Here is a 56,429-nt window from a genome sequence, read left to right on the forward strand (position 1 = left end):
GACCCAGATCGAGCCGCATGGCCATGGCTGGCCGATCACCACCACCATCGCCGATTGGCGCTGGACCTGCCCGTAAGTGGCGGGTGTCCTGCGCCATCTTGCGCGGCAGGCGCTGCTTTTGGCGCTGGTGGCGCTGGCGGTGTTTCTGCTGATGAAGGCGTCTCCGGTCGATCCGGTGGATGCCTATCTCGGCCCCGCCATCGCGCATGTCGGGCCCGAGCAGAAGGCGCAGATCGCGGCTGCGTGGGGGCTGGACCGGCCGACGCATGAACAGTTTCTGGCTTGGGCCGGTCATGTGCTGCGCGGGGATCTGGGCCAATCGACCAGCTACAACGCCCCTGTCGCGCAGGTCATGGCCGACCGCATCAAAGCCTCGCTGGCGCTGACCGGATTGGCGTGGCTGCTGTCGGGTATCTTCGGATTTGCGCTGGGCTGCTGGGCCGCAGCGCAGGCGGGAACATGGGTGGACCGGACGATCCGCGTCTATTGCTACCTGCTGGCCGCGACACCGACATTCTGGCTGGCGCTGCTGCTGATGATGGCATTCTCGGTCGGGCTTGGCTGGACACCGATCTGCTGCGCGGGCCCCATCGGGGTGCCGCCGGGGCAGGTGAGCCTTTGGCAAAAGCTCCACCACCTGATTTTGCCGCTTGTCGCGCTGACGCTCTTTGGTGTGGCGCAGATCGCGCTTCATACACGGGTGAAGCTGATCGAGGTGCTGCAATCCGACTACGTCCTTCTGGCGCGCGCGCAGGGTGCGACGGCCTGGGACATCGTGATCCATCACGGCATCCGCAACGCGGCGCTTCCGGCGCTGACGGTGACGATGGCTTCGGTGGGCGAGATTTTCGGCGGCTCGATCCTTGCCGAACAGGTCTTTGCCTGGCCCGGTCTTGGCCGCGCGACGGTAGAGGCGGGGATGAAGGGCGACCTGCCGCTCCTGCTGGCGATTGCGCTGCTGACGACCCTGATCGTCTCGACCGGCAACCGGATCGCGGATCTGCTTCAGGCCCGCGTCGATCCGCGAATGGGGGGCGCATGAACGGACGACAATCGGCACTTCTGACAGCCGGGCTTGCGGCCACGCTGATCGCCGGCGTCGCCCTGTCGGCACGGTTGCTGGTCGAGGCCGGCACCAGTGCCGATTTCACCGCCCGCAACCTTGCCCCCGCCCTGTCGCATCCGTTCGGCACCGACCAGATGGGCCGCGATATGCTCGCCCGCTCTGTGACCGGGCTGGCGCTCAGCCTTCGGGTCGGGCTGATGGCCGCAGGGCTTTCGGTCCTGCTGGCGACATTCATGGCCATGGTTTCCGGTCTGGGGCGGCAGGCAGACCGGGTGGCGGGCTTCGTCACCGATGCGATGCTTGCGATGCCGCATCTGATGCTGCTGATCCTGCTGTCCTTCTCGCTTGGCGGTGGCACCACGGCGGTGATCATTGCCGTGGCGATCAGCCACTGGCCGCGCCTTTCCCGCCTGTTGCGCGCCGAACTGCTGCAGGTCTCGGTCGCTCCCTATGTCGAAACCTCGCGCGCGCTTGGGCGCTCTCGCCTTTTTATCCTGCGCCGCCACATCCTGCCGCATCTTGCGCCGCAGATGCTGGTGGGCTTCCTGTTGATGTTCCCCCATGCCATCCTGCACGAGGCGGGTCTGACGTTTCTCGGCTTTGGTCTGGAACCCTCGCGGCCCGCCATCGGCGTCATGCTGTCCGACGCGATGCGCCATATCAGCGCCGGGCGCTGGTGGTTGGCGTTCTTTCCCGGCGCGATGCTTCTGTGCATGGTCCTTGCCTTCGAGGCGATGGGCAGTGCCGCCCGCCGCCTGATCTCTCCGCGCGAGGCACAATGCTGAACGTCGAAAACCTTGGCATCGGCTTTTCCCGCTACACCGGCCTGCTGCGGCAAGAGGAGATGACGCGCCTGTCGGGCGTCAGCTTTGATCTTTGCGAAGGGGAGGTGCTGGCGGTCATCGGCGGCTCGGGGGCTGGCAAGAGCCTGCTTGCCCATGCGCTGCTGGGACTGCTGCCGCCGAATGCGACGTTGCGCGGCACCATGTCGTTCCGCGGACGGTCGATGACGCCTTATCCCGCGTCGTTGCGCGGTCGCCGCATCGCGCTGATGGCGCAGCAGGTGAGCCATCTCGACCCACTCGCTCGCCTTGGCGCGCAAACACGCTGGGCCGCGCGACGGACCGGCGCGGCGAAGGTGCCGGACCTGCAGACCCTCGGCCTCGGCCCCGAGACATGCCGCCTTTATCCCGGCCAGCTTTCCGGCGGCATGGCGCGCCGTGCGCTTTTTGCGCTGGCCGGGGTTGGGCAGCCCGATCTGCTGATCGCAGACGAACCCACCGCCGGTCTTGACCCGGAGAACCGCGATCGGCTGCTGGCCTTGTTGCAGGCCCATGCCCATCGTGGCGGGGCGGTCATCCTGATCACGCATGACCTGATGCCCGCGCTGCCTGTCGCGGATCGGGTCATGATCCTTGATGAAGGGCATATGTGCGGGTTCGAATCCTCGCGCGATTTCAAGGGCGACGGCATGGCATTGACCTCTCCATATGCGCACGCGCTTTGGCGGGCGTTGCCGGAAAACGCATTCTTGACAGATGCTTGAAGCCCGCAGCGTCACCATAGGCGTCGCCCGGCGCGACCTGTTCCGCGACCTGTCGCTGCGGCTCGCGCCGGGCAAGATCATGGGGCTTTGCGGTCCCTCGGGCAGCGGCAAGACGACGCTTGGACGGGTGCTCGCGGGCCTGCATCCGCACAGGGCGGGGCAAATTTTGCTGGATGGCCTGCCGATCCCGCGCAAAGGCGCGCATCCGGTCCAGTATCTTGCACAGGCTCCACTCGCCACGATGAATCCGCGCTGGCGGGTTGCGCGGGTGCTGGCCGAGGCGGGCTGCCCGGAGCCGGACCTCGTCGCCGCGATGTCCATAGACCCGGACTGGCTTGAGCGTTTCCCGCATGAGCTGTCGGGCGGCCAGCTTCAGCGTGTGTCGATCCTGCGCGCCCTGACCGTCCGGCCGCGCTACTTGATCGCGGACGAGATCACAGCACCGCTCGACCCCATCTCGCAGGCGCGGATCTGGAAGGCGCTGACCGACCTCGCGGCCTCGCACGGCATCGGCATTCTTGCGATCAGTCACGATGCCGCTTTGTTGGGGCGGATCGTGACCTCCGGGATCGAGGCGATCGGGGCCCGGCCAGCCTGAATCGTTGCGTCATGCCGCGGTCTTGGGTCTTGCCCGCATATACCCTGCCCGTCTTTGAGGTTTCTCGCGAAGGGCGACGTCGCGCCGCTTGGTTCAGGGCAGGGTGAGGTATCCTTCCACCAGCTTCTGCCTGAAGACTTCGGCTGATGTTCGATGGGACGTGCTGTTGGGCCGGTGACAGATGGCATTGATCTGCCATGTGGTCGGGCTCTTTGGATGCACCGCGCGCGGGAGCCAGCGTCGGACGCGGCCGTCAAGGCGCAAAACCAGATGGTGTCGCCGAGCCCGGCTTGAAGATGGGGCCGGGCGGAAACCCGGGCCTCGATCAAAGGTGAACGATCTGCGTCGCAGACCGAAGCCGATCAAACCTCTGCGCCGCTCTCCGCGACTTCCACGATCCCAATTCCTGACGCACCATCGCCCCATTCAAATCGTCACATTTCTGTTACATTTCGAATCGCCCGAGGCTAGACTGGAATCATCTGCGCAAAAAACACGATGGAGGAGGACCAAGTTGGTTGCGTATTTTACGAGTTCTCAGGTTCAATCTTCTGCCCAAACCCGCCTTTCCCCAAGTATCAAAATCATCCGCATCGACCTGATCCTTGGCGTCGCTCTGCTTCTGCTCGTGTTTCTCAGCCTTTGCGGAACCGCAATGACCTATCGCAGCGGAAACGCGACGCTGCATCGGATTGCGGATCTGCTCTTGTTCGAGGAGGAGCGGAACCTTCCCACCCTGTTCAATTTCGTTCTTCTGCTCGCGAATATGGGCGCGCTGGCGGTGGCGGCGGCCTGCGCGTTTGGTGGCAAAGACAGGTGGCGCTGGCACTGGTTCTCGCTCTCGGCGTTTTTCTTGCTTTTAGCTTATGACGAGGCGGCGCAGATCCATGAGGGTCTCAACGAACTTGTGGGTGCCATCGTGAATACCGGTGGCTTTCTGGCATTCGCTTGGGTCATTCCGGGGGCTGCAGTCGTGCTTTTAATGGGCATCGGCTTCAGTCGGTTCCTGCTTGCCCTTCCCAGACGCAGCGCGACGCTATTCGTCCTGTCCGCGGCGATTTATGTCAGTGGCGCCTTGGGGGTCGAGATGATTGGTGCCCGGCTTTGGGCCGCGAACGGATGGGACAACATCGCCTATAGCTTCCTTGCCACGGTCGAAGAGTCGCTTGAGATGGCCGGTTTGATCGTCTTTCTGCACGCGATACTCATGTTCCTTGCCGGGCCGGGCGGCACGCTGCAGCTGGAGGTGCAGCGCAGCGCAGCGCGGGTCGGGGCCTACCGCTGCGAGGGTGAGGCCGCGAGCACGGTGGCTCGTCGCTCCGGTGACGCCAGCGCGAGGTAGGCGGCTCCGGTCACGACGAACGCCACGATCCAGCCGATGTCGATCTCGCCCATCGCCTGTGCAATGGGGCCGGTAAAGAACGGGGTATTCAGCATCGGGATCTGGCAGGCAATCCCGAGGAAGTAGGCGACGGCAGCGCGCATCTCGAACCGCCCGTAGATTCCGCCATCGTGGCGAAAGAAGGACGTGATATCGTAGCGGCCACGTTTGACGAAATAGAAGTCCAGGATGTTGATGGTCGCCCAAGGCGCAAGCACGATCATCAGCCCGATGACAAAGGAGATGAAGCGCGGCACGAAATCCGCGGTCAGCGTCGCCATCGCAAGGCAGCCCAACAGAACCGCAACCGACATGACGATGCGCGCGCGCTTCGCCGGTTGCCAATCGGCCGCGAAGGTCTGGATCACCGTGATCAGCGACAGCACCGCGCCATAGATGTTCAGCGCGTTATGCGTGACGATGTTCAGGATGAAGAGCAGCAGCAGGATCGGTGCCAGAACCCCGACCGAGGCGCTGACCAGTTCCATCGCGTCGGCACCGGCGGGTGCGCCGGCAACAGTGATCGCGCCCAGCATGAACGAGGCCGAGGTGCCCGTCGCCGCGCCCCCGAAACTGGCGAGCATGGGCGCGCGGATGCCGACTTCGGGCGGCAGGTATCGCGAATAATCCGAGGTGTAGCAGGCATAGGACAGGTGCCACACTGCTGCGAGCGAGAACATCGAGAACCAGCCGAAGACCGTGACCTCGCCTTGGGTCCAGATGCCTTCGGGCAGGGCGGTCACGAGGTTGTATCCCGCCGCCACAAGGCCGATGCCCATGAACCACATGCCGACACGGTTCAGATAATGGATCGTGCGATACCCCAGAATGGCGATGATCGCCGCCGCCAGCGCCGAGATCACGGCCCCCGACGGTGTGTTCACCGCAGGCACCAACGCATGCACCGATTTCGCGGCCAGCACGATGTTGGAGGTGAAGAAGCCCAGATAGAGGATCGTCGCGAAGCCGACGACCAACAGCGCGCCGTAGCGTCCGAACTGGCCCCGGCTCTGGATCATCTGGGCCAGGCCCATCTGCGGACCCTGTGCCGAACAGGCACCAAGGATGAGCGCGCCGACGATATTGCCGAAGATGATGGCCGTCGCAGCCCAAAGAAGCGGCAGGTCGAACACCTGCACCGCCATCGCGCCGGTCACGATCGGAAGCGGCGCGATGTTGGTCGTGAACCACAGGGTGAACAGGTCATGCGCGCGGCCATGGCGTTCGCCAAGCGGCACGAAGCCGACGCTGTTTTCTTCGATCGTGGACATGCGGCGGCTCCCCCCTTGGCATCTCGTGGTATACCATAATAGGGTATATCGCAAAGATGCAAGGGGGAGGCCGCGCGCCGGGCCAAGATCAGCCGATGGCCGAGCAGATGTATTTGATCTCCAGATATTCCTCGATGCCGTATTTCGACCCTTCGCGGCCAAGGCCGGATTGCTTGACGCCGCCGAAGGGCGCGACCTCGTTCGAGATCAGGCCGGTATTGTGGCCGACCATGCCGTATTCCAGCGCCTCGGAGACGCGGATCATGCGGGCATGATCGCGGGTGTAGAAATAGGCCGCCAGCCCGAAGATCGTATCATTGGCCATCGCGACCGCTTCTTCCTCGGTGTCGAAGGCGAAAAGCGGGGCGAGGGGGCCGAAGGTCTCCTCCTGCGTCACGGTCATGTCGGTGGTCACCCCGGTCAGGACGCCGGGCTGAAAAAGCAGCCCGCCCAAGCGTTTGCCGCCGGTGACCAGCTTCGCCCCCTTGGACAGCGCGTCGGCGATATGCGCCTCGACCTTGGCGATGCCCTTTTCCTCGATCATCGGGCCGATCTGCACGCCTTCCTCGGTGCCGGGGCCGACCTTCAGCGCGGCGACCTTGGCGGCCAGCTTATCGGCGAAAGCATCATAGATACCGCGCTGCACCAGGATGCGGTTGGCGCAAACGCAGGTCTGGCCCGCGTTGCGGTATTTGGCGATCATCGCGCCTTCGACGGCTGCATCCAGATCGGCATCGTCAAAGACGATGAACGGCGCGTTGCCGCCCAGTTCCAGCGACATGCGTTTGATCGTGGGCGCGCATTGCGACATCAGCACGCGGCCCACCTCGGTCGATCCGGTGAAGGAGAGCTTCCGCACCACGTCCGAATCGGTCAGCACCTTGCCGATGGGGCGGCTTTCGCCCGTGACGATCTGCAAAACGCCCGCGGGAACGCCCGCGCGTTCGGCCAAAACGCCCAGCGCCAGCGCGGTCAGCGGCGTCAGATCGGCGGGCCGAACGATCATCACGCAGCCCGAGGCGAGCGCCGGCGCGGCCTTGCGGGTGATCATCGCGGCGGGGAAATTCCACGGCGTGATCGCTGCGGTGACGCCGATGGGCTGGCGGATCACGGTCAGGCGGCTGTTTGCCTGCGGCGAGGGGATCGTGTCGCCATAGATGCGTTTGGCTTCTTCGGCGAACCATTCGATGAAGCTGGCGGCATAGGTGATCTCTCCCTTCGCCTCGGCCAGAGGTTTGCCTTGTTCGGCGGTCATGATCGCGGCCAGATCGTCGGCATTGGCGATCATCAGGTCGAACCACTTCCGCAGAATGGCGCTGCGTTCCTTGGCCGGGCGCTTGGCCCATGCGGGGAAGGCCGCTTCGGCAGCCGCAATGGCGGCTTCGACTTCGGCGGGCGACAGGCTCGGGACGGTGCCGACGACCGATCCATCGGCGGGGTTCGTGACCTCGATCACCTCGGTCGAGGCGGCGCGCACCCAGTTTCCATTCACAAGGCAGGTATCGACCAGAAGGCCGGGGTCTTTCAAGGACAGCATGAAGGGCTCCTCATTATCGTTCGACATATCGAACACTGTTCGGTATGAAGAACAGGTAGCAGCCTGAAAGTCCCGACGTCAACGATGAACACCGCCAAGCCCGTCCCCGCCGTATTGCGCGCCGCCGCCATTCTGGACCTTGTCGCCGCCCAGCCGGGCCTTGGCCTGTCCGAAATCGCCCGCAGGGCCGGGATACCCAAAAGCAGCGCCCACGCCCTATGCCACACACTGTGCCAGCTCGATCTGCTGCGCGAGGAGGCGGGCGGCTTTCACCTTGGCGGTCATGCGGCGCGTTGGGCGGTCCCGCGCGATCTGCGGGCCGATTTCCGCCGGGGCCTTGCCGCGGACCCGCTGCTGTCGCGCCATACGGTCACCCTGTCGGTGCTGGAGGGGGCCGAGGTCATCTATCAGGCCTGCCACGATTCGGCGGCGCCGCTGGGTATCACCTTTCGCGTTGGCATGCGCCTGCCCGCCGTGTTCACCGCAACGGGCAAGGCGCTTCTGGCCGCGATGGAGCCGAGCGCGCTGGATGTCTTCCTGACCCGGCCCCTGCCGCCGCCGATCACCCCGGCCAGCGTCCGCACCATCCCCGCCCTGCGGCGGGATCTGATGGAAACCATGACGCGCGGCTGGTCGCTGGATGCCGGCGAGGTGCGCGAGGGCATGTGCTGCATCGGTGCCGTGATACCGGGCACGAATGCCGCCGTCGCCCTGTCCCTGACCGTGGCCGAGGCGCGAGGCGAAGTGACCGCCCGCATCGGCGAGGCCATGGCCAAATTCGCACGAACGCTGGCCTAGGCCAGCAGACGGTGAGCGATGGCGGCAGCTTCGGACAGGTGGGTTTCGACGGCGCGGCCCGCGGCATCGGCATCGTTCGCGCAGATGGCCTCGGCGATCTGGGTCATGCGGGCAAAGCCCGACACGTGCCGGTCGGTCGTGGCCAGCGTCATCGCGCGCAATCGGCTGATCCGGCTGTTCAGGCGCTGCACGATATCCCATGCCATGTCGTGACCGGCGGCAAGGAAGATCGTCTGATAGAAGTCGGTCGATGCGTCGAACAAAGGCCGCGTCTCGCCCGCATCATATGCCGCGCCCAGAGCTTTGAGCGCCCGGCGAAGGTCCGTCTTCACGCGGGCATCCGCCTTTTCGGCGCAGGCACGGGCAGCGTTCGTTTCCAGCAGGCGGCGAATCTCGTAGATCTGGGCGGCCCGGTCCCAATCCATGGACGCGACCACCGGACCGCGATTGGACTGGATCTCCACCAGCCCCTCCGCCTCCAGATAGCGCATCGCCTCGCGGATGACGGTGCGGCTGACGCCAAGCGAATCGCACAGGGGGCGTTCGATCAACCGTTCCCCCGATTTGAAATGGCCGGAGATGATCGCGGCACGAAGCCGCTCCAGCACCATTTCGCGCAGCGTCTTGGGGGGCGTATCTATACGCAGAAGGGGGGTGGCAGCATCGGACATCATGCAAGGTTACCCGATGGATGGGGGAGGCGCCAGCGCCTCGACGATGACGACATGGGTTTGCGCGGCGCCGGCTCTGGCAGCCCGCGCAGCCGTGTATTCGGCGCTGTCGTAACAGGCACGGGCGGCGGCAAGCGAGGGGAATCCGATCACGACGTGGCGGGCAAGCGCCGGCCCCTCCAGCGTCTCGGCACCGCCGCCGCGCGCCAGGAACACGGCCCCGTGGGCGGCGAAGGCGGCGGGTGCAAGCCTTTGATATTCCGCATAAGCCTCGCTGTCCGTGACGGTGACATGGGCGATCCAATAAGCGCCGTGGGGCATGGATTTCCTCGCTGCTGAAAGATTTGTATTTGACATCCTGTCATACGGTATACCAACATGAGCGGCAGCAAGTCCATTGAAAGGTCCGCGGAAATGAGCGCTCTGATCCGAAAAACCCTCCTCCACGTGGAAACCACCCTGATCGAGGGCGGACGCGAGGCGCAGACCCCGCTGGTCATGGTGGCGGCCACCGCCATCGTGAAGAACCCGTTGTTCGGTCAGGGCTTCGTCGAAGACCTGAAGCCCGAGATCCACCGCGTCGCCCCGATCCTGGGCGAAGTGCTGACCAAGATGATCATCGACCACGCCGGTTCGGGCGAGCGTGTCGAAGGCTACGGCAAATCCGCCGTCGTCGGCCTGGGCGGCGAGGTCGAGCACGCGTCGGCCCTGATCCACACGCTGCGTTTCGGCAACCACTACCGCACCGCGGTCGGCGCGAAATCCTATCTGGCGTTCTGCAACACCCGTGGCGGCGCGAACGCCCCCGTTATGATCCCGCTGATGGACAAGAACGACGAAGGCCGCCGTTCGCATTACCTGACCATCAACTTCTCGGTTCCCGATGCTCCGGCGGAAGACGAGATCCTCGTGGCACTCGGCGCGTCCTATGGCGGGCGTCCGCATCACCGCATCGGCGACCGTTATCAGGACCTGAAGGATCTTGGCCATGACGTCCAAAACCCTGCCGCTGTCTGAGGGCGTCCTCAGCTATCGCGAAGCCGGGCAGGGCGAACCGCTGGTCCTGATCCACGGGGTCGGGATGCAGTCCGCCGCATGGGGCCCGCAGATCGAGGCGCTGGCCGGAACGCACCGCGTCATCGCGCTGGACATGCCCGGGCATGGGGGGTCGTCCCCCCTGCCGCAGGGCGCGGGGTTGGTTGATTTCGTGGCCTGGGCTGCGCAGGCGATCCGTGCGCTGGATGTCGGCCCGGTGAACCTTGCCGGGCATTCGATGGGATCCCTGATCGCGGGCGGGCTGGCGGTCGATCATCCGGACCTGATCCTGCGCGTGGCGCTGGTCTGCGGCGTGCATCGCCGGACCGAGGAAGCGCGCGAGGCCGTCATCGCCCGCGCCACCGCGATTCAGGCCGCCGCCGCCAACGGCACCCCTGCCGATCCGCAAGCCCCGCTGGCGCGCTGGTTCTCGGAAAGCTGGGCCGATCAGGCCGCCAAGGCGCTGACCTCGCAGCTTCTGGCCGATGTCAGCCCCGAGGGATATGCCACCGCCTATGCCGCCTTCGCGTCGGGCGATGATGTCTATGCCGACCGGCTGGCCGAGATCGCCTGCCCGATGCTGGTGCTGACCGGAGAGTTCGACCCGAACTCGACCCCCGCCATGGCCGAAACCATGGCCCGCGCCGCGCCGCGCGGACGCGCCTTCATCGTCCCGAACCATCGGCACATGGTCAACCTGACCGCGCCCGAAACGGTGACCGAGGCGATGCGCGACTGGCTTGCACGTCCTGTCTCCGGTGCCGATGCGCTGCGCCCGCTGCGCGATGCGTTCGGCGCGTTCATGACCGGCGTGACGGTGGTGACAGTCGACAATAACGGGCAGCCACTGGGCTTCACCGCCAACAGCTTCGCCTCGGTGTCGCTGGACCCGCCGCTGCTTCAGGTGTCGATCGCGCGGACCTCGCGCAACTATGACGCCGTGACGCGGGCCAAGGGGTTCGCGATCAACATCCTGTCCGAAGCGCAGAAGGATGTGTCCAACACCTTCGCCCGCCCGGTCGAGGATCGTTTCGCCACCGTCGACTGGAAACACGGCCCCGCTGGCAGCCCCGTGATCGACGGCACCGCCGCGTGGTTCGACTGCACCATGCACCGCGTGATCGAGGCGGGCGACCATGCCATCCTGATCGGCCGCGTGGTGGAATTCGAAAACACGCCCGCGCCGGGCCTCGGCTATTTCCGCGGCGCCTATGTGCAGGCGGCGAACGGAGCCAAGGCCGCCGATGTCGGCCCGGATGTGGTGGTCAGCGCGATCATCGAACAGGCGGGCGCTGTGCTGCTGGTGGACGACACCGGCGGCGGTTCGACCCTGCCCTCGCGGATCGCGGGCAAGGATGGCGCGCGTGCGGCGCTGGCGGATCTTCTGGCCAAGACGGGCCTGTCGGTGCAGCCGGGGTTCATCTATGCGGTGTTCGACGACGACAAGCGCGGGCAAAGCCACATCGCGTTCCTGTGCCAGGCCGCGACCGGAACTCCCGTCAAAGGATCGTTCGTGGCGCTGGACGACTGCACGCTGGGCGACGTCGCGGATTCCGCACTTCGCATCATGCTGACCCGGTTTACCGAAGAATCCCAGATTGGCAACTTTGGAACTTACTTCGGAACAGAGACGGCGGGCGACGTGCGCCAGCTCGTCAAGGGAGGCAGCCAATGAAGTTTTCGCTTTTCATCCACATGGAACGCACCGACCCCGCCGAGGATCAGGTCGCGCTTCATGAGCAGATGATCGAGCTGTGCAAGATTGCCGACGAAGGCGGGATGCACGCGATCTGGACGGGCGAACATCATGGGATGAACTTCACCATCGCGCCGAATCCGTTCATCAACCTTGTCGACATTGCGCGGCGCACCAGGAACGTGCGCCTTGGCACCGGCACCGTGATCGCGCCGTTCTGGCACCCGATCAAACTGGCGGGCGAGGCGGCGATGACCGACCTCGTGACGCAAGGGCGGCTGGATCTGGGCATCGCGCGCGGGGCCTACAGCTTCGAATACGACCGCGTTCAGCCGGGCCATGAACCCATGGGACGCAGGCCAGAAGATGCGGGAGTTGATCCCGGCCATCAAAGGGCTGTGGGAAGGCGATTACGCCCATGACGGCGAATTCTGGCAGTTCCCGACAACCACATCCGCGCCGATGCCGGTCCAGAAACCGCATCCGCCGATCTGGGTTGCCGCCCGCGATCCGAACAGCCACGAATTTGCGGTTGCCAACGGCTGCAACGTGCAGGTCACGCCCCTTCACCTGCCGGACGAGGAAGTCGTCAGCCTGATGGAGCGCTTCAACGCCGCGTGCGAGAAGCATTCGGACATCCCGCGCCCCAAGATCATGCTGCTGCGCCACACCTATGTCGCGGACAGCGAGGCCGACGCCCAGCGCGGGGCCGAGGAGATGAACCGCTTCTACAACTATTTCGGTGCATGGTTCAAAAACGAACGTCCCGTCAGCCAGGGTCTGATCCAGCCGCTGACGGATGACGAGATCGCGGCGAACACCTACTACGGCGCGGACAAGATGGGTCAGGGCTGCGTCATCGGCGAAGCGCCCGAAGTGATCTCGCGCCTGAAGGCCTATGAGGATCTGGGATATGACGAATTCGCGTTCTGGATCGACACCGGCATGACATTCGAGCGCAAGAAAGCCTCGCTGCAGCGATTCATCGCCGAGGTGATGCCCGCGTTCGAGGACAAGTGATGCAGCGGTTCCAGCACTATATCGACGGCGCGTTCAGCGATGCCGAGGCGACGTTCCAAAGCCTCGACCCCGCGACCGGGCAGCCTTGGGCAGAAATGCCCGAGGCGCGCGAGGGGGATGTGGACCGCGCCGTCACGGCCGCGCACCGGGCGTTCGATGCGCCCGAATGGGCGGGGCTGACGGCATCGGCACGCGGCAAGCTGCTGTATCGGCTGGCCGACCTGATCGCCGAGGCCGCGCCGCGTCTGGCGGAACTGGAGACGCGCGACACCGGCAAGATCATCCGCGAGACATCGGCCCAGATCGCCTATGTCGCCGAATACTACCGCTACTATGCCGGGCTGGCCGACAAGATCGAAGGCGCGCACCTGCCGATCGACAAGCCCGACATGGAGGTCTGGCTGCGCCGCGAGCCGAAGGGCGTCGTCGCCGCCATCGTGCCGTGGAACAGCCAGCTTTTCCTGTCGGCGGTGAAGATCGGCCCGGCTTTGGCGGCAGGCTGCACCATCGTGGTGAAGGCTTCCGAGGACGGGCCCGCGCCGCTTCTGGAATTCGCACGGCTGGTGCACGAGGCTGGCTTCCCGCCGGGCGTCGTGAACATTCTGACGGGCTTCGGGCCGCGCTGCGGCGCGATCCTGACCGCGCATCCGCTGGTCGATCACATCGCCTTCACCGGCGGGCCGGATGCGGCACGACACGTCATCCGCAACTCGGCCGAGAACCTTGCCTCGGCATCGCTGGAACTGGGGGGCAAGTCGCCCTTTATCGTCTTTGCAGATGCCGATCTGGAAAGCGCGGCCAACGCGCAGATTGCGGGCATCTTCGCTGCGACCGGGCAAAGCTGCGTCGCAGGCTCGCGTCTGATCGTGGCGGCAGAGGTGAAGGACCGCTTCCTTGCACTGCTGGCCAAGAAGGCCGAAGCCGTGGCGATCGGCACGCCGCAGGACATGGCGACAGAGGTCGGCCCGCTCTGCACCGCCCGCCAGCGCGCCAAGATCGAGGAGGTTGTCGCGGCCTCGGTCGATGCGGGCGCGACGTTGGTGACGGGGGGCAAGACGCCGGAGGGGCAGGGGTTCTATTACCCGCCGACGATCCTCGATTGTTCCGCCGTGCCGGATGCGCCCGCCGTCGGGACCGAACTGTTCGGTCCGGTCCTGTCCGTCATCGCCTTCGACACCGAGGAAGACGCCGTCGCGCTGGCCAATTCCACGCAATACGGGCTGGCCTCGGGGGTGTTCACCCGCGATCTGGCCCGCGCGCACCGGATGGTGCGGCGCATCAAGGCGGGGATCGTCTGGATCAACACCTACCGCGCCGTATCGCCCGTGGCGCCCTTTGGCGGGCACGGCCTGTCTGGGCATGGCCGCGAAGGCGGCATCGCGGCGGTGCTGGATTACACCGCAGTCAAGACGGTCTGGCTGCGGACTTCGGATGACCCAATACCCGATCCGTTCATCATGCGCTGAGGAGGCGCATTCAGGGAGGCGGAAATGAAATACGCGCCTGCGCTGGCGCAGGACATGATGTTCACCAGCTGGGGCGGCACGACGCAGGACGCCCAGACCGAATTCTGGGCCGACCCCTTCTCCCTAGCCTCGGGCACCGCCATCTTGCAGGAAGGCCCCACCTAGGACGTGGTCGAGTCGAATTTGACTATGCTTTGCAGGCCGGGGCGCAGGGCTTGCTGGAGCCGCTGGATTACACCGTGATCGACAAGTCGAAGCTCGATCCGCGCTTCGTGTCGGACCATGCGGCCGGCAGCTTCTATCACTCCTTCATGCTGGGCTCGAACCCTTCGGCATTTCCCGAAGCGCCGAAGCGAGCCGACGTCAGCGATCATCGCAAACGACCCGCTCTAATCGCATGCAGGTTGGTCCAGCGGAGAGCAATGGTTGGTTGCCCCTGCCGTCTGACAAGTCGCGAACGCCGTCAGCAGCTGACACATCGATCAGACCGAGCATTTCAGCACAGCAGAAACTTCTTTCCGTTGCTGCATCGCAATGTCGCACATTGTCAAAGGGCGCCTCCGAGCGCCCTTGTTCATCCATCGGCGCGGGCAGCTGATGGCGCCCTGCCATCATCGGCATTTAGAGGAAAGCGGTCTGAGTTCGTCACCCTTCTTGCCCGAGGCAAATAGCCGGCGGTCGACCTTTGCCGATGCTGCACGCAGGTTCCCCGAATGCAGACCTTGATGACATTTATGGTAGCGCCAAGTCAGGCTTTCGTACCTGTGTCGGAAAAGTCCCGGAATAGCGAGACCATCATCTGCAGGCAAATGTTCGGCCGGGCTGTGCTGTTTGCAGCCGGGATAAGAATGCGGCACCCAGATCGTCGGCAGCCCGAGCAGGTCAGCGAACGCATCATTCGGAACTGTGCCGCCGATGTTGGGATTGATCGCCACGGGCTTTTCCAAAACTCCTGCCACTGATGGTCCGTCCTGGGATTTTCGCGACATTTGCCGTCGCGCCGTAAAATGTCAGCCGGCCGCGGAAAGCGCGCGGTATTGTGCGACCGGAGCCAGCCCGAAATGGTCGCGCAGGGTATGCCCAGTGTATTCGGTGCGGAACAGGCCCCGCTTTTGCAGGATCGGCACCACCTCGGCGGTGAACAGTTCCAGTTGCTCATAGATCACCGGCGGCATCACGTTGAACCCGTCTGCGGCGCCGGAGGTGAACCAATCCTCGATCACGTCGGCGATGCGTTCGGGCGTGCCAGCGATGGCCAGATGCCCGCGTGCCCCGGCAAGTTTCTGCAGCAGCTGCCGCATGGTCAGCCCTTCGGCAAGCGCGGTCCCGGCGATGCCCATGGCGCGACTTTTCGACGCCTCGACCGCCGAAGGGTCGGGGAAATCGCCGACCCGCAGCGGGCGATCGAGCGGAACGTCCGAGAAATCATGCCCGCCGAACCGCGCCGTCAACCGCGTCAGGCCGATTTCTGGGCTGGTCAGCTCATCCAACTCCTCGAACACCCGGTCTGCCTCGGCTTGGGTCGATCCGATGGCGGGGCTGATCCCCGGCAGCACGACGACGTCATCGCGCCGCCGTCCGCGCGCGGCGGCGCGGGCCTTGATGTCGGCATAGAAACCCTGCGCGGTGTCCTTGCCCAGATGGGCGGTAAAGATCACCTCGGCCCATTCTGCGGCAAAGGCGCGCCCGTCTTCGGACTGCCCGGCCTGCACATAGACGGGGCGGGATTGCGGGCTGCCCGGCACGTTCAGCGGCCCCTTGGTGCTGTGGAACGGGCCGCGATGGTTGACCGGGATGATACGGGATGGATCGGAATATCGCCCGCCTGCGCGGTCATCGAGCAGCGCCTCGGCAGGCCAGCTTCTCCACAGCGCATCGATCGCATCCATGAAATCGGCGGCCATCCGGTAACGTTCACCATGCGATGGCTCGGCATCGAGGCCATAGTTCAGCGCGGCGTTCGGCGCCCATGAGGTGACGATGTTCCACCCTGCGCGTCCGTTCGACAGATGGTCCAACGTCGCGAACTGACGCGCCAGCGTATAGGGCAGGCTGTAGGTGGTCGAGGCTGTGCCGATCAGGCCGATCCGGTCCGTCACCGCCGCCAGTGCGGACAGAAGCGTGATCGGCTCCAGCACGCCCGACGCGACGAGCCCGCCGCTGGCCGGGGCGACCAGCGCATCGGCAAGGAACACCGCGTCCAGTCTGGCATCCTCGGCGATCCGGGCGGCCTTGGCGTAAAGCTGCAGGTCCGTCAGCGATTCCGGGGCCGAACGCGGATGCCGCCATGCGCTTTCGTGATGGCCGCGCGGCATGAGGAATAGGTTCAGATGAAGCTGTCTTGTCATGTTGCTCTCTCAGACAAGGTCGGTCTCGACGCCGAGGCTGCCCAGCAGCGACAGGCGGAGACGTTCGAAATCGGGATGGCTCGTGCGGCGGGGGTGAGGCAACGGGACGCGGTGATCCTCGGCGATGGTGCCATCACGCAGCACGAGGATGCGATCCGCCAGAAGCAGCGCCTCGTCCACGTCATGCGTCACCAGTATGACTGTCGGGCGGCGGCGTTCCACCAATCGGAACAGCAGCGCGTGCATCTTCAGCCGCGTCAGCGCGTCCAGCGCGCCGAAGGGTTCGTCCGCCAGCAACAGGTCGGGGCTGCGCAGCAGCGAACGCGCCAGCGCCGCCCGCTGTTTCTGCCCGCCCGACAGCGTGCCGGGCCAGGCCGCGGCCTTGTCACCGATGCCGACAGCGTCCAGCATCTGCTGCGCTTCGGTCTCCGCGCCGTCATGGCGAAGGCCCAACGTCAGGTTGTCGATCACGGGCAGCCACGGCAGAAGGCGCGCGTCCTGAAACAGCACTGACACGTTCGGCGGCACGGAATAGCTGCCCGCCATCTCGGCATCGTCGTCCAGGCCCGCCAGCGCCCGCAGCAAGGTCGTCTTGCCCGACCCGGATTCGCCCAGCAGCGCCACGAACTGACCGCGCGGAATGTCGAGCGTGACGTCGCGCAGGACGGTCTTGCCCTTGAAGGCGCGCGACAGGCCGCGCATCGATACGGGGCTTTTAAAATCTTGCGGTGTCATGATCCGATCGACCTTCTCCAGGACAGGGCGCGCGCCTCGACGGCGCGAACCACCGCATCGGACAAAAGGCCCAAGGCGGCATAGATGAAGATGCCCACAACGATGATGTCGGTCTGGCCCCAGTCCCGCGCGCGGTTCATCAGGTATCCGATGCCGGTCTGGGTGTTGATCAGTTCCAGCACCACCAGCGAGGTCCAGCACAGCGTCACGGCAAGCCGGAGCGAGACGAAGAACCCCGGCAGCGCACCCGGCAGCGCGACCTTGCGGATGAACTCTGCCCGCGTCAGCCCCAAGGTGCGCGCCAGTTCCACATGGCCCATGTCGATCCCGCGCAGCGCCGCATGGGTGTTGATGTAGACGGGAACGAGCACGGCGGTGAAGATCAGGAAGACCTTCATCGTCTCGCCGATGCCCAGCCACAGGATCACCAGCGGGATCAGTGCCAGCGTCGGCACCGCGCGCTTCACCTGCACCAGCCCATCAAGCAGCATCTCTCCCGTGCGCGTCAGGCCGGAGGCGAGCGCCAGCACAAGCCCCGCGATCACCCCAAGCAGCAGCCCCGAATAGGCCCGCGCCGCCGAGGCCGCCAGATGCGGCAGAAGCGTGCCGTCGGCGACCATCGCGATGCCGGTCGCCACGGCCGTGGACGGGGCCGCGAGCGTATAGGGCGACAGGAATCCAAGCTGCGATGCACCTTCCCACAGGGCAAGCACGATCAACGGGCCAAGCAGGCGCGTGCCGCGCGGCAGCTTGGCAGGGGTCAGCCGGGCAAGCCGCCTTTGGGGGCGGTCCGACTGCCACGCGGCGACGGACTCGCGTTCTGGTGTCATGTCGTTCATGGGCCTGTCTCCGGGGGTCAGCGTGCCGCCTCGATCGCCGCGTCGAAGTCGGGCACGAACGACCCGGCGGCGTCGAAGGCTTCGGGCAACTCGTTCGCTTGCGCCAGAATGTCGATCAGGCGCTGGTGATGGGGGATCGCCTCGGCCGAGGTCTGAAATTCCATCAGCGACTGCGAGGCGAGGATCGCGGCGGTGTCATCGGCGGTGATGCGCTGGAACCCGCGATAATAGTGATCGCCCCACTCCTCGCGGTTCTCGTTGCTCCATGTGGCGGCACGGATCGCCGCGCCAAGGAACTCCTCGATCGCGGCGTGTTTCGCGGGATCGGCCAGCGCCTCGGGGCGTGCATAGATATACCAGGTTCCGGGCAGCAGGTCGCGTTCCTCGGGGTCGGATACAGCGCTGGCGCCGATCTGCTGGGTCAGGCGGGTCACATGCGGTTCCTGAAGCACGGCAACGTCGACGGACCCGGTGCGGATCGCGTCGGGCAGATCGGCGACGCGCAGCGGCACCTTCTCGATGTCGTCCAGCGTCAGCCCGGCGCGGTTCAGCGCCTCGACCAGAAAGACCTGACGGCCGGACCCTTCGATATAGCTGATACGCTTGCCGCGCAGATCGGCAAGGTCCGAAATCTCCAGCCCCGGCCGTGCCACGAGCCGGTATTCCGACCTCTCGCGCTGGACGGCGGCGACGATGGGCAGCAGCGTGCCCGAAGCACGCGCCTGAATGGGCGGCGTATCCCCGACATAGGCGATGTCGAGCGCACCTGCGCGCATCGCCTCCAGAATGGCGGGGCCGCCGGCGAAGTTCGGCAGTTCCACATCGGCGGTAAGATTGTCGTCCTCGCCGCTCGCTTCCAAAAGATTGCGGATCAACTCGCTCTGGTCTGCGACGACCAATTTGGTGCCTTCGGGCACTTCTGCGCCAGCGCCGACGGCGAAGAACAGGGTGGCGGCCATGCCCGCCAGGGTGATCGACTTGGGTGGCATCGGATGCTGTCCTTGCTTGTCTGAGGGAACAGACTTCTGCCAAAAGAGAAGAATATCAATCTCGACTGAGTTGATCGTGAATATTTGGAGGATTGCCACCGTCTGTCGCCGCACGGAGAGAATAGAATGCTACATCCGACCGCTTCTGGTGGAGGTGAGTTCTCTTGCCTTGTCCACGTCGGGGACAACTGCGTTTGCCATCACCGGCACCAGCGACTCGGCATATTCTCCTCGCTTTAGGGCGGCCAACTTCCCCTGAAAAGCGGAGCTTGGGGGGCGGCCCATTACCGCCGCTCGCCTGATGTCGATGCTGCGAAGCCGCATTCTCCAAAGCGGCCACTCGCACGAAAAGGTGCAGTTAGCGTCTAGGGTTGGGACAGCCCCGCCATTCGCGGCACCGCCGAAATAGCGCAGGATTTACCGGCAGATCCTTTCGGATCAGCCCATGGCTCCAGCGCGCTCGCGAGCGCATGCCAAGGCGGACACCAGCATACCCCGGCGATCTTGACCCCGCGCCCTGACAATTCCTCATTTCATGCCAGCTTGTCCCGGAGACCATCACCGGCTTGCCGTAGCGGCGTCAGGTCTTGATCAGGACCTTCGAAAGCACCGTCCGGGCGGTGTGCGGGTAGTAGTTGACCCCCACTGCATCCACGTCAGTGGCTGAGCCAGCCGCATCTGTCGCGGCGAACTGACGCTCGCCGATGCCGCTGATCGGATCGTTGGTCAGAATGCCGATGTCCGGGTGATGATCGCGCGCCACCCGTGCCATGCTAATGGCCATTTCCACCGCCTCGTGCTCGGGCATACCCGCCATGACGGGATAAAGCGCAGGGTCATTCATCGGACAAAGCCAAAGCCGTTCGTTGATTCTGATTGCGGTGGTAATGAGAGAGGTGCCAGATTGCCTGAACCGGCCTTGCGCTGGAAATCACTCGTGGCTTTCGAACAGAAGGCCACATAGCATGAGCACCCGATCGGAACGAAACCGGTGCAGGTCCAAAGTTCGTTGTGCCGGAGCGTCCAAGCAAACTCGATCCTTACGCCGACAACCCGCTCTCCGGCCATGCGCTCATCTTCGAGCGGGTGATCTTGCCATGCGGCAGAAGGACGGCGCCGGGGATGTGACCGGCGGCGAACAGCGCGCACCCACTTGTGTAGGCGTTGTTATGTAACCACGACGATTTCCCGATCGCCAAGGGCGGCGTATTGTGGGCAAGGTTTCGCCCTGCCCACCAGCCGAACGGATGCAGGCTCAGGCGGCCGGTGCGAAGCCGAACGAGAAAGGCTCGGGCTGTCCCCGTTTGCCGATGACGCGCTCGCGAAGCGCGGTCGTTTCGGCCTGCGCGACGGAACCGTCTTCGGCAAGGATCACGCCGTAATCCTGTTCGGCCCGGTGGCGAGAGACGAGATCATGCGCAACGTCGCGCGCCACCAGCGCCGGGTCGCGGGCCAGAGGGTCGCCCCAACCGCCGGAACCTGCGGTGATGAAGATAATCCGATCGCCGGGCTGCACGGCCAGATTGTCGATCTTGGACGGGATACGTTCGCGTTCCGAGGCGCCCGCGCGCAAGATCCACTTTTCCGAGGTGCCGCCGAACAGACCGCCGTTGATGCCCCAAGGCGGCACGATCTCGCGGTCGTCGTGGATCGACACCATTCCGGGTTCCATCACGCGGTAAACCTTCTCGATCCCCGCGCCGCCGCGATGAAGGCCCGCACCGCCCGAATCCCGCACCGGGCGATAGCTGTCCACCAGAACGGGATAGTAGTTTTCGATATACTCAATGGGGGTCGCAGAAAACAGTGGCCACCATGCATGCCCGTCCAGCCCGTCGCCGCGCGGTCGGCCCGGAACGCCGCCGAACAAAAGCTCCATCAGCTGGAAATACCGCCCCTCGCCATCCGTGCCGGTGAAGATGAAATGCGGCGAGGTGCCGTATCCCGCCGCCATCGACAGGTGCGGCGCGCGCTGGCCCAGGGCACCGGCCTGACAGTCGAAGAACCGCGTATGCGTGTTCAGACGGTTCGACAGCGCGGCAGGGAATTTCGGGTTCAGCAGCGATCCTTCGGGCAGAACCACCTCGAACAGGTCATAGAACCCTTCGTTGAAGTTGATTGACGGATCGAACGCCATGATCATGTAGACGCCGAAGAACAGCTTGCACAGGCCTTCGTGGATGTGGAAGTTGATCGGCCCTTCGGCCTGATCGTCGGTGCCGGTGAAATCGAACACCGCCTTCTCGCCTCGGCGATAGATCGACAGCTTCATCTTGAATGGCCCGTTTCCAAGGCCGTCGTCATCTACGTAATCCTCGAATTCCACCGGATCTTCCGAGATATACTGGTCGATGATCACCTTCATCGCGTCGCGCGTGCGCAGCATCAGAAGATCGCAGGCGGCCAGATAGGTCTCGTGCCCGAACCGTTCGCACAGCTCGCCCACCCGTTTGCCCGCCGTGCGGCAGCCCGCGATCAGCGCCATCAGGTCGGCGCGGTTCATGTCGGGCGTGCGCGAGTTGTTCAGCATGATCTCCAGCACGCCGTCGTTCAGGACATGCTTGGAATAGATGCGGACGGGCGGCACGCGCAGCCCTTCCTCCCAGATGGTGCGGGCGTTGGCGGGCATGGAGCCGGGGACCGAGCCGCCCACATCCGTCATATGCCCGAAGATCGAACTGAATCCGACATGGATGCCGCCATGGAAGATCGGCATCATCACGCACCAGTCGTTGTTGTGCGAAATGGAGCCCTTGCAGGCATAGGGATCGTTCCAGACGAAGACGTCGCCTTCGTTGATGTCGCCGCCGAATTTTTCGACCACGGCAGGGATATACGATCCGAACTGTCCCACGATCATCTGCCCCGCGGGGTTGCAGATCATGGGGAATTCGTCGTGCTGTTCGCGCACGGCGGGCGACAGGGCGATGCGCAGGACGACGTTGTCCATCTCGAACCGCGCGTTCTTCAGGGCGTTCTCGATGATGTCGAGCGTGATGGGATCTACTTGCATGGCTCAGACCTCCTCGGGCCAGATCATCAGGTTGCCGAACTGGTCGACGGTGGCGGTGTGGCGGGGCAGCAGCACGGTCGTGCTGTCGTATTGGCGAATGATGGCGGGGCCTTGGACCTTGGCACCGACCGCCAGCTTCGCGCGGTCATAGTTGGGGGTGTCGATCCATGCGCCGTCGAAATAAGCGGGGCGGGTTTCGATGATCGCCGCGGCGGGATCGCCTCCGCCAGCCGGGGTCTGCACATCCACCGGCGCGGTCGCACCGACGGCGATGACACGCAGCGCCACCATCTCCACCGGAACGTGGAAGCGCACGCCATACATGCGTTCGTGCAGCCCGTGGAACTGGTCGAAGATCGGCTCCAGCGCACCTTGGCCTGCGACCAGATCGGGGTCCACCTCCACCGACACCTCGTATCCCTGCTGCTCATACCGCAGGTCCAGCGAATAGATCAGGCGGCGGTCGCCCTCGGCCACCTGCTGTTCGTCCAGCCATGCGCGGGCACGGGTCGCCAGATCGGCGAAACGGTCCCAGATCATCGACGGCTCGGTGTTGCGCGAGGATCGGATGAAGGTCTGCACGAACTCGTTCTTGAATTCGGATTCAAGGAAGCCCAGCGCCGACAGAACGCCCGGATTCGGCGGCACGACGCAAGGATAGCAGCCCAAGAGTTCCGCCATCGCGTTCGCGTGCAGCGGGCCCGCGCCGCCGAAGGCCAGAATGCCGAAGTCGCGCGGATCGAGGCCGCGTTGCACGGTGATGACACGCAGCGCGCCCAGCATAACCTCGTTCGCGATCTGCAGGATGCCCTTGGCGGCGTCCTCGACCGACAGGCCCAGCTTGTCGCCGATGCCCGCGATGGCCTTGCGCGCACCGTCGATGTCCAGCGACATGGCCCCCGACAGAAGCACCGGCGGCAGATAGCCCAGAACGGCGTTGGCATCGGAAACGGTCGGCTCGGTCCCGCCGCGGCTGTAGCAGACCGGCCCCGGCTGTGCGCCCGCGCTGCGCGGCCCGACGCGCAGGGATCGCGTCAGATCGACCACCTCGGCGATGGACCCGCCGCCCGCGCCGACCGAACGCACGTCCAGCGTCGGCACCTTGGCCGGGAACGCGCCGACCTCGGTCGATCGCGAGATGGTCGGCTTGCCGTCGATGATCACCGAAACGTCGGTCGAGGTGCCGCCCATGTCGAAGGCCAGAAGATCGTGCCCGGTGCGCTGCGACACCATGACGGTCGATGTGACGCCCCCTGCCGGGCCCGACAGCACCGTATGCACCGGCCGGTCGCCCGCCATCTTGGCCGACATCAGCCCGCCGTCCGAACGCACGATATGCAGATGCGAGCGCACGTCATTCGCCGCCAGCCGTTCCTCGATCCGGTCCAGATAGCGCGTCATGATCGGGCGCACGTAGTCGTTCATCACGGTGGTGATGGTGCGGTCGTATTCACGAAACTCCGGCAGGATGTCGGATGACAGCGACACCGGAATATGCGGATGGCGCGCGGCCACGATCTCGCGCAGCTGCCGTTCATGGTCCGGGTTGGCATAGGAATGCATGAGCGAGATGGTCAGCGCCTCGATCCCGCTGGTGCACAGATCGTCGATGGCGCGGGTCGCGGCCTCGGTGTCCAGCGCGTCGATCACGCGGCCATCGGCGGCGACGCGTTCGGGAATGCCGCGCGTGTCAGACAGCGTGGCCAGCGGGGTCGGCTTGTCCATCACGATCCAGCCGAACAGCGGCCCCGGCGTCCAGCTTTTCGCCAGATGCAGCACGTATTCGAAACCCTTGGTCGTCAGCAGCCCGACGCGCGCGCCCTTCCCTTCCAGCACGGCATTGGTCGCCACGGTCGTTCCGTGCAGCACCATGTCCAGATCGGCGGTGGAAATCCCGGCTTTTTCGCAGATCAGGCGCACACCTTCGGCCACGCCGATGGATTGGTCCTGCGGGGTGGAGGGCGTCTTCGCCTGCCACACCCGCCCCGTCGCCTCGTCATGCAGCAGAAGGTCCGTGAACGTCCCTCCGACATCGACACCCAGCCTCATCGGCGGTTCTCCCTTGTTGATTCCGTCTTGGTCGCATCCGCCGCAGGGGCTTATGGATTTTATTGTTGAATGCGCTTGCAACGAAGCTTAGTCTCATCCTCAAGCACGACGCAAGAGGTTTCGCGTGACCGATCTTCTTCCTCCAGCAAGAACCCTTTTCGACAAGATCTGGGATGCGCATGTGGTCAAAACATATGCGGATGGCACAGATCTTCTGTATATCGACCGTCATCTGGTGCAGGAGGTGTCCTCGCCCCAGGCCTTCGCGGGAATGGCGGCGGCGGGGCGCGCCCTGCATCGGCCAGATGCGCATATTGCCGTGGCAGATCATGCTGTTCCCACCAAGGATCGCCATGTCACGCTGCGCGAAGGGCTGGCCGCGGCACAGGTCGCGCGACTGCGCGAGAACACGGCGATCCACGCGATTCCCTATATTCCGATGAATGACCGCCGGCACGGGATCGTCCACGTCATCGGGCCGGAGCTTGGGTTCACCCTGCCCGGATGCACCCTCGTCTGCGGCGACAGCCATACCAGCACGCATGGCGCCTTCGGCGCGCTGGCATTCGGCATCGGCGCCAGTGAATGTGAATGCGTATTCTCGACCCAGGTGCTGCGTCAGAAGCGGCAGCGGAACATGCGCGTAACCGTGACGGGCGCCCTGCCGGACGGAGTATCCGTCAAGGATATCATCCTTTCGCTGATCGCGCGGATCGGGGTGGGCGGAGGCATCGGCTTTGCGATCGAATATGCCGGTCCTGCCATCCGCGCCCTGTCGATGGAGGCGCGGATGACGCTTTGCAACATGACGATCGAGGCGGGCGCCCGTGTCGGTCTGATCGCGCCCGACGCCACGACACTGGACTGGGTGCGGGGGCGTCCGCTGTCGCCCCTGCCCGGTGACGAACCCGCGGCGCTTCGCGATTGGGCGCTGCTGCACAGCGACCCCGGTGCCGTTTTCGACCGCGAGGTGGAGATCGACGCCGCCACGCTTGCGCCGCATGTCAGCTGGGGCACCACCCCCGAGGAATCGCTGCCCGTGACGGGCCGCGTTCCCGACCCCGCGCAGGTCGACGATCCCGCGCGGCAGGCCCGGATGCGGCGCAGCCTCGATTACATGGGCCTTGCCCCCGGAACCCCGCTGGAGGAAATCGCCATCGACCGCGTCTTCATCGGCTCCTGCACCAATGGCCGTCTGGAGGATCTGCGACGCGCCGCGACCATCCTGCGCGGCAGGCGCGTGGCGAAGGGCGTCAGCGCGATGGCCGTGCCCGGATCGGCGCAGGTCCGCATCGCCGCCGAGGCCGAGGGGCTGGACCGTATCTTCACCGATGCGGGTTTCGAATGGCGCGATGCGGGCTGTTCGATGTGCGTCGGCATGAACGACGACCGATTGTCCGAAGGCGAACGCTGCGCCTCCACCTCCAACCGCAACTTCGAGGGGCGGCAGGGGATAGGCGGGCGCACCCATCTGATGAGTCCGGAAATGGCCGCCGCCGCCGCCATCGCGGGCCGGCTTTGCGACGTGCGGGGGCTGCAATGATCGAACCGTTCATCCACCTGACCGCCATCGCCGCGCCCTTCCCCGAAGGCCAGATCGACACCGACGTGATCTTTCCCGCGCGCTTTCTTCTGCTGCTGGAAAAACGCGGGCTGGGCCGTCATCTGTTTCACGAACGCCGCGCCAAGGGCGGGTTCGTGCTGGACACCCCGCCTTGGGATGGTGCCAGAATCCTTGTCACCGGGCCCGATTTCGGCACCGGCTCCAGCCGCGAACAGGCGGTCTGGGCGCTGGCCGACTTCGGCATCCGTTGCGTCATCGGCACCAGCTTCGGCGAGATTTTCCACGCAAACTGCTTTCGCAGCTGCGTCCTGCCGATCGTCCTGCCCCCGGACGCGCATGCGCGCGTCATGGCGGCGGCCGAGGCGCAGCAGCAGATCACCGTGGACCTTCCCGAACAGCGCATCATCCTTGCCGATGGCGAGATCGGGTTCCACATCGACGCCCATCGCAAACAGTCCCTGCTGGAAGGGCTGGACGAGGTCGGGGCCATCCTGCGCGACGATGCCGCCGACATCGCGGCGTTCGAGGCTGCGCAGCGGGCAGCCCGCCCGTGGCTCTATCTGACAGCGCAGCAGATCGCGCATTTCGACGACATCAAGGAAGGTTCCGAATGACCGAAGATCTTGGCGAAAACTATGCCCGTGCGTTTGGCGGCAAGCTTGGCTTCGGCAAAAAGCCCGCGCTGATCCTGATCGATCTCGTGCTCGGCTATTTCGACAAAGGGTGCGATCTTTGGGCCGATTGCGATTCCGCGCTGGAATCGGCGATCCGGCTGCGCGACGCCGCGCGCAAGGCGGACATTCCCGTCATCTATACCAATGTCGTCTATCATCCCAAGGCGCTGGACGGCGGGCGCTTCTATCAAAAATCCCTGCCGCTGCGCCATTTCCGGCTGGGCGGCGAATGGGGTGCCTGGGCGCCGGGACTTGCGCCGGCCGAGGATGAGCTTGTCATCTCCAAACAACATGCCAGCGCGTTCTTCGGCACATCGCTTGCACCGACGCTCGTGACGATGGGCGTGGATACCGTGATCCTGACCGGCGTTTCCACATCCGGCTGCGTGCGCGCGTCCTGTGTGGAAGCCAACGCACATGGCTTCATCCCGATCATCCCGCGCGAGGCTGTGGGCGACCGCCACCCCGCCCCGCACGAGGCCAACCTTTTCGACATGAACGCGAAATACGGCGACGTCGTCAGCGAAGCCGAAACAATCGCCTATCTTGCAGGATTGAACGCATGAGCAAACCCAGCCTGAAGGCCGCGCTGGCGGCTGGAAAATTCGTGGCGGCCCCCGGCCTTCACGACATGATCACCGCCGTCGTCGCCAACAAGGTGGGGATCGAGTTCGGATATGCCACCGGATACTGGATGACCGCCTCGGCCTATGGTGTGCCGGATGCGGGGATCGTGACCTATTCGCAGATGGTGGACCGCGTCGCGACGCTGTGCCGGACCAGCGATGCCGCCATCATCGCGGATGCCGATACCGGTTATGGCGGGCTTTTGAACGTCCACCATACCGTGCGCGGATACGAGGAGGCGGGGGTCGCCGCCATCCAGATCGAGGATCAGGAATTTCCCAAGAAATGCGGCCACACGCCTTTCAAGCGCGTGGTGCCGGTGATCGACATGGTGGAAAAGATCAAGGTCGCCTGCGAGGCGCGGCGCAATCCCGAAACGGTCATCATCGCCCGCACCGACTGCCGGCAGATCGAAGGGTTCGAGGGCGCCGTGGCCCGCGGCCTTGCCTTTGCCGAGGCCGGGGCCGACGTGATCTTCCTTGAAGCCCTGGAATCCGAGGCCGAGATGCGCGAGGCCTGCCGCCGCATCCGCGCGCCGATGCTGGCCAATATGGCCGATGGCGGCAAGACGCCGATCCTTGATGTGAACACGCTTCGCGAGATCGGCTTCAGCATGGCGATCTATCCGGCGATGACCGGGCTGGCCGCCGCGCAGGCCGCCTTCAACGCGCTGGCGGCGTTCAAGGCGATGGGCACGTCGCAGACCCCCGCGCAAGACCTGTTCGATTTCGGCGAGTTCAACCAGCTTATCGGCTTCCCCGAGGTGTGGGAGTTCGAGAAGCGTTGGGCACGGAAGGCAAGCTGATGGCCCGCGTCGCCTGTATCGGATCGGGCAATGTCGGCCGCGCATGGGCCGTCGTCTTCGCCCGCGCGGGGCATGAGGTCGCGCTTTACGATGCCGACCCCGCGCAGGTGGCCGTCGCGCTGCCGCTGATCGCGCGGACGATGGAACAGCTCGGTGTCTCGGGCGACATCCGCGCCGCATCCTCGGTCGCCGAAGCGGTTGCGGGCGCGATCCACGTGCAGGAAAGCGTGCGCGAGGATACGGAGATCAAACGCGCCGTCATGTCCGAGATCGCCGCCCATGCGCCGATGGATTGCGTGATCGCGTCCTCGACCTCGGCGCTGCCGGGATCGACCTTCATGACGCATATCCCGCAGCCCGAACGGGCGCTGGTCGCGCATCCGGTGAACCCGCCGTCGCTGATCCCGCTGGTGGAGCTGTGCGGCACGGGCGTGACTTCGGACGATGCGATGGCGCGGTCGCGGGCGTTCATGGACAGCCTTGGCATGAAGCCCGTGACGCTGACGCGGGAAATCGACGGCTTTCTTTTGAACCGGCTGCAATACACCCTGGTGGCCGAGGCGCTGCATCTGGTGGGCGAGGGTTACTGCACGGCCGAAGACATCGACCGCGTGATGACCGACGGGCTGGCGCTGCGCTGGCTGTCGATCGGGCCCTTCGCCACGGCGCATCTGAACGCGACGGCGGGGTTCAAGGGCTTCGTCGGCCAGCTTGGGCCCATGATGCGCAGGATGGGCGAGGATGCCCGCACCGATTACGACTGGGACCAGCCGCTGATCGACAGCATCCACGACCAGATGGCCGCGCGCTTTCCGGTGGACGAGATCCCCGACTGGCAGGCATGGCGCGACGGGCGCATCCTTGCCGCCCGCCGGGTGCAGGACAGCTAGCGCGGGATCGAATCGCGCCAGACCAGTTCGCCGGGCAGCTTGATATCGATGCCCGGCTGAATCTCGGCCCCCGGATTGTCCAGATCCAGAAGCTTCAGCGTCTCGTCCGCCATTTCCTCGGCGGGCTGGCGCACGGTGGTCAGGCGGTAGGGCCAGTAGTCGGCCTCGTCGATATTGTCGAAACCGCCGATCATAACGTCATCCGGCACGCGCAGGCCCATCACGCCGCGCAGCGCGTCCATCGCGCCCATCGCCATCGTGTCGTTGATGCCGAAGATCGCGTCGGGAACCTTGCGCCCCTCGTCCTGAAACGCGCGAAGCACCGCCGCATGGGCCCCGCGATAGATCGACTGCCCCTCCAGTTCCAGAATGGCGGATCGGGGGATGCCATCCTCCAACAGCCGTTCGGCAAAGCCCTGAAAGCGGTCCTGGCTGGTGGAGCCGCGGGGATCGCCCTTCAGCACGGCAAAGCTGCGCGCCCCCGCCTTCAGCAAGGCATCCGCCATCAGCCGCCCGCCCGCCGCGTTGTCGCAGCGCACGCCCGACGCATCGCTGCCGGGGATGTAACGGTTGAACAGCACCACCGGAATGCCGCGATCATGGCACATGCTGGTCATCCGCGTCGAAAGCTGCGCCGAGGTCAGGATGATCCCGTCCACCTGATAGCGCAGCACCCGCATCAAGGCGTCGTCGCTGCTGGCGCCGTTTTCGACCGTGAAGGTCAGGATCTGCGTGCCGCGCTGTTGCAGCCGTGCCGCCAACGCCTTCAACACCAGCACATAGAACGGGTTGTCCAGATTCCCCAGGATCACCGCCACCATGTTCGTGCGCCGCGTCGTCAGGCTGGAGGCGATGGAATTCGGCACATAGTTCAGCTTTTTCGCCGCCGACAGGATCAGCTCGCGCTTGGCCGCCGACAGCGACGATCCGGGCGTAAAGGCGCGCGACACCGCCGATTGCGACACACCCGCAAGGGCGGCCACATCCATCGACGTTACGCGTCCGATGATCGGCTTCATGGGGAAATCCTTCGTTGGGGCAGCGCAGAATACGTATTCAAACCTCGCGCCACAAGATGAAATAATTTCATTCCGCAAGCGCGGGCTTGAGCCTTCGCGCGCGTCCTTCTTATTGATCGTGACAACAGGAGGAAGCCATGCCCGTCCAATACCTGAAGACCGGAAAACCCAGCGATGCCCGCAGCGAGGACGACGCCAAGGTCCGCCATTCGGTCGAAGCCGCCCTTGCCGATATCGAAGCCCGCGGCGATGCCGCCGTCCGCGAGATGGCGGCGAAGTTCGACGGCTATACCCCCGTAAGCTTCCGTCTGTCGCAGGACCAGATCGACGCGCTGATCGCCCGCGTGTCGCCCTCCGATCTGGAAGACATCCGCTTTGCGCAGGAACAGGTCCGCAATTTCGCGCAGGCGCAGCGGGATTCGATGCAGGATATCGAGGTCGAGACGCTTCCGGGCGTGATCCTTGGCCATCGCAACATCCCGGTGCAGTCGGTCGGCTGCTATGTTCCTGGGGGCAAGTTCCCGATGGTCGCCTCGGCCCATATGTCGGTGCTGACCGCCGCCGTCGCGGGCGTGCCGCGCATCATCGCCGCGACCCCGCCTTTCAAAGGCGAGCCGAACCCGGCCGTCATCGCCGCCATGCACATGGCCGGCGCGCATGAAATCTATGTGCTGGGCGGCATTCAGGCCATCGGCGCAATGGCGATCGGCACCGAAACGATCCAGCCCGTCGATATGCTGGTCGGCCCCGGCAACGCCTTCGTGGCCGAGGCGAAGCGCCAGCTTTACGGCCGCGTCGGGATCGACCTGTTCGCCGGGCCGACCGAAACCATGGTCATCGCCGATGACACCGTGGATGCCGAACTTTGCGCGACCGACCTGCTGGGACAGGCCGAACACGGCTACAACTCGCCCGCCGTTCTGCTGACGAACAGCCGCAAGCTGGCGGAAGGCACGCTGGCCGAGATCGACCGTCTGCTGGCGATCCTGCCCACCGCCGACACGGCCCGCAAAAGTTGGCAGGATTACGGCGAGGTCATCCTGTGCGACACGCATGACGAGATGCTGGCCGTCGCCAACGACATCGCCTCCGAACATGTGCAGGTGATGACCGACCGCGACGACTGGTATCTGGATAACATGCACAGCTATGGCGCGCTGTTCCTCGGGGCGCGGACCAACGTCGCGAATGGCGACAAGGTGATCGGCACCAACCACACGCTGCCGACCAAGAAGGCGGGGCGTTACACCGGCGGGCTTTGGGTTGGAAAATACCTCAAGACCCACAGCTATCAGCGGATCACCACGGACGAGGCGGCGGCGATGATCGGGGCCTATGGCTCGCGCCTGTGCATGCTGGAAGGGTTTGTGGGCCATGCCGAACAGTGCAACATCCGCGTGCGCCGTTATGGCGGGCGGAACGTGCCCTACGGCGTGGCGGCGGAATGATGTTCCGGCTGGACGGTCGCCGCGCGCTGGTGACGGGGGCGGGCCGTGGCATCGGCCTCGCCATCGGGCGCGCGATGGCGGACGCGGGGGCAGAGGTCACCTTCTGCGCCCGCAGCCGGGACGAGGTCGAGGCGGCGGCGCAGGGCATCGGCCATGCGCTGGTCGCCGATGTGACCGATGTGGCCGGCTTTGCCGCGCTGATGAACGACCGCCCGGCCTTTGACATCTTCGTCAACAATGCCGGCACCAACCGCCCCAAACCGCTGTCCGAAGTGACCGAGGACGATTACGACGCCGTCATGGGCCTGAACACCCGCGCCGCGATCTTTGCCGCGCAGGCGGTGACGCGGCGCATGGTGGCCGAAGGGGTGCGCGGGTCGGTCATCAACATGTCCTCGCAGATGGGGCATGTGGGGGCGGCGAACCGCACGCTTTACTGCGCGTCGAAATGGGCGCTGGAAGGGTTCACCAAGGCGCTGGCGGTCGAACTTGGCCCCCACGGCATCCGCGTGAACACCATCTGCCCGACCTTCATCGAAACCCCGATGACCAGACCGTTCTTCGAGGACGAGGCCTTTCGCGCATCGGTCCTGTCCAAGATCAAGCTTGGCCGTCTGGGGCAGGTGGACGAGGTCGCGGGCGCGGCGGTCTTCCTCGCCTCGGACGCGGCGGGGCTGATGACGGGCAGTGCCCTGATGCTGGATGGCGGCTGGACGGCGGATTAGGCTGCGGCCCAGCCCCCGTCCACCGGCAGGATGGCGCCGGTGATGAAGCTGGCCCCGTCGCCCAGCAGGAAGGCGGCGGCGGCGGCGGCTTCATCCGCCGTGCCGAACCGCCCCATCGCGTGCCTTGCGCGGATCGCGGCGCGCACGCAGTCAGGCTGGCCGCGAAAGGCGCGGGTCATCATGGGCGTTTCGATCGCGCCGGGGGCGACGGCGTTCACGCGGATGCCCTCTGCGGCGTGGTCCACCGCAAGGCTGCGGCAAAGGGTGTTGATCGCCCCCTTGGACGCGGCATAGGCCGGACAGTTCCGCGCAGCCGCCAGCGACAGTTGCGAAGAACACAGCACGATGGACCCCTTGTGGCGCAGCAACGCCGGCAGAAAGGTCTGGATCGTGCGAACCGTGCCGAAGACGTTGACCTCGAACACGCGGTGCCATGCGGCGATGTCCAGCTCGTCGATGCGCCCGCCCATCTCGATCCCGGCCATCGCCGCGATGCCGTGCACGCCGTCGGGGACGTGACGGGCGGCTTCGGCCAATTCGCCCATGTCGCAGACATTGGTGGCAAGGCATTCGGCACCTTCGGGCATGGCGGGAAAGCGGCGGTCCAGTGCCAGAACCCGCGCCCCCGCGGCGCAAAGCTGCAAGGTCAGCGCAAGCCCGATGCCGCTGCCCGCGCCGGTGACGACGACGGTCTTGCCCGCGAACGTCATGCCGCCCTCAGCGCGGCGACCCAATCCGCAAGCCCGTCCGCGAAGGGAACCTGCGGCGCCCAGCCCAGATCGCGGGCCGCTGCCGAAAGGTCCATCGGTCCCTGAAGGTCCACGCCCGGCAGCAGCCCCTGCCCCACCGGAACATCCGCGATCATGGCGCAGATCTGCTGCACCGTCAGCACCTCGGCCCCGTCGATGTTATAGGCCGCGCCGGACGTGCCGCGCGTCATCGCCGCCTGCACCGCGCGGATCACATCATCCACATGCACGAATTGCAGCGGGTGCGCGCCACCCGCCGCAACCGGCTCGCCGCGCACCACGGGCTGGATCAGCGCATCCGTCACCCGCCCCGGACCATAGGCCCAGCCGATCCGCAGCGCGACCGTGTCCAGCCCATATCGGGCATAGGTGCGGATCAACAGGTCGGCCGCGGCCTTGCTGCTGCCATAGGCGTTGGTGGCGCGCAGGGGGGCATCCTCGGTCACGATGCCGTCCGCATCGCCATAGACCGAAACCGACGACAGGCCGATGAACCGCCCCACCCCCAGATCCCGCGCCATCTCCAGAAGACGCGCGGTGCCGGCCACGTTGATGTCGATCACCTCGGCCGGGCGATCGGCCAGAACCATCGGTCCGGAAACGCCGCCGCCGTGGATCACCACATCGCAGCCCGCCATCAGCTCGCGCGGGATGGCGCGGACGTCATGGACATGGGGCGCATCCGCCATGTCGGTGGCGACGACCTCGTGCCCCGCAAGCCGGGCGCAAAGGTGGCGCCCGATGAACCCTGCCGCGCCGGTGACAAGAACCTTCATCCGATATCCGTCTCCTGCCGTCCGCGCACGAATTGCGAAACCGTGACGGCAAGGATCAGCGCCGCGCCGTTGAACACGCTGGTCACCCACAGCGGAATGCCCATCATCGTCAGCCCCGTGATGCCGGTCGCAAGGAAATAGACCGAGATGACCGCCCCCCACGGATTGAACCGCCCCGGAATGATCGCCGTCGCCCCCAGATAGGCCGCCGCGAACGCCGGCAGCAGGAAGTTCAGCCCCGAGAACGGGTCCGCCGCGCCCAGAAGCCCCGCATAGACCAGCCCGCCGATCGAGGACAGCAGCGCCGAGGCGACAAGACAGCCGACCCGCACCCGCCCCACGTCGATGCCGGACAGGCGCGCAACCTCGCGCCCGCGGCCCACGAACAGGATACGGCGGCCCAAGGGCGTGAACTCGAACACCAACCAGATCGCCAAAGCGATCGCGATGACGTAGTAGAACGCATAGGAGATGCCGAACAGCCGCCCGCGCATGACCATGTTCACCAATGTCGGCGAAATCCCCCCGATGGTGGACGAATTCGTCATCCACTGCACCAGCCCGGTGATGACCGACGTGGTGCCAAGCGTGACGACCAGCGACGGGATGCGGACATAGACGATGAAGAATGCGTTCACCAGCCCGACCGCGACCCCGCCTGCCAGCGCCGCCAGAACCGCCACGCCCAGCGGCAGGCCCATGACCGCGTTCAGCACCCCCACCGTCACCGCCGACAGCGTCAACGTCGCGCCGACCGACAGATCGTAATCCCCCGCCGTCAGCGGAATGATCAGCGCCAGCGCCAGCACCGCGCCGGGGCTTTGCGTGGCGAACATGATCGAAAAGTTCATCCATGACAGGAAGATGCCCGGAAGCAGGATGCCGAAACCCGCGATCATGACGATCCAGACCAAAACCAGCCCGAACCGTTCCGTGAAATCCGCCACGTTGAAGCGCCGACGTTCAGGCGACGTCGAGAGTGGAGTGTCCATAGCAGGCCTCTGCGATACTGTCTTTCGTGATGTCTTGGCCGGTCAGTTCGACCGCGATACGCCCGCGCGAAAAGATGAGAACGCGCGTGCAAAGATCGGCAAGCTGTTCGGCGTCGGAACTGGCGCAGATCACCCCCGCCCCCCGCGCCGCCGCATCGCGGATCACGCGATAGATCTGCTGGCGGGTGCCGACATCGACGCCTTGGGTCGGTTCGTCCAGCAGCAGAAGATCGGGATTGCGGATCATCCATTTGGCCAGAAGAACCTTCTGCGCGTTCCCCCCGCTCAGCTGGCCCAGACGCATGTCGGGATTGGCGGGGCGCACCTCGTATTCGGCCGAAAGCGCGGATGCGCGGCGGCCCATGGCGCGCAGGTTCAACCCGAACCGGCCCATGAAGTCGTCCAGCTCCAGCAGCAGCATGTTGTCGCGCACCTTCAGCCCCGGAACGCCGCTGGCGCCCGGACGGTCGGAGGGCAGCAGCGCCATCTTCTGCGCAATGGCCGCTTTCGGCGTCATGGAACGCAGCGGGGTGGTTTTCCCGCCCATGTGCAGATCGCCCACCGTGGCTTCGCGCGCACCGAACATCAGATACGGGACGCGCTCGTATCCCGACCCCAAAAGCCCGGTCAGGCCGAGGATCTCGCCCTCGGCCACTTCCAGCGCGGGGATGTCGAGGCCGGGTTCCGCAACGCCCGTGACGCGGGCAAGCGTCCGGCCGCGCGTGACGGCGGGCGCGGTGACGCTGCGGGCGATGCGGCGGCCGATGATGCCTTCGACGAAATCGTCATGGCTGGACCCCTTGGTCGTCAGGGTGCCGCTGACCAACCCGTCGCGCAGGATCGTGGCGCGGTCGGTGATCTCGCGCACCTCGTCGATATCGTGCGAGATGAAGATGACGCTGTCACCATGCCCCACCACCTGCCGGACCAGCGCGAACAGCCGGTCCACGCCCTCTTTCGGCAGGAACGGCGTCGGTTCGTCCAGGATCAGCAGGCCGGGGCCGTCCGCGCCGCGCAGATCCTCGGCGGCGCGCATGATCGCCAGAAGCGCCTGATCGGTTTGCGACAGGCTGCCCGTGCGCGCGTTCAGGTCCAGCGAGACGCCGAACCGGGCAAAGGTGGCGCGGGCGGCGGCGCGTTCCTCGCGCCAGTTGACGCGGGCGCGGCGCGCGGTGATCGACGCCACCCGCAGGTTTTCCAGCACCGTCAGCGTCGGCACCAGCCCCAGATGCTGATGCACGAAGGCCATGCGGTAATCGCGGAACGCGCCGGGGGGCATGGGGAACGGCAGCGGTTTGCCGAACACCTCGATCGTGCCGCCGGGATCGGGGGCGTGAAACCCCGCCAGCACCTTCACGAAGGTCGATTTTCCGCACCCGTTCTGGCCCAGAAGGCCGTGAACCTCGCCCGCCGCCACTTCGAAGCTGATCCCCTTGAGCGCGCGGGCGCCCCCGAATGTCTTGGCGATCCCGCTGACGCGAAGCGCCGGGACGCTCATTTCAGCTGCCAGTTTTCGTGGAAGCCTGCGACATATTCATCGCCATAGCCCTTGTTGGCCTCGGCGGGGGTGCCGGCGGTTTCGATGTTCGTCTCGTCGAAGATATACAGCGGGACGGCCAGTTCCTCGGGCATCTCCAGCCCGGCCAGCTTGCGCATGTATCCGTCGATCGTCGCCCGCGCGACCCAGTCGAGGCTTTCGCCCACATCCATCTCCACCCGCCCTTCGCGGATGAAGTCCAGAACGAAGGGCGTGCCGTTGCCGGTCGCGATCTTCACCATCTCGCCCCGGCCGGTCAGTTCGACCGCAGGCACGACGAATTGGCTCATGCTGTCATAGATGGGAAAGACATAGTTGGCGGTGGGGTTGGACAGAAGCGCCGCCTGAACCGCGGGCTGGATCTTGGTGCCCCATTCGGTGATGCCGACGTTGATTTCGGTCAGGATGGTGCAGTTGGGGCAGTTCTGTTCGAACGCATCGCGGATGCCGCGCACCAAGGGCTCGGTCGGCGGCACCTCGTCCGATTTCACGACGATCACGTTCGCCGCGCCTTCGGTCTTGTGGATCGCCCAGTTCCCCATGATCCAGCCCTGACCATAGAAGCTGAACGGCAGATCGCCCGCCAGCAGCGGGTTCGCCTCTTGCGACGGGTCATAGAAATGCGAGGTGAAGACCTGCACGCCCGCGGCCTTCGCCGCCTCCAGCTGCGGTTCGATCACGGCGGGATTTACGCCGGAAATCAGGTCCACGATGTCGAAGTCGTTGGCGATGGCATATTCGATGCCCTGCACCCACTGGTTCGGCTGGCCCTGATTTTCCCACTCGCGCACTTCAAGGCCGATTTCCTTGCCCACCTCGATCTCGCGCCGGATGATCCCCTTCAGGAACTGGTTGGAGCTGGTGTTGGGGATCGAAAGCATCTTCTTGCCAGCCGCGACGGCCCGGATGTCGAACGACTCGCCCGGTGCCTGAAACGTCGGGACGGCGCGATGCTCCTCGACGATCTGGGTCGCGCGGGCAAGCCCCTCGGCCACGGGATCGGCATGGGCGGCAAAGGGAACAAGGAAGGTGGAGGCAAGCGCAAGGACGGTAATCCGGCAGGTCGACTGCATTGGTGATTTCCCTGGTGAACATGTTGGATGCGCATTTCGCATACGCTTGCAAACAGAGTTTTCCCATTTCCGTTTTTTGTCAACTGCCCTGCATGCCCCCAAGCGTGAAAAGCATAAACGTCCGTTTTTCATGCATTTATGAACGGGCCGTGACAGCATTCTTGACAGCGGGATCAAATTGCGCGGATGTTGAATGCGCAATCATCAATGAGACGAACGATGACCGGATACCTGGAACTTGGCCTGTTTCTTCCCAGCACGCGCGGGGGGCTGATCATTGCCAAGGGCACGCCACCGCAGAACGAGCCGACATGGGAATTGAACCGCGACGTGACGCTTGCGGCCGAAGCGGGCGGAATGGATTTCGTGCTTTCGCAGGTGAAATGGCGCGGTTACGGCGGCGAGACGCGGCACTGGGACGCGGCGCTGGAAAGCTTCACGCTGATGTCGGCGCTGGCGGCGGTAACCAGCAGGATCAAGCTGTTCGCCTCTTGCGCCGTGCGGACGGTGAACCCCGCGGTGCTGGCCAAGATGGCGGCCACGGTCGATCAGGTCGCAGGCGGGCGATTCGGCGTCAACATCGTCGCGGGCTGGAACAAGTTCGAATATGCGCAGATGGGGCTGTGGTCGGATGACGATTACTACCTCAACCGATATGAATATGCGGATGAATACCTGACCATCCTCAAACGCCTCTGGTCCGAGGAGGAGGTCGATTTCGACGGCAAGTATTTCACGCTGGGGGCCTGCCGGTCCGAACCCAAACCCGCCAACCCGCTGAAGATCGTCTGCGCGGGCCAGTCCGATGGCGCGTTGGATTTCGTCTCGCGCCAGTCGGACTTCTCGTTCGTGGGCCGGATGAACGACACCCCGGAACAGCTTGCCGCCGTGGTGGACAAGATCGGCGGGATGGCGGCGTCGCATGGGCGGCAGGTGCGGTCCTATACCCTGCTGAACGTCATCGCCGCCCCGACCGATGCCGAGGCGGAGGCCGAGCGCCAGACCTACCTCAACAATCGCGACGAGGACGCGATCCAGGAATTCCTGCGCGCATCCGGTATGGATGTGAACCGCGCCGATTACCTGAAGCTGGATCCGGCCACCGTGACCTTCATGTCGATCCCCTGCATCGCGGCGTCCTATGACAAGGTTGCGGCCTATCTGGATCGGCTGGCGGCAAGCGGGCTGCACGGCGTGTGCCTGACCTTCCCGGATTTCAGCACCGATGTGCCCGATTTCATCGCCAACGTCATGCCGCGGATGACCTCTCGCCAGCCGCTGTAAAGGCCGCGCCGGCAAGTTCGGCCACGCGGATCGCGCTGCGGTCCGCATAACGGCGGGCGATGACGCTGATGCCCAGCGGCAGGCCCGTCACGCCCGTCAGACCGGGCACGGACACGACCGGCACACCCAGCAGCGTCCACATCGCGTTCACCGACGGATCGCCGGTCCAGCCCAGCCCCTTCGGCGCCTCGCCACAGGCCGAAGGGGCGATGATGGCATCGAAATCCGACAGCACATCGTCCAGCGCGGCACGGCACCTGTCGGCCAGCGCATAATCCGCGCGCATCTGGTCCGGCGTCAGGTGCTGGGCATTTTCGACCATCGCACGGAATTCGGAATGCAGGTCCGGCGCAGCACGGTATTCGTTCAGGAATGCCATCCGCCCCTCGCGCAGCATGATGCGGATCTGGGCGTCATGCAGGCCACCGAAGGCGGGCGGAAGGGTCAGGCACTCCACCCCGGCCCCGGCATGGCGCAGGATGGCCGCGGCCCGGTCGAAGGCGGCGCGCATGGGCGGCTCGACCCGCGGCCATGCCGGCGTGCGGCACAGCCCGATGCGCAGGCCGTGCAGCGTGGCGGGGCGCGGGGCGGGGTCCAGATCGAACACCTCGGCCAGAAGGGCCAGATCGTCTGCCGCACGGGCAAAGAACCCCACCGTGTCGCAAGAGGCAGAAAACGCCTTCACCCCTTCGTTCGAGATCGTCCCCCATGTCGGCTTCCACCCCCAGATGCCGGTAAAGGATGCGGGCCGGATCATCGACCCGCCCGTTTGCGAGCCGACCGCAAGCATCGCCATCCCCGCCGCCACCGCCGCCGCCGAACCCGATGACGACCCACCCGGAGAGCGCGCAAGATCGTGCGGATTGCGCGTGCGCCCGCCCCGCCCCGTGGCTGCGAATTCGGTCGTGACCGTCTTGCCAAGGATCACCGCGCCCGCGCTGCGCAGCGTATCGATGCAGGCGGCGTCCGTGCCCGTCCACGTGCCCGCGTGACGCGCGTTGGCATGGCCGGTCGGCATGTCGCGCGTTGCGATCACATCCTTGACCGCCACCGTCACCCCCGCCAGCACGCCATTCGGCCGCACCTGCGCGCGCACGATGGCCGGATCGACGAATTCGAACGCCTGCACCTGCGGGTCGATGCGGGCGATCGTCGCCAGCGCCTCCTCGACCATCTGCGGGGCGCTTCGCCGCCCGTCCCTGATGTCTGCCGCGATGGTCCGTGCCGTCACCACTTTCATTCCAGCCTCCGTTTCGCCTGATGGAAATCTGAGCAGAAAGCAGTCGCCCGCGCGCGCGAAGTTTCCTCACGCGCGGGCTGAGTTTTTCCTCACAGCGCGTGGACCAGCGGATTGGGCCGCACCGATTCGATCATCCAGTCCTTGAATTTCTGGAACCGTGCGCGGCTGCCCGATTGCCGCGCCGTCAGCATGAAATACGAACTTCGGGCCGGGAAGGATTCGCCCACCGCGATCAGATCGCCCTGCCGCAGCGCCTCCTCGATCAGAAGCGAGCGGCCGAGGATCACGCCGACACCGGCCCGCGCCGCCTCGATCGCGGTGCCGGACTGGTTCAGCCGGGGGCCGTGGATCACGTCGGGGCGCAGGATACCGTATTCGCCCAGATACTTGGCCCAGTCGGGATGATCGCCGCCCTCATATCCCATCTGCGTCCGGTCCACATGCACCAGAAGGCCGCGGCGCAATATCTCGGCGTGATCGTTGTCGTAACGCTGGGCAAGCGAGGGGGCGCAGACCGGCAGGATCTCCTCCTCGACCAAGGGTTCGACCAGACAGTCCAGATGGCAGCGCCAGTTGCAGATGCGGATGTCGCATTCGCGCGTCTCGGCCTCTTTGCGCGACAGGAAGGTGGACAGGTTCAGGTCCAGATCGGGGTCTTCGGCCAGAAAGCTGGCGATGCGGGGGATCAGCCAGAAGGACGCAACCGAAGCCGAGGCCGCGACGGTGAAGCTGCGCTCGCGTTCCTCGGGGCTGCGGTTCATGGCCATCACGGCATCGTCGATCAGGTCCAGGGCGCGCGAAATCGCCGACAGGTTGGCCGAGCTTTCGGGCGTCAGGAACATCCGACCGTTCTTGCGCTGGAACAGTTCCGCCTGAAGAAACTCCTCCAGCAGCCGTATCTGGTGGCTGACGGCAGTGGGGGTCACGCAAAGTTCGTCCGCCGCACGGGCGACGGACGCATTGCGCGCCACCGCCTCGAAAGCGCGGATGGCATTCAGTGGGATTCGCTTCCGCATCGCCTATTCCTTTCCGCAGGGGTAAACAAAATTGACGGGGAGGAAGTCGGTCCGGCAAAGAACAACGGGGCACATCACGCAGGGGAAGCCGGCTGCTGCCGCATGGCTGTGCGCCCATTGCCATTGTGATGAATACGCAAGCGTTCAGGCAACCGTTTGTTGACGCGGTGCCGGATTTTCTTTCGGGGATGCGGTCGATCCTTCGTTTGTTTGCGGGGAATCGGCTGAAGCGGAATCCCCCAAGCCGGGGGATTCCAAATGTCTGCATGCGCTTGCAAACTTTTTCAGTTCGTCGCGGTCATCTTTTCATAGACCCCCTCGCAATCGTCGCCGCAGCGGGCCAGCCACCCCGGCAGCACCGCCTCGGTGAACGCCTGCTGTTGAAGCGCCAGATCCTCGGGCGTGGGCGTCACCAGAACCAGCCCCGCCGGATCGCCCAGGGAACAGGGGCCAGCAGTGCTGCAGGCGATGCCCTCGCGATCCTCGCGCCGGTTCTGGTCCCACATCTGGTCCATCAGGCTGGCCAGTTCCGTCTTCAGGAACGTCTGCACCGAAGGGTCCAGGCCGTCGAACCAGCCCGCATTCGCGACCGTGGCCCCCGCGCCGAAGTTGATCGGCAGATCGAGGATATGGCTCGACCCTTCATACCAGCGCGCGGTATAGCCGCCGACCGTGCTGGTGATGGCGCAGTCGATCACGCCCTGATCCAGCGCCTGCTGCACCTCGCCAAAGGCCATGTCCACGGGCGATCCGCCCAGATAGGCGATGAAATCCGCCTGCGACGCCCCCGAAGTCCGCACCCGCTTGCCGCGCAGATCGGCCAGCCCCGTGAGCGGCACGCCGCAATAGGCGACCTGCGCCTGATAGGAATGCAGCGACAGAAGCTGAAGCCCCAGCCTGTCGCGATAATATGCTTCAAGGATCGGGAAGAAGGCGCGGGTCGCGGTTTCGAACTCGTCGAAATTCGACGACATCCCGGCCAGATCGTTGCCGTCGTTGATCGGATCATGCCCCGAATGATGCCCCATCGCGCCGGTGGCCACGTTCATCACCCCTTTGGAAACCATCCCGAAAATCTCGGGGCCTTTCAGCCCCAGCTCGTTCATCGGGCGAAAGCGGGCGGTGATCGCGCCGTCCGACAGTTCTGTCACCTTTTCGGTCCAGAAGGGCGTCTCCAGCAGACGGCTTTGCGTGGTGGTGCCAAGGTTGCCCACCACGTTCACCTGCGTTTCCGGCAAGGTCTGGGCAGCGGCGGTCTGGGCCGCAAGGATCGCGGCAAGGGTCAGGTATCTCATACGTCGTCTCCTTTGTGGGCGGGCTATCCCCGCACGAAATCGGGAAGCCAAAGCGCCAGATCGGGCAGCGCGATCAGCAGGATCACTATGACCAGCATCGCGCCCACGAAGGGCAGCGCGCCCATGGCGACATCGTTGAAGTTCCCCTCGCCGCGCACGGACTGGACGACGAACAGGTTCATGCCGATGGGCGGCGTGATCAGCGCCATCTCGATCAGGATCATGAAGACGACGCCGAACCAGACGGGGTCGTATCCGATGCCGACGATCACCGGCACCACGATGGGCGTCGTCGCGATCATCAGCGACAGCGTCTCCATGAAGCAGCCAAGCACCATGTAGATGATGACGATGGCCGCAAGGATCGCCAGCGGCGGCGCGTTCAGCGCGGCGACGGCGGTCTTGATCTGGTCTGCCAGCCCGATGGACACCATGACGAAGTTCAAAAGCTGCGCCGCCAGCACGATCAGCATGACCATGCAGGTGGTGCGCATCGTGCGTTCCGCCGCATGGACCAGCACCGCCATCGACAGCTTCCTGCGCCACGCCGCCAGCGCCAGCGCGGCCAGAAAGCCCAGCGCGGCGGCCTCGGTCGGGGTGGCGATGCCCAGATAGATGGAGCCGACCATCAGCACGAACAGCAGCAGCGGCGGGACCAGCGCGGGAAGGGATTCGATCTTTTCGGCCCATGTCGCGGGGGCTTCGCGGCGACCGCCCTTTGCGGGGTCCAGCCTGCACATCGCAAAGACCATGACCGAGAAGATCAGCGCCATCATCAGTCCTGGGATGAAGCTGGCAAGGTAAAGCTGCCCGATCGACTGGTCCGACAGCACGCCATAGATGATCATGTTGATCGACGGCGGGATCAGGATGCCCAGCGTGCCGCCCGCCGCGATGGAGCCGAGGAACAGCGGCGGCGCGTATCCGCCGGCCTTCATCTGCGGGATGGCGACGGTGCTGATCGTCGCCGCCGTCGCCACGGACGATCCGGATGTGGCCGAAAACAGCGCGCTGGACCCGATGATCGTGTGCAGCAGACCGCCCGGTATGACCCGGACCCAGCGGTCGATGGCCATGAACATTCCCGCCGCGATGCCGGAGGACAGCAGCAACTCTCCGGTCAGGATGAACAGCGGCACCGCGATCAGGGTGAAGCTGGTCGATCCGCCCCACAGCATCTCGCCCACCACCGGAAGGACGGGGAAGAACGAAAAGCTGTGATCCAGAACCAGCGTGACGATGACCAGCACCGCCGCGACGGGAATGCCGAGGGCGAGAAGGCCGAACAGGACGGTGATAAGGGTGGGAAACATCCTCAGGCCTCCATCTGGCGGGCGTCATCGATTGCTTCGGCGGCTTCCTCATTGGCGCCGAAACGGCCGATGCGGTCGGCGGCATCGCCGTCCCGCGCGATCAGGCAGGCGGCATGGCGCGCCGCCAGAAGGCAGGAGGTCAGCGCAAACATCAGGAACCCCGCTGCCCAGATCGCCTGCGGAATGCCCAAAGGCACCGCCGCAGCCGAGGCCGACACGACGCCGCGTTCAAGGCTTTCCATGGCCAGCAGCCCGCCATGCCATGCAAGGAACAGGCCCATCGCCGCCATCGACAGGAACGCCGCGAAGTCCAATGCCCGCCGCAGCACCGCAGGCATGCGCGGAAGCAGGATGTCCACGCGGATATGCGCGCCCGACAGCGCGGTAAAGGACAGCCCGAAGCTGATCGCGATGGCGAACAGATAGGCGCTGATCTCGAACGAGTTCAGCACCGTGCGCCCGAAGATGTTGCGTGTGAACACATCCACCGCGACGGCGACCGCGATCAGCATGATCATCAGCCCGCCCAGCCGGGCGAAAAGCGTGGCGATGCGGTCGATCATACCGCCACCCGCAGCGCCGGATCGGCCACCAGAAGCCGCGGGATCACCGAAACATCGGCCAGCGTTTCGACCCCCATGACCGTGTCGAGCAGCTTTTGCCCCTGCGCCTCGGTCAACGCGCCGACCCGCCGCCAGCAGCGCCAGAACTTGTCCAGATTCTCGGCCTCGGTCAGCGGGTTGTCGGCATGGCCATAGACGGCGGTGATATCCACCCGATGCACCGCGCCCGAGGCCAGCGTGACCGTCACCGACAAGGGCGACATGGCGCTGTGGCTGGGGTTGTCCGTCTGCGACACCGTGACCTTGGATGCGAAGTCATGCGTGCGCGGATCGCGCAGCGCCTCGCCGATGAAATGTTCCACATCCACCGCGCCGTGATTCAGATACGTCCCCGCCACGAAGGCCAGACACAGCTTGGCATAGTTCGGCGCGGGGTCCGGCACGTCGGGGCGGCCCACCAGACGGGCGACCAGCTGCGGCACTTCGGCATGGATGGCGGCGATGTCGTCGGGCGCGAAGCCATGCGCGGCGATCAGGCGTTTCAGCCCGTCCACCACCCCATGCGTCAGCCGCCCCGAGGGATAGGGCTTGTGCGCCATCCGCTCGATCTGGAAATGCTTCTCCAGTTCCGAAATGGCGAAGGGAATGTCGATCTCCGGCTTCTCGAACAGGCGGAAGTATCCGTATTGGCCGGTCAGCACATCCGCTGGCCCCAAAATCCCCTCGCGCGCGAAATCGCACGACGCGATGGCCGCGCGAGCGTTGAAGCCGACCTGCATCCCCAGAAGGGGCGATCCTTCGACATGCGGCTGAAGCGTGCCGCTGGTCTGGCCGTATTGGTTGCCGAAGGCGCGGATCAGCGTGTCCTCGTCAAAGCCTTCCAGCTTGCCGATCGCCGCGACCGCGCCGAAACCGCCCGCCGTCGCGGGGCGGAAGAACGCGATCGGCCCCGCCGAGGCTTTGCCAAGGAAGATCGACATATCGACCCCCATCGTCACCGCCGTCAGGAAATCGCGCCCCGAAACCGGGTAGCCCTGCGCCGACCGCCGCTCGGCATAGGCCATGACCGCCGACAGGATCGTGGCGAAGGGGTGCAGCACCGCCTCTTCGTTCACGCAGTCGAATTCAAGCGAGTGGATCTGATAGGCGTTCACGAACGCCGCCGCCCCGGCGGGCAGGCGCTGGCCGCCGACCCAGACGCTGGCCTCGTCGGCGCGGCCCCAGCTTTGGGCGACCTTGATGATGCTGTCCAGCCGGAACCCGGCGGACCCGGCAACCCCGACGCCATAGGTGTCGATCAGGAATGTCTTGGCCTTCGCCACCGCGTTCTGCGGCAGGTCGTCATAGCCTGTGCGGATGATGCGCCGGGCAAGCCACGGCAGCGGGTTCGTCATGTCGGTCAAGCTTGTTCCCTTTCCAAGGCAGAGGCCCGGAGGGTCCGCGAGGCGGCGCGGGCCAGAGGTCTGGCATCCATGAAGGCACGCGGCCACCCCGCGGCAAAATGTCAAAAAACTGCCGGGCGGAGTTGAGAAAAACTCTGGCACCCGTGCGCGCATCCGCCGCTAAGGTCGGATGCCAGGGCCGCATCCGGCCATGAATGATCCGCCGCGACCGCCACGTATCGCCCGCTTTCGCGGCCCCAAGAAGGCATGTCCAATGAACCCCCAAACATATGATATCGAGGTCGAGGTGCTGGTCGTTGGCGCAGGTGCCACCGGGCTTTGCGCGGGGCTTGCCGCGCGCGACGGCGGGGCCGAGGTGCTGGTGCTGGAACGGGACGAGACGCCGCGCGGCAGCACCTCGATGTCGCAGGGCTATGTCTGCGCGGCAGGATCGAAGCTTCAGGCGGCGCAGGGGATCGAGGATGGCGCGGACCAGTTCCTGCGCGACATCATGGCCCGCAGCAAGGGCGAGGCCGACCCCATCATCGCCCGCGCCATGGCCGACCATTCCGGCGCGACCATCGACTGGCTGGTCGAACGGCACGACATCCCGTTCCGGCTGAACATATCCTGGGCGGGGTTCTTCGGCCATTCGGTGAACCGGATGCATGGCGTGCCCAGCCGCACGGGCGAGGAACTGCACGGCGCGCTGATCCGCGCGCTGGCGGCGGCGGGCGGCGATCTGGTGACCGGCGCGCATGTGACCGAGGTGTTCGCCGGGGCGGATGGTCAGGTGAACGGCGTCAAGATGCGCCGCGCCGACGGCAGCGAGGAGACGATCGGCTGCAAGGCGCTGGTGCTGGCGACGTCGGGGTTCGGCGCGAACCATGACATGGTGCGCAAACACATCCCCGATTTCGGGCAGGCACCCTATTACCGCTATTTCGGGCATGAGGGGAACGAGGGCGAAGGCATCGAATGGGGCATGGCCCTTGGCGCCGCGACCGGCTGCATGGATGCGTTCCAAGGCTACGGCGCGCTGGCCGATGCCTATGGCATCATCGTCAACTACGAGGTCGTCATGCATGGCGGGATCACCGTCAACGCCGAAGGGCAGCGGTTCTCCAACGAGAACAAGGACATCTCGGCCCAGTCGCTGAACATCCTGCGCCAGCCCGAGGGTTTCGGCTGGATCGTCTTCGACGATGCCCGCCGCGCGCTGGTCGAACATCTGCCGGAATTTGCCGACCTCGCCCGCCTTGGCGCGGTTCGCAGCGCCCCGGACGCCGCCGCCTTGGCCGAGGCGATCCGCGTGCCCGCCGACGCCTTGGCCGAAACGCTGGAGGACAGCCGCCGCATGGTGCGGGGCGAGATCCCCTGCCCCTTCGGCCGCGACTTCACCGCATCCGCGCCGCTGGCGACGGGGCCGCTTCATGCCATCCGCACCACGGGCGCGCTGTTCCACACCCAAGGCGGGCTGATGGTCGATGGCGGCGCGCAGGTGTTGCGCCCCAATGGCAGCCGCCTGCCCAACCTGTTCGCGGGGGGCGGCGCGGCCTGCTCCATCTCGGGCACCGGCTGCGACGGGTATCTGCCTGCGGCGGGTCTGGCGATGGCGGTGGTTCTGGGACGGCTGGCCGGCGAATCCGCCGCGAAACTCATAAAAAACTGACAGGGAAAATCATGCTCAAGATCATCTGCGCCTGCGCGCTTCTGGCCTCGCCGGTCGTTGCGGACGAATTCCGCCTCGGATCGGGCTTTGGCGACAACCACGTGTCCACCCGCGCGATCCGCGAGGTTTTCGCCCCGAAGCTGGAGGAGATGACCGGCCATACCGTGTCGATCTTCGCCAACAGCGAACTTGGCCCCGCCCCCGAAATGGTCAATCAGGCGCAAAGCGGGATCAACTTCGGCGTCTATGTCTCCTCGGCGTTCTTCAACTCGCAGGTGCCGGAGATCGGCGTGTCGAACATGCCCTTCGTCTTTCCCGACCGCGAAACGGCCTTCCGCGTGTTCGACGGCCCCTTCGGCGAAGGGCTGAAGGAGAAATTCGCGGACAAGGGCCTGATCGTCCTGGGCTTCATGGAGCTGGGCTTTCGCCAGTTGACCAACAGCGTCCGGCCCATCGCCAGCCCCGAGGATCTGGAGGGTCTGAAGATCCGCCTGCAAAGCAATCCGGTCCATATCGCCACCTTCCGCACGCTGGGCGCATCGCCCGCGACCATCGACGGGTCGGAACTGTTCGCCGCGCTCAGCCAAGGGATCGTGGACGGGCAGGAGAACCCCTATTCCGTCATCAACAACCTGCGGCTGGTCGATGCGGGTCAGCAATACATCACCGAAAGCGGGCATTTCTTCGACGTGATGGTCTTTGCCGTCAGCCGCCGCGTGTTCGAGGGCCTGTCCCCCGAGGATCAGGCCGCCGTGCTGGAGGCGGGCCGACTGGCAACGCTTGCCCAACGCGAACAGGCCGCCGCCGACGATGCCGTCCAGCGCAAGATCCTGACCGATGCGGGGCTGGAGATCACCGCCCTGACCCCCGAAGCGGTCGCCGCCTTCCGCACCGCCGCCGCCCCGGTCGAGGCCGAAGTGCGCGCATCCTTGGGCGATGCGACGGTGGACGGCTTTCTTGACGCGCTGGAACAGGCGCAGTGATGGACCGCGCACTTGGATATGTGGACCGGCTGTTCATGGCGGGCATCGCCGCCGCGATGGCGCTGGTGGTGGTCGTGACCAGCGCCGACGTGTTCGGCCGCTATCTGCTGGGCCATTCGCTGGTCTTTGCGGGGGAGCTCAGCCGCCTCGGGTTTGTGTGGATGAGCTTTCTGATGATGCCGCTGGGCGTCTCGCGGGGGTTGCACGTCGCGATCACCAGCCCGACCGATGCCCTGCCCGAGGTGGCGCGGCGGCTGGTCTTCCGCATCGGCACGGCGCTGTCGATCCTTCTGATGGGCGTCGTGTTCATGGGCGCATGGATCAGCATCGGCGCGCGGTCCTATGAATCGCTGAACACCCTGCCGCTGACGGCGGCGGCGTTCTTCTGGCCGCTGGCGATCGGGTCGGCATGGTCGATCGTGCATCTGACGGCGCAGCTTCTGCGCGGAACGCCCCCCCTGCGCGATCTGTCCGAACAGTTGGAGAGCCTGCCATGACCCCCGTCATCTGCCTGTCCTTCTTTGCCGCCTGCCTTGCGGGGATACCGCTGGCCTTCGCTTTTGGCGTCGCGGCGCTGATCGGGCTTTGGGCCAGTGGCCTGCCGATCGAGATGATGGCCTCGAAGATGATGTTCGCCATCAACTCCTTTCCGCTTCTGGCGATCCCGTTCTTCATGCTGGCGGGAGAGTTGATGGTGCGCGGCGGCATCGTGCGCATCGCCATCGACTTTGCCAACACGCTGATCGGGCGGGTGCATGGCGGGCTTGGCTATGTCACGGTCGGATCGGGGCTGGGGCTGTCCTCGGTTTCGGGAACGGCGGTGGCGGATGCGGCGGCGCTTGGGTCGGCGCTGATGGGTCCGCTGGGACGCAGCTATGGGCGGCCCTTTGGCGCTGCGCTGATAGCGGCGACGGGGAACCTTGGCCCGATCCTGCCGCCTTCGACGGCGATGATCGTCTATGCCACCATCGCGGGGCCGGACCTGTCGCTGCCCGCGCTGTTCATCGGCGGCGTCATGCCCGCCGTCATCATCGCGGTGCTGATGTGCGCATGGGTGTTCTTTGCCGCCAAACGGCGCGGCTTTCCCCTGACCGGGCAGCCGTTCCGCATGGAGGTCGCGCTGCGTTCGGGGCTGCGCGCGCTTCCGGTGCTGGCGCTGCCGGTCATCATCATCGGCGGCATCATGGGCGGGGCCTTCACCGCGACCGAGGGCGGGGCCATCGCGGTCGTCCTGTCGGCGCTTCTGGGCCTGTTCTATACCAAGGAATTGAAGATCGCCGATTTCGGCGCGGCGCTGATGCATGCGGGGTTCACGACGGGGGTGGTCACGGTGATCATCGCCTTCGCCTCGACCGTGACGTTCCTTCTGTCCATCGCGCATCTGCCGACCGAACTGCGCACGCTTCTGCAAGGCATCACCGAGGACCCGACGGTGTTCCTGATCCTGGTCTTCCTGATGCTGGTCGTGATCGGGATGTTCATGGAATCGACGGCGGCCTATGTGATGCTGGTGCCGATCTTTGCGCCGATGGCCACGTCCTATGGGATCGACCCGCTGCAATTCGCGCTGGTCTTCATCCTGACGCTGATCGTGGGGATGCTGACGCCGCCGGTGGGGGCGCTCTTGTTCCTGATGTCGGGCATGACCGGGTTGAAGGTGGGCGAGATCCTGCGCGAGGCGTGGCCCTATATCGCCATCCAGTTCGGGGTCACGATCTCGGTCATCTTCTGGCCCGAACTGTATCTGTTCCTGCCACGGCTGGCCGGATATTGACCGAACATTTGCGCTTGTAACGCCCAAAATGATGCGAACAATGGTGGCAAGGGAGGAACCCATGCCGCCATTCACCTTCAACACGACCCCGTCCATCATCTTCCGGCCCGGTGCCGCCACGCAGATCGCGCTGCCCGGCGATACCGTGCTGTTCGTCACCGATCCCGGCATCCGCAGACTGGGGCTGGCCGAGCCTGCCATCGACGCGCTGCGCGCCGCGGGCAAGACGGTCACGGTTTTCGACACGGTGGAGGCCGACCCCTCGCTGGACACGCTGATGGCTGCGGTCGCGGCGGGCCGCGATGCGGCGGCGGTCATCGGTTTCGGCGGCGGATCGTCGCTGGACGTGGCGAAACTGGCGGCGCTTCTGCTTGGCTCGGGGCAGGATGTCGATGCCGCTTGGGGCGTGGACAACGCCACCGGCCCGCGCCTGCCGCTCGCGCTGGTGCCCACCACCGCCGGAACGGGGTCCGAGGTCACGCCCGTCGCGATCATCACCGTCGGCGCAGAAAAACGCGGCGTCTCCAGCGCGCTGCTGCTGCCGGATGTGGCGGTGCTGGATGCGGAACTGACGCTGGGCCTTCCGGCGCAGATCACGGCGGCAACGGGCGTGGATGCCATGGTTCACGCGATCGAGGCCTATGCCTCGGCCAGCCCGCGCAACAACCCGATGTCGCGCCTTCTGGCACGCGAGGCGCTGCGCCTGCTGGGGGCGAATATCGAAACGGCGGTGCATGACGGCGCGAACCTTCCCGCGCGCGAGGCGATGCTGCTGGGTTCGATGCTGGCCGGGCAGGCCTTCGCCAATTCGCCTGTCGCGGCGGTTCACGCGCTGGCCTATCCGCTGGGCGGGATGTTCCATATCCCGCACGGCCTGTCGAACGCGCTGGTGCTGCCGTCGGTGCTGAAGTTCAACGCCCCCGTCGCGGCGCAAACCTATGCCGAGATCGCCGCCGACGCATTTCCGGGCATTTCCGGCTGCGATGCCTTCATCGCCGCCATCGAGGCGCTGACCCGGCGCCTGAACATGCCCACCCGCTTGCGCGATCTGGACATTCCCGAAACCGCGCTGGACACCATGGCGGGCGAAGCGATGAAGCAGCAACGTCTGCTGGTCAACAACCCCCGCCCCGTGACACAGGCGGATGCGCTGGCCATCTATCGCGCGGCATGGTGAAAACTTTGCAGCGCGTCGCATTTGCGATTGATTTGTAGATACCTATTTCGCAAGATACAGCCAAATAAGATATACATATCCTTCCAACAGGGGGTAACGCGCATGGATCGCGTCATAATCGTGGGGGCCGGTCCCGTCGGCCTCGTGGCTGCGCTGTGCCTGGCCGAGGCGGATATCCCCGTCACCGTCATCGAAGCGCATGACGAGGTGCCCAAAGACCTGCGCGCCTCGACCTTCCATCCGCCGACGCTGGACATGCTGGACCGTTTCGGCATCTCGGACGAGCTGGTGGCGCGCGGGCTGATCTGCCCCACATGGCAATTCCGCGACCGCAACGAAGGCGTCGTGGCGGAATTCGACCTTGGCCACCTGAAGGGCGAGACGCGCCATCCCTACCGGCTGCAATGCGAACAGTGGAAGCTGGCGGAATCGCTGCGCGACCGTTTCGCCAAGACCGACAAGGTGGACACCCATTACCACACCCGCGTCACCTCGGTCGAACAGGACGATGTCGGCGTCACCGTTCACGCAACACACGAGGGCGAGCCGCTAACCTTCCGTGGACGCTACCTTATCGGCTGCGACGGCGCGCACAGCGCCACCCGCAAATCGCTGGGGATCGAGTTCGAGGGGCTGACCATCCCCGAGATTTTCCTGTCCATGTCCACCGAACACGACTTCAACCGGTCGATCGAGGATCTGGCCCCCATCGCCTATATCACCGACCCCAGCGAATGGGCGGTGCTGCTGCGCACGCCGACCCTGTGGCGCGTGCTGCTGCCGACCGACCCGAACCTGACCGATGCCGAGATCAAGGACCCCGCCAAGATGGAGGCGCGGCTGCAGAAGCTGTGCCCCAAGGACGGCGCATATGGCATCGTGCATTCCACCGCCTATCGCGTGCATCAGCGGGTGGCCAAGGAATACGTCAAGGGCCGCGCCTTCCTTGCCGGGGATGCGGCGCATCTGAACAACCCGCTGGGCGGGATGGGCATGAACGGCGGCATCCATGACGCGGTGAACCTGACGGAAAAGCTGATCCGCATCTGGCACGGCGCCGACCTGTCCGAAATGGGCCGCTACGAACGCCAGCGGCGCAAGGTCTGCATCGACACCGTCCAGCAACAGTCGATCCGCAACCGCAAGATCATGCAGGAAAACGACCCCGCCGCCCGCGCCCGCCACCATGACGATCTGCGCGCCATCGCCGCCGATCCGGCGCGGCACAAGGCCTATCTGATGGGCTCGTCCATGCTGCAATCGCTCAAAGACCTCGAAGACGTCGCCTGAAGGAAACACGATGACCGACAGCCTTGGCTACCGCATGAAATTCGGCGTGATCGCGCCGTCCACCAACACCTCGGTCCAGCCCGAGTTCGACGACATGCGCCCCGTTGGGGTCACCAACCACTTTTCCCGCATCGTGATCCCCGACGATCCCGTCCACTCGGACGAGGATTTCAACGAGCTGGTCATGCGCATCCGCGCCGAGACGATGAACGCCATCGACGCGGTCAAGACCTGCTCGCCCGGCGCGTTGATCATGGGCATGTCGGCGGAGACGTTCTGGGACGGCAAGGAACGTGCCGATACCCTGAAGGCGCAGGTCGAGGAACGCGCGGGAATGCCCGTCGCCATGGGTTCGGACGCCTGCCGCGAGGCGCTGGCCCAGTTCGGCAGCGTCAAGCGCATCGCCGTCGTCACCCCCTATATGCCCATCGGCGACGAACAGGTGCGCAAGTTCTTCACCGATTGCGGATACGAGGTCGTGACGGTCAAAGGCCTGAAATGCAAAAGCCCCATGCTGATCGCGCATGAAACCGAACAGACCCTGCGCGACGCGATCATCGAGGTGAACGATCCGTCGGTCGAGGCGATCGTTCAGGCGGGCACCAACCTTGCCATGGCCCGCGTCGGCGCGATGGCCGAATTCTGGTTGGACAAGCCGGTCATCGCCGTCAACACCGCAACCTATTGGCACGCGCTGCGGATGAACGGCATCCAGGACAAGGTGCAGGGCTTCGGATCACTGCTGTCCCACCATTAATCCTGCGGGCCGCGCCCCCGCCTGATCTGCATCCGGTAGGTCATCTGATCCGCCGGATGCCAGTTGCACGACGCGATCAGCGTGCCACGATCGGTAATGTAGCGGCGCAGAAGCTGAAGCGACTGCGCCCCGTCCGGCAATCCCAACATGCGCGAGATCCGCACCGGCATCTGCACCGCGCGGATGTCCTGCTGCACCTCGCGCACCGCCTCGCCCGACCGACGTTCCAGCAGGTCGAAGAAAGACCCCTGCAACCCGTGAAATTCCGGCACCACATGGGCCAGCCGTCCGGGGACATAGCTTTCGATGAAGCAGATCGGCCGCCCGCCCGGCGCGGTCCAGCGGATGCCGCTGACCTTGGCCCAGACCTCGTCCGTCTTGCCACCGACGCGGGGGGCCAGCGCATCGTCCAGCGCCACCTGTTCGTCCGACAGGATCACCATATAGGTGTCCAGCGCGATCTGCTGCAATTCGTGGATCGAGTTCAGCGACTGGTGATACCCCGCGCTGATTTCGGACGCGATGACTCGGGTGCCCATACCCTGACGGCGTTCGACATAGCCGTCTTCGGTCAGGCTGCGCAGCGCCTCGCGGATGGTGGATCGGCTGGTGCCGAATTCGGCGGCCAGCTCCACCTCGGTCGGCATCAGCGCGCCGACGGGATAGGAGCCGCGCATGATGCGTTCGCCCAGTTCGCGGTGGATGCGGGAATAGAGCGGACCTTCCGCGCCATTTGTCTGAACCAGATCCTGCATGTCATTCCCCTTTGGCACGGCCCACCCTTACACGAGACGTGTGAGAACGGCCATATACAACCGAATATCGCCTTTTGGTATGGACAAGTCACACTGTATTCGTAGCATTGAACCGAATGTTTATGGAGGGATGGATATGGCAGATGCCGCATTGAAGGCCGCGCTGATCAAGGGCGATTTCGTTCTGGCGCCGGGGGTGTTCGAATTGATCTCGGCCATGATCGCTGACCGGATCGGTTTTCCGGCGCTGTATGTGACGGGCTATGGCACGGTCGCCTCGCATATGGGGCTGCCGGATGCGGGGATCGCCACCTACAGCGACATGATCGGGCGCATCGCCCGCATCGTCGAACGCACGAACACCCCCGTCATCGCCGATGCCGATACCGGCTATGGCGGTCTTCTGAACGTGCGCCATACCGTGCAGGGGTATGAACAGGCCGGCGTTTCCGCGATCCAGCTGGAGGATCAGGAGTTTCCCAAGAAATGCGGCCACACCCCGAACCGCCGCGTCGTCCCGCTGGAGGATATGGTCCGCAAGATCGAGGTCGCCGTCGATGCCCGCCGCAGCGACGATTTCCTGATCGTCGCCCGCACCGATGCGCGCACCGGGCTGGGGCTGGATGAGGCGATCCGCCGGGGCCGCGCTTTCGCCGCCGCCGGTGCCGACGTGGTCTTCGTGGAATCCCCGGAATCCGAGGCCGAGATGGCGCAGATCGTCGCCGAGATCGACGCCCCCCTGTTCGCCAATATGGTCAATGGCGGGCGCACGCCGCTGCTGTCCGCCGATCGGCTGAAGGAGCTGGGCTATGCCATCGCCATCCACCCCGCCGTCGGCTTTTTGTCGATGGGTGCGGCGCTGCGTGCCGCCTATGCCGACCTGAAGGCCAATGGCGAGACATCGCCCGCCATCGACCTGCACGACTTCTCGGAATTCAACGAACTTCTGGGGTTCAAGGACGTGTGGGAGTTCGAAAAGCGGTTCGCGCAGGTCTAGATCACCGGCGTTGCGGCACCGTCCAATGCGATGACGGTGCCGTTGATCGCCCCCGCCGCCGGGCTGGCAAGAAAGGCCGCGACCTCGGCCACCTCGCGCGGCTCTGGCACGCGGCCCGCGGGGAAGGCGGCCGAGATGCGCGCCCGCGCCTCCGCGTCGGTGATGCCGTCATTCGCGGCGCGGGCGGCGACCAGCGCGCCGAAACGGTCCGTCGCCACGGGGCCGGGGTTCAGCCCGACCACGCGCACCCCCTGCCCGGCATAGGCATTGCCAAGCCCCACCGTCAGCAGCATCAGCGCCGCATTGGCCGACCCGCCTGGAAGATGGGTCGGCGACGCGACCTTGCCGCCCATGCCGATCACGTTCACGATCACGCCCCGCCCCCGCGCCGCCATGCCGGAAATCACCGGCATGATCGCGTGGACATAGGTGAAATACTTCGCCTCCATCCCCTCGCGCAGCGCGGCGGCGGTCAGATCGGCCAGGGGCGCCTGACGCGCCGCCCCCGCCGTGCAGATCAGCACATCCGCCGGACCATGCGCATCCTCGGCCCGCCGGATGGCGGCTTCGGCGGCACCCGCGTCGCGCAGATCCACGCCGCTGCTGCGCGACAGCACGCTGACCCGATCACCCCTTTCGCGCAGCAGATCGGCACAGGCCGCACCGATCCCCCTGCTGCCGCCTGCGACGATCACATGCCTCATTGCATCACCACCTGTCCCTGACGCCGTGCGGCGACGATATGTTGCACCATAAGGCCGAACGCCATGGCCGACACCGCATATTCCACCCCGACAGGCATCAGCGTATCCAGCGGAAAGATCACCGCCGCGCCGATAACGAGCCAAAGCACGCGCTCGGACGCCGAAAGCGCCTTGTGTGCGTAGCCAAGGATCGCCGCCGTGATCAGCCCGAGCGATACGATCGTCGATCCGAACACATAGGCCGATTGCAGCAGCGACGTATCCATCAGCAGCCCCGGCTTGTAGATGAAGTAGAACGGCAGGATATACGACGCCCAGCCGAAGCGGAACGCGGCCATGCCGGTCTTGTGCTGGTCGGCCCCCGCAAGGCTGGCCGCCGCATAGGCGACGATGGCGATGGGCGGCGTGATCATCGACAGCATCCCGTAATACAGCAGGAACATATGCGCCGACATCGGCGGAATGCCCAGCTGCACCAGCGCCGGCGCGATCAGCGTCGCAAGCAGCAGATAGACCGCCGTCGTCGGCAGGCCCAGCCCCAAAACCAACCCGATGAAGGCCGACAGCAGCAGCAGGATGAACGTGCTCTCGGACCCGAAGCTCATCAGGTAATAGCTGAGCGTGAAGCCAAGCCCCGTCAGCGTCATCAGCCCGATGATCATGCCCGCGGCGGCGCAGATCAGCAGCACGTCGCAGGTGGATTTCCCCGCATCGATCAGCGCGGCAAGGATCGCGCGCGGCCCCATCCCGCCATGTTTCACCCGCAGCGCCCAGGCCGCCAGCGCAACCACCATGATCGACACCGTCGCCCAGACCACTGCGCGTTCCGCCGACATGCCAAGCGCAAAGATCGACCCCATCAGCACGGTGATGCCAAGGATGCTGACCCAGCCCTTGGCCAGAACCTCCATCATCGGGCGGCGGTCGTTCGGATCGGACGCGCCCATGTTGTCGCGCCGCGACATGAAATCGACCTGAATATAGATCGACACGAAGTAAAGGATCGCCGGCAGCGTCGCCGCCAGCATCACGGCGGAATAGGGCACCTGCATGAACTCGGCCATCAGGAACGCAGCGGCGCCCATGATCGGCGGCATGAGCTGCCCGCCGGTCGATGCGACCGCCTCGATCGCGGCGGCGTTGGTGGCGGAAAATCCGGCGCGGCGCATGACGGGGATGGTGATGATCCCCGTGGTCATCACGTTCGACACCGCGCTGCCGGAAATCATCCCCGTCAGCCCCGAAGCCGTGACCGCGACCTTGGCCGGACCGCCCGGCCCCTTGCCGGAA

General features: G+C 65.4%; 54 protein-coding genes and 1 pseudogene (2 of these 55 running past the window's edge). 28 read left to right on the forward strand and 27 right to left on the reverse strand.

The window, feature by feature from the left end:
* The 6 genes from E2K76_RS10645 to E2K76_RS10670 form a co-directional block, all read left to right on the forward strand.
* A protein-coding gene (locus E2K76_RS10645) for an ABC transporter substrate-binding protein (RefSeq protein ID WP_136684285.1) crosses the window boundary here: on the forward strand, window positions 1-76 show its end. Its footprint begins 1,463 nt before the window's first position; the window shows 76 of its 1,539 coding nt (coding positions 1,464-1,539); its start codon lies off the left edge, out of view; it ends in the stop codon at window positions 74-76.
* Entirely contained in the window at window positions 77-1,042 is a 966-nt protein-coding gene (locus tag E2K76_RS10650) for an ABC transporter permease (RefSeq protein WP_246032940.1), read from the forward strand. It begins immediately after the preceding gene.
* Window positions 1,039-1,851, forward strand: coding sequence for an ABC transporter permease (locus E2K76_RS10655; protein ID WP_136684286.1), 813 nt, complete (start codon window positions 1,039-1,041; stop codon window positions 1,849-1,851). Before E2K76_RS10650 ends, E2K76_RS10655 begins: the two co-directional genes overlap by 4 nt.
* Window positions 1,845-2,612, forward strand: coding sequence for an ATP-binding cassette domain-containing protein (locus E2K76_RS10660; protein ID WP_136684287.1), 768 nt, complete (start codon window positions 1,845-1,847; stop codon window positions 2,610-2,612). The genes E2K76_RS10655 and E2K76_RS10660 overlap by 7 nt, the downstream gene beginning before the upstream one ends.
* Window positions 2,605-3,210 carry an ABC transporter ATP-binding protein gene (locus E2K76_RS10665; protein WP_136684288.1) on the forward strand — a complete coding sequence of 202 codons (606 nt, stop codon included), beginning with the start codon at window positions 2,605-2,607 and terminating at the stop codon, window positions 3,208-3,210. The genes E2K76_RS10660 and E2K76_RS10665 overlap by 8 nt, the downstream gene beginning before the upstream one ends.
* 514 nt (window positions 3,211-3,724) lie before the next feature.
* Window positions 3,725-4,552, forward strand: a complete 828-nt coding sequence (locus tag E2K76_RS10670; protein ID WP_136684289.1) for a multidrug transporter — start codon at window positions 3,725-3,727, stop codon at window positions 4,550-4,552.
* Here the strand turns inward: E2K76_RS10670 and E2K76_RS10675 are convergent.
* The gene (locus E2K76_RS10675; protein WP_136684290.1) at window positions 4,486-5,862 is read right to left on the reverse strand and encodes a purine-cytosine permease family protein; all 1,377 of its coding nucleotides are present in this window, start codon (window positions 5,860-5,862) and stop codon (window positions 4,486-4,488) included. The two genes, E2K76_RS10670 and E2K76_RS10675, sit on opposite strands and share 67 nt — an antisense overlap.
* A gap of 88 nt (window positions 5,863-5,950) precedes the next feature.
* On the reverse strand, window positions 5,951-7,399 hold the full coding sequence (locus E2K76_RS10680; protein WP_136684291.1) for an NAD-dependent succinate-semialdehyde dehydrogenase: 1,449 nt from the start codon (window positions 7,397-7,399) through the stop codon (window positions 5,951-5,953).
* Between the two features lie 84 nt (window positions 7,400-7,483).
* On the opposite strand from E2K76_RS10680, the gene E2K76_RS10685 reads away from it, so the two are divergent.
* On the forward strand, window positions 7,484-8,197 hold the full coding sequence (locus E2K76_RS10685; RefSeq protein ID WP_136684292.1) for an IclR family transcriptional regulator: 714 nt from the start codon (window positions 7,484-7,486) through the stop codon (window positions 8,195-8,197).
* Here E2K76_RS10685 and E2K76_RS10690 read toward each other — a convergent pair.
* Entirely contained in the window at window positions 8,194-8,871 is a 678-nt protein-coding gene (locus E2K76_RS10690) for a GntR family transcriptional regulator (RefSeq protein WP_342773631.1), read from the reverse strand. The genes E2K76_RS10685 and E2K76_RS10690 overlap by 4 nt on opposite strands.
* A 6-nt stretch (window positions 8,872-8,877) precedes the next feature.
* Window positions 8,878-9,189, reverse strand: a complete 312-nt coding sequence (locus tag E2K76_RS10695; RefSeq protein ID WP_136684293.1) for a DUF1330 domain-containing protein — start codon at window positions 9,187-9,189, stop codon at window positions 8,878-8,880.
* A 93-nt stretch (window positions 9,190-9,282) separates the two neighbouring features.
* On the opposite strand from E2K76_RS10695, the gene E2K76_RS10700 reads away from it, so the two are divergent.
* From E2K76_RS10700 to E2K76_RS20330, 5 genes and pseudogenes are all read left to right on the forward strand, one after another.
* The gene (locus E2K76_RS10700) at window positions 9,283-9,885 is read left to right on the forward strand and encodes an amino acid synthesis family protein (RefSeq protein WP_136684294.1); all 603 of its coding nucleotides are present in this window, start codon (window positions 9,283-9,285) and stop codon (window positions 9,883-9,885) included.
* Complete coding sequence (locus E2K76_RS10705; protein WP_136684295.1) at window positions 9,857-11,578, forward strand: alpha/beta fold hydrolase; 1,722 nt, start codon at window positions 9,857-9,859, stop codon at window positions 11,576-11,578. Before E2K76_RS10700 ends, E2K76_RS10705 begins: the two co-directional genes overlap by 29 nt.
* Window positions 11,575-12,619 (forward strand): annotated as a pseudogene (locus E2K76_RS10710) (LLM class flavin-dependent oxidoreductase). The gene E2K76_RS10705 and the pseudogene E2K76_RS10710 overlap by 4 nt, the downstream one beginning before the upstream one ends.
* Entirely contained in the window at window positions 12,619-14,085 is a 1,467-nt protein-coding gene (locus E2K76_RS10715) for an aldehyde dehydrogenase (protein ID WP_136684296.1), read from the forward strand. Before E2K76_RS10710 ends, E2K76_RS10715 begins: the two are co-directional and overlap by 1 nt.
* 24 nt (window positions 14,086-14,109) lie before the next feature.
* Entirely contained in the window at window positions 14,110-14,250 is a 141-nt protein-coding gene (locus E2K76_RS20330) for a hypothetical protein (protein ID WP_169053268.1), read from the forward strand.
* Window positions 14,251-14,696: 446 nt separating this feature from the next.
* Here E2K76_RS20330 and E2K76_RS20610 read toward each other — a convergent pair whose 3' ends face one another.
* From E2K76_RS20610 to E2K76_RS10760, 8 genes are all read right to left on the reverse strand, one after another.
* Complete coding sequence (locus tag E2K76_RS20610; protein ID WP_220432210.1) at window positions 14,697-15,020, reverse strand: hypothetical protein; 324 nt, start codon at window positions 15,018-15,020, stop codon at window positions 14,697-14,699.
* A 75-nt stretch (window positions 15,021-15,095) separates the two neighbouring features.
* A complete protein-coding gene (locus E2K76_RS10725) occupies window positions 15,096-16,433 on the reverse strand; it encodes an LLM class flavin-dependent oxidoreductase (RefSeq protein ID WP_136684297.1) in 1,338 nt (445 codons plus the stop codon).
* Between the two features lie 9 nt (window positions 16,434-16,442).
* Entirely contained in the window at window positions 16,443-17,168 is a 726-nt protein-coding gene (locus tag E2K76_RS10730) for an ABC transporter ATP-binding protein (RefSeq protein ID WP_136684298.1), read from the reverse strand.
* Window positions 17,165-18,007, reverse strand: coding sequence for an ABC transporter permease (locus tag E2K76_RS10735; RefSeq protein WP_136684299.1), 843 nt, complete (start codon window positions 18,005-18,007; stop codon window positions 17,165-17,167). Before E2K76_RS10735 ends, E2K76_RS10730 begins: the two co-directional genes overlap by 4 nt.
* A gap of 17 nt (window positions 18,008-18,024) precedes the next feature.
* Complete coding sequence (locus E2K76_RS10740) at window positions 18,025-18,996, reverse strand: ABC transporter substrate-binding protein (RefSeq protein WP_136684300.1); 972 nt, start codon at window positions 18,994-18,996, stop codon at window positions 18,025-18,027.
* Between the two features lie 580 nt (window positions 18,997-19,576).
* A complete protein-coding gene (locus E2K76_RS10745) occupies window positions 19,577-19,840 on the reverse strand; it encodes a hypothetical protein (protein ID WP_136684301.1) in 264 nt (87 codons plus the stop codon).
* 411 nt (window positions 19,841-20,251) lie between these two features.
* Window positions 20,252-22,009, reverse strand: coding sequence for a hydantoinase B/oxoprolinase family protein (locus E2K76_RS10755; protein WP_136684302.1), 1,758 nt, complete (start codon window positions 22,007-22,009; stop codon window positions 20,252-20,254).
* A 3-nt stretch (window positions 22,010-22,012) separates the two neighbouring features.
* Window positions 22,013-24,058 (reverse strand): hydantoinase/oxoprolinase family protein, encoded by a 2,046-nt coding sequence (locus E2K76_RS10760; RefSeq protein WP_136684303.1) that lies wholly within the window; start codon window positions 24,056-24,058, stop codon window positions 22,013-22,015.
* Between the two features lie 124 nt (window positions 24,059-24,182).
* Here E2K76_RS10760 and leuC point away from each other — a divergent pair, with 124 nt between their 5' ends.
* From leuC to E2K76_RS10785, 5 genes are read left to right on the forward strand one after another with little or no spacing between them, the layout of a single operon-like run.
* Window positions 24,183-25,601, forward strand: a complete 1,419-nt coding sequence (gene leuC / locus E2K76_RS10765; protein WP_136684304.1) for a 3-isopropylmalate dehydratase large subunit — start codon at window positions 24,183-24,185, stop codon at window positions 25,599-25,601.
* Complete coding sequence (leuD, locus tag E2K76_RS10770; protein ID WP_136684305.1) at window positions 25,598-26,236, forward strand: 3-isopropylmalate dehydratase small subunit; 639 nt, start codon at window positions 25,598-25,600, stop codon at window positions 26,234-26,236. The genes leuC and leuD overlap by 4 nt, the downstream gene beginning before the upstream one ends.
* Window positions 26,233-26,862 (forward strand): isochorismatase family protein, encoded by a 630-nt coding sequence (locus E2K76_RS10775; RefSeq protein WP_136684306.1) that lies wholly within the window; start codon window positions 26,233-26,235, stop codon window positions 26,860-26,862. Before leuD ends, E2K76_RS10775 begins: the two co-directional genes overlap by 4 nt.
* Window positions 26,859-27,728, forward strand: a complete 870-nt coding sequence (locus tag E2K76_RS10780; protein ID WP_136684307.1) for an isocitrate lyase/PEP mutase family protein — start codon at window positions 26,859-26,861, stop codon at window positions 27,726-27,728. Before E2K76_RS10775 ends, E2K76_RS10780 begins: the two co-directional genes overlap by 4 nt.
* Window positions 27,728-28,618: a 3-hydroxyacyl-CoA dehydrogenase NAD-binding domain-containing protein gene (locus E2K76_RS10785; protein WP_136684308.1), complete on the forward strand. Its 891-nt coding sequence runs from the start codon at window positions 27,728-27,730 to the stop codon at window positions 28,616-28,618. The genes E2K76_RS10780 and E2K76_RS10785 overlap by 1 nt, the downstream gene beginning before the upstream one ends.
* On the opposite strand, the gene E2K76_RS10790 is transcribed toward E2K76_RS10785, so the two are convergent.
* A complete protein-coding gene (locus E2K76_RS10790; RefSeq protein WP_246032941.1) occupies window positions 28,615-29,637 on the reverse strand; it encodes a LacI family DNA-binding transcriptional regulator in 1,023 nt (340 codons plus the stop codon). The two genes, E2K76_RS10785 and E2K76_RS10790, sit on opposite strands and share 4 nt — an antisense overlap.
* Before the next feature lie 137 nt (window positions 29,638-29,774).
* Between E2K76_RS10790 and hisD the strand changes: the two genes are divergently transcribed.
* On the forward strand, window positions 29,775-31,085 hold the full coding sequence (gene hisD / locus E2K76_RS10795; RefSeq protein WP_136684309.1) for a histidinol dehydrogenase: 1,311 nt from the start codon (window positions 29,775-29,777) through the stop codon (window positions 31,083-31,085).
* Window positions 31,085-31,810: an SDR family NAD(P)-dependent oxidoreductase gene (locus tag E2K76_RS10800; protein WP_246032942.1), complete on the forward strand. Its 726-nt coding sequence runs from the start codon at window positions 31,085-31,087 to the stop codon at window positions 31,808-31,810. The genes hisD and E2K76_RS10800 overlap by 1 nt, the downstream gene beginning before the upstream one ends.
* Here the strand turns inward: E2K76_RS10800 and E2K76_RS10805 are convergent.
* Genes E2K76_RS10805 through E2K76_RS10825 form a run of 5 tightly spaced genes read right to left on the reverse strand, consistent with a single transcriptional unit; the run spans window position 31,807 to window position 36,937 of the window.
* Window positions 31,807-32,520, reverse strand: coding sequence for an SDR family NAD(P)-dependent oxidoreductase (locus tag E2K76_RS10805; RefSeq protein ID WP_136684311.1), 714 nt, complete (start codon window positions 32,518-32,520; stop codon window positions 31,807-31,809). The genes E2K76_RS10800 and E2K76_RS10805 overlap by 4 nt on opposite strands.
* Entirely contained in the window at window positions 32,517-33,335 is an 819-nt protein-coding gene (locus tag E2K76_RS10810) for an NAD-dependent epimerase/dehydratase family protein (protein WP_136684312.1), read from the reverse strand. The genes E2K76_RS10805 and E2K76_RS10810 overlap by 4 nt, the downstream gene beginning before the upstream one ends.
* Window positions 33,332-34,327, reverse strand: a complete 996-nt coding sequence (locus tag E2K76_RS10815) for an ABC transporter permease (RefSeq protein ID WP_136684313.1) — start codon at window positions 34,325-34,327, stop codon at window positions 33,332-33,334. Before E2K76_RS10815 ends, E2K76_RS10810 begins: the two co-directional genes overlap by 4 nt.
* Window positions 34,299-35,825, reverse strand: a complete 1,527-nt coding sequence (locus E2K76_RS10820; protein ID WP_136684314.1) for a sugar ABC transporter ATP-binding protein — start codon at window positions 35,823-35,825, stop codon at window positions 34,299-34,301. Before E2K76_RS10820 ends, E2K76_RS10815 begins: the two co-directional genes overlap by 29 nt.
* The gene (locus E2K76_RS10825) at window positions 35,822-36,937 is read right to left on the reverse strand and encodes a sugar ABC transporter substrate-binding protein (protein WP_169053269.1); all 1,116 of its coding nucleotides are present in this window, start codon (window positions 36,935-36,937) and stop codon (window positions 35,822-35,824) included. The genes E2K76_RS10820 and E2K76_RS10825 overlap by 4 nt, the downstream gene beginning before the upstream one ends.
* A gap of 219 nt (window positions 36,938-37,156) precedes the next feature.
* On the opposite strand from E2K76_RS10825, the gene E2K76_RS10830 reads away from it, so the two are divergent.
* Window positions 37,157-38,221: an LLM class flavin-dependent oxidoreductase gene (locus tag E2K76_RS10830; protein WP_169053270.1), complete on the forward strand. Its 1,065-nt coding sequence runs from the start codon at window positions 37,157-37,159 to the stop codon at window positions 38,219-38,221.
* Here E2K76_RS10830 and E2K76_RS10835 read toward each other — a convergent pair.
* From E2K76_RS10835 to E2K76_RS10860, 6 genes are all read right to left on the reverse strand, one after another.
* The gene (locus E2K76_RS10835; RefSeq protein WP_136684317.1) at window positions 38,187-39,461 is read right to left on the reverse strand and encodes an amidase; all 1,275 of its coding nucleotides are present in this window, start codon (window positions 39,459-39,461) and stop codon (window positions 38,187-38,189) included. The genes E2K76_RS10830 and E2K76_RS10835 overlap by 35 nt on opposite strands.
* 89 nt (window positions 39,462-39,550) lie before the next feature.
* On the reverse strand, window positions 39,551-40,477 hold the full coding sequence (locus E2K76_RS10840) for a LysR substrate-binding domain-containing protein (protein ID WP_136684318.1): 927 nt from the start codon (window positions 40,475-40,477) through the stop codon (window positions 39,551-39,553).
* Between the two features lie 284 nt (window positions 40,478-40,761).
* Window positions 40,762-41,772, reverse strand: coding sequence for a TRAP transporter substrate-binding protein (locus E2K76_RS10845; RefSeq protein ID WP_220432211.1), 1,011 nt, complete (start codon window positions 41,770-41,772; stop codon window positions 40,762-40,764).
* Window positions 41,773-41,795: 23 nt separating this feature from the next.
* Window positions 41,796-43,085, reverse strand: coding sequence for a TRAP transporter large permease (locus E2K76_RS10850; RefSeq protein ID WP_136684319.1), 1,290 nt, complete (start codon window positions 43,083-43,085; stop codon window positions 41,796-41,798).
* A gap of 2 nt (window positions 43,086-43,087) precedes the next feature.
* Entirely contained in the window at window positions 43,088-43,648 is a 561-nt protein-coding gene (locus tag E2K76_RS10855; RefSeq protein ID WP_136684320.1) for a TRAP transporter small permease subunit, read from the reverse strand.
* Window positions 43,645-45,042 (reverse strand): MmgE/PrpD family protein, encoded by a 1,398-nt coding sequence (locus E2K76_RS10860; protein WP_136684376.1) that lies wholly within the window; start codon window positions 45,040-45,042, stop codon window positions 43,645-43,647. Before E2K76_RS10860 ends, E2K76_RS10855 begins: the two co-directional genes overlap by 4 nt.
* Before the next feature lie 262 nt (window positions 45,043-45,304).
* Between E2K76_RS10860 and E2K76_RS10865 the strand changes: the two genes are divergently transcribed.
* The 7 genes from E2K76_RS10865 to E2K76_RS10895 all read left to right on the forward strand — a co-directional run bounded on the left by E2K76_RS10865 (window position 45,305) and on the right by E2K76_RS10895 (window position 52,683).
* On the forward strand, window positions 45,305-46,702 hold the full coding sequence (locus E2K76_RS10865; RefSeq protein ID WP_169053271.1) for an FAD-dependent oxidoreductase: 1,398 nt from the start codon (window positions 45,305-45,307) through the stop codon (window positions 46,700-46,702).
* Window positions 46,703-46,713: 11 nt separating this feature from the next.
* Complete coding sequence (locus E2K76_RS10870; RefSeq protein ID WP_136684322.1) at window positions 46,714-47,685, forward strand: TRAP transporter substrate-binding protein; 972 nt, start codon at window positions 46,714-46,716, stop codon at window positions 47,683-47,685.
* Window positions 47,685-48,182 (forward strand): TRAP transporter small permease, encoded by a 498-nt coding sequence (locus tag E2K76_RS10875; RefSeq protein ID WP_136684323.1) that lies wholly within the window; start codon window positions 47,685-47,687, stop codon window positions 48,180-48,182. Before E2K76_RS10870 ends, E2K76_RS10875 begins: the two co-directional genes overlap by 1 nt.
* A complete protein-coding gene (locus E2K76_RS10880; protein WP_136684324.1) occupies window positions 48,179-49,459 on the forward strand; it encodes a TRAP transporter large permease in 1,281 nt (426 codons plus the stop codon). Before E2K76_RS10875 ends, E2K76_RS10880 begins: the two co-directional genes overlap by 4 nt.
* A 61-nt stretch (window positions 49,460-49,520) precedes the next feature.
* A complete protein-coding gene (locus E2K76_RS10885; RefSeq protein WP_136684325.1) occupies window positions 49,521-50,636 on the forward strand; it encodes an iron-containing alcohol dehydrogenase in 1,116 nt (371 codons plus the stop codon).
* Window positions 50,637-50,738: 102 nt separating this feature from the next.
* Window positions 50,739-51,926: an FAD-dependent oxidoreductase gene (locus E2K76_RS10890; RefSeq protein WP_136684326.1), complete on the forward strand. Its 1,188-nt coding sequence runs from the start codon at window positions 50,739-50,741 to the stop codon at window positions 51,924-51,926.
* A 10-nt stretch (window positions 51,927-51,936) separates the two neighbouring features.
* Window positions 51,937-52,683 (forward strand): maleate cis-trans isomerase family protein, encoded by a 747-nt coding sequence (locus tag E2K76_RS10895; protein WP_136684327.1) that lies wholly within the window; start codon window positions 51,937-51,939, stop codon window positions 52,681-52,683.
* Here the strand turns inward: E2K76_RS10895 and E2K76_RS10900 are convergent.
* The gene (locus E2K76_RS10900; protein WP_136684328.1) at window positions 52,680-53,438 is read right to left on the reverse strand and encodes a GntR family transcriptional regulator; all 759 of its coding nucleotides are present in this window, start codon (window positions 53,436-53,438) and stop codon (window positions 52,680-52,682) included. The genes E2K76_RS10895 and E2K76_RS10900 overlap by 4 nt on opposite strands.
* A gap of 136 nt (window positions 53,439-53,574) precedes the next feature.
* On the opposite strand from E2K76_RS10900, the gene E2K76_RS10905 reads away from it, so the two are divergent.
* A complete protein-coding gene (locus E2K76_RS10905) occupies window positions 53,575-54,435 on the forward strand; it encodes an isocitrate lyase/PEP mutase family protein (protein WP_136684329.1) in 861 nt (286 codons plus the stop codon).
* Here the strand turns inward: E2K76_RS10905 and E2K76_RS10910 are convergent.
* Together E2K76_RS10910 and E2K76_RS10915 are read right to left on the reverse strand one after the other, a co-directional pair.
* Window positions 54,432-55,139, reverse strand: a complete 708-nt coding sequence (locus E2K76_RS10910; protein ID WP_136684330.1) for an SDR family oxidoreductase — start codon at window positions 55,137-55,139, stop codon at window positions 54,432-54,434. The two genes, E2K76_RS10905 and E2K76_RS10910, sit on opposite strands and share 4 nt — an antisense overlap.
* Window positions 55,136-56,429, reverse strand: partial view of a TRAP transporter permease gene (locus tag E2K76_RS10915; protein WP_136684331.1) — the 3' portion only. It continues 575 nt past the right edge of the window; the window shows 1,294 of its 1,869 coding nt (coding positions 576-1,869); the start codon falls outside the window, past its right edge; the stop codon is at window positions 55,136-55,138. Before E2K76_RS10915 ends, E2K76_RS10910 begins: the two co-directional genes overlap by 4 nt.

It is taken from the genome of Falsirhodobacter xinxiangensis, from assembly GCF_004959935.1.
Taxonomy (GTDB): Bacteria; Pseudomonadota; Alphaproteobacteria; order Rhodobacterales; family Rhodobacteraceae; genus Falsirhodobacter; species Falsirhodobacter xinxiangensis.

Bases quoted from the DNA above. Each gene is read 5' to 3' on its own strand.
- E2K76_RS10740 (WP_136684300.1), bottom strand. From the start codon at position 18,996: ATGCCACCCAAGTCGATCACCCTGGCGGGCATGGCCGCCACCCTGTTC.
- E2K76_RS10700 (WP_136684294.1), top strand. From the start codon at position 9,283: ATGAGCGCTCTGATCCGAAAAACCCTCCTCCACGTGGAAACCACCCTG.
- E2K76_RS10715 (WP_136684296.1), top strand. From the start codon at position 12,619: ATGCAGCGGTTCCAGCACTATATCGACGGCGCGTTCAGCGATGCCGAG.
- E2K76_RS10850 (WP_136684319.1), bottom strand. From the start codon at position 43,085: ATGTTTCCCACCCTTATCACCGTCCTGTTCGGCCTTCTCGCCCTCGGC.
- E2K76_RS10895 (WP_136684327.1), top strand. From the start codon at position 51,937: ATGACCGACAGCCTTGGCTACCGCATGAAATTCGGCGTGATCGCGCCG.
- E2K76_RS10760 (WP_136684303.1), bottom strand. From the start codon at position 24,058: ATGAGGCTGGGTGTCGATGTCGGAGGGACGTTCACGGACCTTCTGCTG.
- E2K76_RS10905 (WP_136684329.1), top strand. From the start codon at position 53,575: ATGGCAGATGCCGCATTGAAGGCCGCGCTGATCAAGGGCGATTTCGTT.
- E2K76_RS10685 (WP_136684292.1), top strand. From the start codon at position 7,484: ATGAACACCGCCAAGCCCGTCCCCGCCGTATTGCGCGCCGCCGCCATT.
- E2K76_RS10875 (WP_136684323.1), top strand. From the start codon at position 47,685: ATGGACCGCGCACTTGGATATGTGGACCGGCTGTTCATGGCGGGCATC.
- E2K76_RS10780 (WP_136684307.1), top strand. From the start codon at position 26,859: ATGAGCAAACCCAGCCTGAAGGCCGCGCTGGCGGCTGGAAAATTCGTG.
- E2K76_RS10820 (WP_136684314.1), bottom strand. From the start codon at position 35,825: ATGAGCGTCCCGGCGCTTCGCGTCAGCGGGATCGCCAAGACATTCGGG.
- E2K76_RS10910 (WP_136684330.1), bottom strand. From the start codon at position 55,139: ATGAGGCATGTGATCGTCGCAGGCGGCAGCAGGGGGATCGGTGCGGCC.
- E2K76_RS10880 (WP_136684324.1), top strand. From the start codon at position 48,179: ATGACCCCCGTCATCTGCCTGTCCTTCTTTGCCGCCTGCCTTGCGGGG.
- E2K76_RS10755 (WP_136684302.1), bottom strand. From the start codon at position 22,009: ATGCAAGTAGATCCCATCACGCTCGACATCATCGAGAACGCCCTGAAG.
- E2K76_RS10860 (WP_136684376.1), bottom strand. From the start codon at position 45,042: ATGACGAACCCGCTGCCGTGGCTTGCCCGGCGCATCATCCGCACAGGC.
- E2K76_RS10745 (WP_136684301.1), bottom strand. From the start codon at position 19,840: ATGAATGACCCTGCGCTTTATCCCGTCATGGCGGGTATGCCCGAGCAC.
- E2K76_RS10705 (WP_136684295.1), top strand. From the start codon at position 9,857: ATGACGTCCAAAACCCTGCCGCTGTCTGAGGGCGTCCTCAGCTATCGC.
- E2K76_RS10790 (WP_246032941.1), bottom strand. From the start codon at position 29,637: ATGAAGCCGATCATCGGACGCGTAACGTCGATGGATGTGGCCGCCCTT.
- leuD (WP_136684305.1), top strand. From the start codon at position 25,598: ATGATCGAACCGTTCATCCACCTGACCGCCATCGCCGCGCCCTTCCCC.
- E2K76_RS10675 (WP_136684290.1), bottom strand. From the start codon at position 5,862: ATGTCCACGATCGAAGAAAACAGCGTCGGCTTCGTGCCGCTTGGCGAA.
- E2K76_RS10680 (WP_136684291.1), bottom strand. From the start codon at position 7,399: ATGCTGTCCTTGAAAGACCCCGGCCTTCTGGTCGATACCTGCCTTGTG.
- E2K76_RS10655 (WP_136684286.1), top strand. From the start codon at position 1,039: ATGAACGGACGACAATCGGCACTTCTGACAGCCGGGCTTGCGGCCACG.
- E2K76_RS10690 (WP_342773631.1), bottom strand. From the start codon at position 8,871: ATGATGTCCGATGCTGCCACCCCCCTTCTGCGTATAGATACGCCCCCC.
- E2K76_RS10725 (WP_136684297.1), bottom strand. From the start codon at position 16,433: ATGACAAGACAGCTTCATCTGAACCTATTCCTCATGCCGCGCGGCCAT.
- E2K76_RS10845 (WP_220432211.1), bottom strand. From the start codon at position 41,772: ATGAGATACCTGACCCTTGCCGCGATCCTTGCGGCCCAGACCGCCGCT.
- E2K76_RS10885 (WP_136684325.1), top strand. From the start codon at position 49,521: ATGCCGCCATTCACCTTCAACACGACCCCGTCCATCATCTTCCGGCCC.
- E2K76_RS10660 (WP_136684287.1), top strand. From the start codon at position 1,845: ATGCTGAACGTCGAAAACCTTGGCATCGGCTTTTCCCGCTACACCGGC.
- E2K76_RS10800 (WP_246032942.1), top strand. From the start codon at position 31,085: ATGTTCCGGCTGGACGGTCGCCGCGCGCTGGTGACGGGGGCGGGCCGT.
- E2K76_RS10810 (WP_136684312.1), bottom strand. From the start codon at position 33,335: ATGAAGGTTCTTGTCACCGGCGCGGCAGGGTTCATCGGGCGCCACCTT.
- E2K76_RS10900 (WP_136684328.1), bottom strand. From the start codon at position 53,438: ATGCAGGATCTGGTTCAGACAAATGGCGCGGAAGGTCCGCTCTATTCC.
- E2K76_RS10815 (WP_136684313.1), bottom strand. From the start codon at position 34,327: ATGGACACTCCACTCTCGACGTCGCCTGAACGTCGGCGCTTCAACGTG.
- E2K76_RS10695 (WP_136684293.1), bottom strand. From the start codon at position 9,189: ATGCCCCACGGCGCTTATTGGATCGCCCATGTCACCGTCACGGACAGC.
- E2K76_RS10805 (WP_136684311.1), bottom strand. From the start codon at position 32,520: ATGACGTTCGCGGGCAAGACCGTCGTCGTCACCGGCGCGGGCAGCGGC.
- E2K76_RS10785 (WP_136684308.1), top strand. From the start codon at position 27,728: ATGGCCCGCGTCGCCTGTATCGGATCGGGCAATGTCGGCCGCGCATGG.
- E2K76_RS10865 (WP_169053271.1), top strand. From the start codon at position 45,305: ATGAACCCCCAAACATATGATATCGAGGTCGAGGTGCTGGTCGTTGGC.
- E2K76_RS10665 (WP_136684288.1), top strand. From the start codon at position 2,605: ATGCTTGAAGCCCGCAGCGTCACCATAGGCGTCGCCCGGCGCGACCTG.
- E2K76_RS10855 (WP_136684320.1), bottom strand. From the start codon at position 43,648: ATGATCGACCGCATCGCCACGCTTTTCGCCCGGCTGGGCGGGCTGATG.
- E2K76_RS10730 (WP_136684298.1), bottom strand. From the start codon at position 17,168: ATGACACCGCAAGATTTTAAAAGCCCCGTATCGATGCGCGGCCTGTCG.
- E2K76_RS20330 (WP_169053268.1), top strand. From the start codon at position 14,110: ATGAAATACGCGCCTGCGCTGGCGCAGGACATGATGTTCACCAGCTGG.
- E2K76_RS10840 (WP_136684318.1), bottom strand. From the start codon at position 40,477: ATGCGGAAGCGAATCCCACTGAATGCCATCCGCGCTTTCGAGGCGGTG.
- E2K76_RS10830 (WP_169053270.1), top strand. From the start codon at position 37,157: ATGACCGGATACCTGGAACTTGGCCTGTTTCTTCCCAGCACGCGCGGG.
- hisD (WP_136684309.1), top strand. From the start codon at position 29,775: ATGCCCGTCCAATACCTGAAGACCGGAAAACCCAGCGATGCCCGCAGC.
- E2K76_RS10835 (WP_136684317.1), bottom strand. From the start codon at position 39,461: ATGAAAGTGGTGACGGCACGGACCATCGCGGCAGACATCAGGGACGGG.
- E2K76_RS10825 (WP_169053269.1), bottom strand. From the start codon at position 36,937: ATGCAGTCGACCTGCCGGATTACCGTCCTTGCGCTTGCCTCCACCTTC.
- E2K76_RS10870 (WP_136684322.1), top strand. From the start codon at position 46,714: ATGCTCAAGATCATCTGCGCCTGCGCGCTTCTGGCCTCGCCGGTCGTT.
- E2K76_RS10775 (WP_136684306.1), top strand. From the start codon at position 26,233: ATGACCGAAGATCTTGGCGAAAACTATGCCCGTGCGTTTGGCGGCAAG.
- E2K76_RS10735 (WP_136684299.1), bottom strand. From the start codon at position 18,007: ATGAACGACATGACACCAGAACGCGAGTCCGTCGCCGCGTGGCAGTCG.
- E2K76_RS10890 (WP_136684326.1), top strand. From the start codon at position 50,739: ATGGATCGCGTCATAATCGTGGGGGCCGGTCCCGTCGGCCTCGTGGCT.